The 57,671-nt window shown below is 39.4% G+C and carries 51 protein-coding genes, 1 tRNA gene and 2 riboswitches; of the genes, 41 read left to right on the forward strand and 11 right to left on the reverse strand.

What is annotated here, in order from left to right; translation table 11 throughout:
* The first annotated feature begins 221 nt into the window (after nucleotides 1-221).
* The 12 genes from ABVZ64_RS05000 (at nucleotide 222) to ABVZ64_RS05055 (ending at nucleotide 9,890) form a co-directional block, all read left to right on the forward strand.
* Nucleotides 222-1,316, forward strand: a complete 1,095-nt coding sequence (locus tag ABVZ64_RS05000) for an iron-containing alcohol dehydrogenase family protein (protein ID WP_352399957.1) — start codon at nucleotides 222-224, stop codon at nucleotides 1,314-1,316.
* A gap of 129 nt (nucleotides 1,317-1,445) precedes the next feature.
* Nucleotides 1,446-2,813, forward strand: coding sequence for an HAD hydrolase family protein (locus tag ABVZ64_RS05005; RefSeq protein WP_352399958.1), 1,368 nt, complete (start codon nucleotides 1,446-1,448; stop codon nucleotides 2,811-2,813).
* Between the two features lie 3 nt (nucleotides 2,814-2,816).
* Nucleotides 2,817-3,539 carry a tRNA threonylcarbamoyladenosine dehydratase gene (locus ABVZ64_RS05010; protein ID WP_352399959.1) on the forward strand — a complete coding sequence of 241 codons (723 nt, stop codon included), beginning with the start codon at nucleotides 2,817-2,819 and terminating at the stop codon, nucleotides 3,537-3,539.
* 190 nt (nucleotides 3,540-3,729) lie between these two features.
* A complete protein-coding gene (locus tag ABVZ64_RS05015) occupies nucleotides 3,730-4,617 on the forward strand; it encodes a hypothetical protein (protein WP_352399960.1) in 888 nt (295 codons plus the stop codon).
* 293 nt (nucleotides 4,618-4,910) lie between these two features.
* Nucleotides 4,911-6,539: an ABC-F family ATP-binding cassette domain-containing protein gene (locus ABVZ64_RS05020; protein ID WP_352399961.1), complete on the forward strand. Its 1,629-nt coding sequence runs from the start codon at nucleotides 4,911-4,913 to the stop codon at nucleotides 6,537-6,539.
* 3 nt (nucleotides 6,540-6,542) lie between these two features.
* On the forward strand, nucleotides 6,543-7,577 hold the full coding sequence (gene ltaE / locus ABVZ64_RS05025; RefSeq protein ID WP_352399962.1) for a low-specificity L-threonine aldolase: 1,035 nt from the start codon (nucleotides 6,543-6,545) through the stop codon (nucleotides 7,575-7,577).
* Nucleotides 7,578-7,667: 90 nt separating this feature from the next.
* Entirely contained in the window at nucleotides 7,668-7,946 is a 279-nt protein-coding gene (locus ABVZ64_RS05030) for a LysO family transporter (protein ID WP_352399963.1), read from the forward strand.
* On the forward strand, nucleotides 7,943-8,530 hold the full coding sequence (locus tag ABVZ64_RS05035; RefSeq protein WP_352399964.1) for a LysO family transporter: 588 nt from the start codon (nucleotides 7,943-7,945) through the stop codon (nucleotides 8,528-8,530). Before ABVZ64_RS05030 ends, ABVZ64_RS05035 begins: the two co-directional genes overlap by 4 nt.
* 73 nt (nucleotides 8,531-8,603) lie before the next feature.
* Nucleotides 8,604-8,688, forward strand: a tRNA-Leu gene (locus ABVZ64_RS05040).
* A gap of 281 nt (nucleotides 8,689-8,969) precedes the next feature.
* Nucleotides 8,970-9,197: a hypothetical protein gene (locus ABVZ64_RS05045; protein ID WP_352399965.1), complete on the forward strand. Its 228-nt coding sequence runs from the start codon at nucleotides 8,970-8,972 to the stop codon at nucleotides 9,195-9,197.
* A 129-nt stretch (nucleotides 9,198-9,326) separates the two neighbouring features.
* Nucleotides 9,327-9,626 carry a DUF2089 family protein gene (locus tag ABVZ64_RS05050; protein ID WP_352399966.1) on the forward strand — a complete coding sequence of 100 codons (300 nt, stop codon included), beginning with the start codon at nucleotides 9,327-9,329 and terminating at the stop codon, nucleotides 9,624-9,626.
* Complete coding sequence (locus ABVZ64_RS05055) at nucleotides 9,627-9,890, forward strand: hypothetical protein (protein ID WP_352399967.1); 264 nt, start codon at nucleotides 9,627-9,629, stop codon at nucleotides 9,888-9,890.
* Nucleotides 9,891-9,929: 39 nt separating this feature from the next.
* On the opposite strand, the gene ABVZ64_RS05060 is transcribed toward ABVZ64_RS05055, so the two are convergent.
* Both ABVZ64_RS05060 and ABVZ64_RS05065 read right to left on the reverse strand, forming a co-directional pair.
* Nucleotides 9,930-11,111 carry an MFS transporter gene (locus ABVZ64_RS05060; RefSeq protein ID WP_352399968.1) on the reverse strand — a complete coding sequence of 394 codons (1,182 nt, stop codon included), beginning with the start codon at nucleotides 11,109-11,111 and terminating at the stop codon, nucleotides 9,930-9,932.
* Nucleotides 11,112-11,130: 19 nt separating this feature from the next.
* Nucleotides 11,131-12,003 (reverse strand): methionyl aminopeptidase, encoded by an 873-nt coding sequence (locus tag ABVZ64_RS05065; protein ID WP_352399969.1) that lies wholly within the window; start codon nucleotides 12,001-12,003, stop codon nucleotides 11,131-11,133.
* Nucleotides 12,004-12,302: 299 nt separating this feature from the next.
* Here ABVZ64_RS05065 and cysK point away from each other — a divergent pair, with 299 nt between their 5' ends.
* Both cysK and ABVZ64_RS05075 read left to right on the forward strand, forming a co-directional pair.
* Nucleotides 12,303-13,238 carry a cysteine synthase A gene (gene cysK / locus ABVZ64_RS05070; protein WP_352399970.1) on the forward strand — a complete coding sequence of 312 codons (936 nt, stop codon included), beginning with the start codon at nucleotides 12,303-12,305 and terminating at the stop codon, nucleotides 13,236-13,238.
* Between the two features lie 47 nt (nucleotides 13,239-13,285).
* Nucleotides 13,286-13,870, forward strand: a complete 585-nt coding sequence (locus tag ABVZ64_RS05075) for a TraX family protein (RefSeq protein WP_502892581.1) — start codon at nucleotides 13,286-13,288, stop codon at nucleotides 13,868-13,870.
* A gap of 115 nt (nucleotides 13,871-13,985) precedes the next feature.
* On the opposite strand, the gene ytvI is transcribed toward ABVZ64_RS05075, so the two are convergent.
* The 5 genes from ytvI to ribD all read right to left on the reverse strand — a co-directional run bounded on the left by ytvI (nucleotide 13,986) and on the right by ribD (nucleotide 18,726).
* Nucleotides 13,986-15,047, reverse strand: coding sequence for a sporulation integral membrane protein YtvI (ytvI, locus tag ABVZ64_RS05080; RefSeq protein WP_352399972.1), 1,062 nt, complete (start codon nucleotides 15,045-15,047; stop codon nucleotides 13,986-13,988).
* Between the two features lie 208 nt (nucleotides 15,048-15,255).
* Nucleotides 15,256-15,732, reverse strand: a complete 477-nt coding sequence (gene ribH, locus ABVZ64_RS05085) for a 6,7-dimethyl-8-ribityllumazine synthase (RefSeq protein WP_352399973.1) — start codon at nucleotides 15,730-15,732, stop codon at nucleotides 15,256-15,258.
* 30 nt (nucleotides 15,733-15,762) lie between these two features.
* The gene (locus ABVZ64_RS05090) at nucleotides 15,763-16,968 is read right to left on the reverse strand and encodes a bifunctional 3,4-dihydroxy-2-butanone-4-phosphate synthase/GTP cyclohydrolase II (RefSeq protein WP_352399974.1); all 1,206 of its coding nucleotides are present in this window, start codon (nucleotides 16,966-16,968) and stop codon (nucleotides 15,763-15,765) included.
* A gap of 13 nt (nucleotides 16,969-16,981) precedes the next feature.
* Nucleotides 16,982-17,626, reverse strand: coding sequence for a riboflavin synthase (locus ABVZ64_RS05095; protein WP_352399975.1), 645 nt, complete (start codon nucleotides 17,624-17,626; stop codon nucleotides 16,982-16,984).
* The gene (gene ribD, locus ABVZ64_RS05100) at nucleotides 17,611-18,726 is read right to left on the reverse strand and encodes a bifunctional diaminohydroxyphosphoribosylaminopyrimidine deaminase/5-amino-6-(5-phosphoribosylamino)uracil reductase RibD (RefSeq protein WP_352399976.1); all 1,116 of its coding nucleotides are present in this window, start codon (nucleotides 18,724-18,726) and stop codon (nucleotides 17,611-17,613) included. Before ribD ends, ABVZ64_RS05095 begins: the two co-directional genes overlap by 16 nt.
* A 335-nt stretch (nucleotides 18,727-19,061) precedes the next feature.
* A riboswitch (FMN riboswitch) is annotated at nucleotides 19,062-19,179 on the reverse strand.
* A 242-nt stretch (nucleotides 19,180-19,421) separates the two neighbouring features.
* Here ribD and ispE point away from each other — a divergent pair.
* The 18 genes from ispE (at nucleotide 19,422) to dusB (ending at nucleotide 41,246) form a co-directional block, all read left to right on the forward strand.
* Complete coding sequence (gene ispE / locus ABVZ64_RS05105; protein ID WP_352399977.1) at nucleotides 19,422-20,336, forward strand: 4-(cytidine 5'-diphospho)-2-C-methyl-D-erythritol kinase; 915 nt, start codon at nucleotides 19,422-19,424, stop codon at nucleotides 20,334-20,336.
* Complete coding sequence (locus ABVZ64_RS05110; protein ID WP_352399978.1) at nucleotides 20,317-20,991, forward strand: GntR family transcriptional regulator; 675 nt, start codon at nucleotides 20,317-20,319, stop codon at nucleotides 20,989-20,991. The genes ispE and ABVZ64_RS05110 overlap by 20 nt, the downstream gene beginning before the upstream one ends.
* Before the next feature lie 227 nt (nucleotides 20,992-21,218).
* Nucleotides 21,219-22,328 (forward strand): G5 domain-containing protein, encoded by a 1,110-nt coding sequence (locus tag ABVZ64_RS05115; protein WP_352399979.1) that lies wholly within the window; start codon nucleotides 21,219-21,221, stop codon nucleotides 22,326-22,328.
* 70 nt (nucleotides 22,329-22,398) lie between these two features.
* The gene (locus tag ABVZ64_RS05120; RefSeq protein ID WP_352399980.1) at nucleotides 22,399-23,733 is read left to right on the forward strand and encodes a glucose-6-phosphate isomerase; all 1,335 of its coding nucleotides are present in this window, start codon (nucleotides 22,399-22,401) and stop codon (nucleotides 23,731-23,733) included.
* 287 nt (nucleotides 23,734-24,020) lie between these two features.
* Nucleotides 24,021-24,830: an MBL fold metallo-hydrolase gene (locus ABVZ64_RS05125; protein ID WP_352399981.1), complete on the forward strand. Its 810-nt coding sequence runs from the start codon at nucleotides 24,021-24,023 to the stop codon at nucleotides 24,828-24,830.
* An 11-nt stretch (nucleotides 24,831-24,841) separates the two neighbouring features.
* Entirely contained in the window at nucleotides 24,842-26,101 is a 1,260-nt protein-coding gene (locus ABVZ64_RS05130; RefSeq protein ID WP_352399982.1) for an amidohydrolase, read from the forward strand.
* Nucleotides 26,102-26,253: 152 nt separating this feature from the next.
* Entirely contained in the window at nucleotides 26,254-28,905 is a 2,652-nt protein-coding gene (locus ABVZ64_RS05135) for an S-layer homology domain-containing protein (RefSeq protein ID WP_352399983.1), read from the forward strand.
* 232 nt (nucleotides 28,906-29,137) lie between these two features.
* Nucleotides 29,138-31,540 carry a stage II sporulation protein E gene (gene spoIIE, locus ABVZ64_RS05140; RefSeq protein ID WP_352399984.1) on the forward strand — a complete coding sequence of 801 codons (2,403 nt, stop codon included), beginning with the start codon at nucleotides 29,138-29,140 and terminating at the stop codon, nucleotides 31,538-31,540.
* A 354-nt stretch (nucleotides 31,541-31,894) separates the two neighbouring features.
* Nucleotides 31,895-33,253 carry a tRNA lysidine(34) synthetase TilS gene (gene tilS, locus ABVZ64_RS05145; RefSeq protein ID WP_352399985.1) on the forward strand — a complete coding sequence of 453 codons (1,359 nt, stop codon included), beginning with the start codon at nucleotides 31,895-31,897 and terminating at the stop codon, nucleotides 33,251-33,253.
* A gap of 2 nt (nucleotides 33,254-33,255) precedes the next feature.
* A complete protein-coding gene (hpt, locus tag ABVZ64_RS05150) occupies nucleotides 33,256-33,786 on the forward strand; it encodes a hypoxanthine phosphoribosyltransferase (protein WP_352399986.1) in 531 nt (176 codons plus the stop codon).
* A gap of 193 nt (nucleotides 33,787-33,979) precedes the next feature.
* Entirely contained in the window at nucleotides 33,980-35,905 is a 1,926-nt protein-coding gene (gene ftsH / locus ABVZ64_RS05155; protein ID WP_352399987.1) for an ATP-dependent zinc metalloprotease FtsH, read from the forward strand.
* Nucleotides 35,905-36,306 carry a thioesterase family protein gene (locus ABVZ64_RS05160; protein WP_352399988.1) on the forward strand — a complete coding sequence of 134 codons (402 nt, stop codon included), beginning with the start codon at nucleotides 35,905-35,907 and terminating at the stop codon, nucleotides 36,304-36,306. Before ftsH ends, ABVZ64_RS05160 begins: the two co-directional genes overlap by 1 nt.
* A gap of 52 nt (nucleotides 36,307-36,358) precedes the next feature.
* Nucleotides 36,359-37,330 (forward strand): biotin--[acetyl-CoA-carboxylase] ligase, encoded by a 972-nt coding sequence (locus ABVZ64_RS05165; RefSeq protein WP_352399989.1) that lies wholly within the window; start codon nucleotides 36,359-36,361, stop codon nucleotides 37,328-37,330.
* A 1-nt stretch (nucleotide 37,331) separates the two neighbouring features.
* Nucleotides 37,332-37,691 (forward strand): DUF6145 family protein, encoded by a 360-nt coding sequence (locus ABVZ64_RS05170; protein WP_352399990.1) that lies wholly within the window; start codon nucleotides 37,332-37,334, stop codon nucleotides 37,689-37,691.
* A gap of 233 nt (nucleotides 37,692-37,924) precedes the next feature.
* Nucleotides 37,925-38,569 carry an ECF transporter S component gene (locus ABVZ64_RS05175; protein WP_352399991.1) on the forward strand — a complete coding sequence of 215 codons (645 nt, stop codon included), beginning with the start codon at nucleotides 37,925-37,927 and terminating at the stop codon, nucleotides 38,567-38,569.
* 64 nt (nucleotides 38,570-38,633) lie between these two features.
* A complete protein-coding gene (locus ABVZ64_RS05180) occupies nucleotides 38,634-39,431 on the forward strand; it encodes a type III pantothenate kinase (RefSeq protein WP_352399992.1) in 798 nt (265 codons plus the stop codon).
* Nucleotides 39,422-40,189, forward strand: coding sequence for a type III pantothenate kinase (locus ABVZ64_RS05185; protein ID WP_352399993.1), 768 nt, complete (start codon nucleotides 39,422-39,424; stop codon nucleotides 40,187-40,189). The genes ABVZ64_RS05180 and ABVZ64_RS05185 overlap by 10 nt, the downstream gene beginning before the upstream one ends.
* 91 nt (nucleotides 40,190-40,280) lie before the next feature.
* Nucleotides 40,281-41,246, forward strand: a complete 966-nt coding sequence (gene dusB / locus ABVZ64_RS05190) for a tRNA dihydrouridine synthase DusB (protein WP_352399994.1) — start codon at nucleotides 40,281-40,283, stop codon at nucleotides 41,244-41,246.
* Between the two features lie 166 nt (nucleotides 41,247-41,412).
* On the opposite strand, the gene ABVZ64_RS05195 is transcribed toward dusB, so the two are convergent.
* Entirely contained in the window at nucleotides 41,413-43,932 is a 2,520-nt protein-coding gene (locus ABVZ64_RS05195; RefSeq protein ID WP_352399995.1) for a heavy metal translocating P-type ATPase, read from the reverse strand.
* 170 nt (nucleotides 43,933-44,102) lie between these two features.
* On the opposite strand from ABVZ64_RS05195, the gene ABVZ64_RS05200 reads away from it, so the two are divergent.
* Nucleotides 44,103-44,579 carry a pyridoxamine 5'-phosphate oxidase family protein gene (locus ABVZ64_RS05200; protein WP_352399996.1) on the forward strand — a complete coding sequence of 159 codons (477 nt, stop codon included), beginning with the start codon at nucleotides 44,103-44,105 and terminating at the stop codon, nucleotides 44,577-44,579.
* 115 nt (nucleotides 44,580-44,694) lie between these two features.
* On the opposite strand, the gene uraA is transcribed toward ABVZ64_RS05200, so the two are convergent.
* Nucleotides 44,695-45,951, reverse strand: coding sequence for a uracil permease (gene uraA / locus ABVZ64_RS05205; RefSeq protein WP_352399997.1), 1,257 nt, complete (start codon nucleotides 45,949-45,951; stop codon nucleotides 44,695-44,697).
* Between the two features lie 404 nt (nucleotides 45,952-46,355).
* Here uraA and ABVZ64_RS05210 point away from each other — a divergent pair, with 404 nt between their 5' ends.
* A complete protein-coding gene (locus tag ABVZ64_RS05210; protein WP_352399998.1) occupies nucleotides 46,356-47,264 on the forward strand; it encodes a stalk domain-containing protein in 909 nt (302 codons plus the stop codon).
* Between the two features lie 100 nt (nucleotides 47,265-47,364).
* Here ABVZ64_RS05210 and ABVZ64_RS05215 read toward each other — a convergent pair whose 3' ends face one another.
* Nucleotides 47,365-47,805, reverse strand: a complete 441-nt coding sequence (locus ABVZ64_RS05215; protein ID WP_352399999.1) for an HD domain-containing protein — start codon at nucleotides 47,803-47,805, stop codon at nucleotides 47,365-47,367.
* A gap of 189 nt (nucleotides 47,806-47,994) precedes the next feature.
* Here ABVZ64_RS05215 and ABVZ64_RS05220 point away from each other — a divergent pair, with 189 nt between their 5' ends.
* Both ABVZ64_RS05220 and ABVZ64_RS05225 read left to right on the forward strand, forming a co-directional pair.
* A complete protein-coding gene (locus tag ABVZ64_RS05220; protein ID WP_352400000.1) occupies nucleotides 47,995-48,762 on the forward strand; it encodes an EFR1 family ferrodoxin in 768 nt (255 codons plus the stop codon).
* Between the two features lie 21 nt (nucleotides 48,763-48,783).
* Nucleotides 48,784-50,247: a polysaccharide deacetylase family protein gene (locus tag ABVZ64_RS05225; RefSeq protein WP_352400001.1), complete on the forward strand. Its 1,464-nt coding sequence runs from the start codon at nucleotides 48,784-48,786 to the stop codon at nucleotides 50,245-50,247.
* Between the two features lie 523 nt (nucleotides 50,248-50,770).
* Here the strand turns inward: ABVZ64_RS05225 and ABVZ64_RS05230 are convergent.
* Nucleotides 50,771-51,139, reverse strand: coding sequence for a metal-dependent transcriptional regulator (locus ABVZ64_RS05230; protein WP_352400002.1), 369 nt, complete (start codon nucleotides 51,137-51,139; stop codon nucleotides 50,771-50,773).
* A gap of 471 nt (nucleotides 51,140-51,610) precedes the next feature.
* Between ABVZ64_RS05230 and ABVZ64_RS05235 the strand changes: the two genes are divergently transcribed.
* The 5 genes from ABVZ64_RS05235 (at nucleotide 51,611) to ABVZ64_RS05255 (ending at nucleotide 57,612) form a co-directional block, all read left to right on the forward strand.
* Nucleotides 51,611-52,339 carry a DNA alkylation repair protein gene (locus tag ABVZ64_RS05235; protein ID WP_352400003.1) on the forward strand — a complete coding sequence of 243 codons (729 nt, stop codon included), beginning with the start codon at nucleotides 51,611-51,613 and terminating at the stop codon, nucleotides 52,337-52,339.
* Between the two features lie 4 nt (nucleotides 52,340-52,343).
* Nucleotides 52,344-52,859, forward strand: coding sequence for a DNA-deoxyinosine glycosylase (locus tag ABVZ64_RS05240; protein ID WP_352400004.1), 516 nt, complete (start codon nucleotides 52,344-52,346; stop codon nucleotides 52,857-52,859).
* A gap of 87 nt (nucleotides 52,860-52,946) precedes the next feature.
* Nucleotides 52,947-53,051, forward strand: a riboswitch (SAM riboswitch).
* A 164-nt stretch (nucleotides 53,052-53,215) separates the two neighbouring features.
* The gene (gene metK, locus ABVZ64_RS05245) at nucleotides 53,216-54,394 is read left to right on the forward strand and encodes a methionine adenosyltransferase (RefSeq protein ID WP_352400005.1); all 1,179 of its coding nucleotides are present in this window, start codon (nucleotides 53,216-53,218) and stop codon (nucleotides 54,392-54,394) included.
* A 261-nt stretch (nucleotides 54,395-54,655) separates the two neighbouring features.
* Nucleotides 54,656-56,908, forward strand: a complete 2,253-nt coding sequence (recD2, locus tag ABVZ64_RS05250) for an SF1B family DNA helicase RecD2 (RefSeq protein ID WP_352400006.1) — start codon at nucleotides 54,656-54,658, stop codon at nucleotides 56,906-56,908.
* Complete coding sequence (locus ABVZ64_RS05255; RefSeq protein WP_352400007.1) at nucleotides 56,905-57,612, forward strand: ComF family protein; 708 nt, start codon at nucleotides 56,905-56,907, stop codon at nucleotides 57,610-57,612. Before recD2 ends, ABVZ64_RS05255 begins: the two co-directional genes overlap by 4 nt.
* Nucleotides 57,613-57,671: the final 59 nt, after the last annotated feature.

A 57,671-nucleotide genomic window follows, 5' to 3' on the forward strand; every position in this document is an offset into this window, starting at 1 on the left:
TATGGAAAACTCTGAAGTGGTTATTTCCATTAACAAAAACGATACAGCACCTATCTTTGAAGTATCCGATTTGGGTATTGTAGGTGACGTTAAAGTTATCCTGCCTAAATTGGCTGATGCAATCAGAAAGTACAAAACAGCGAAAGCGAACAACTAAGAAGCTATTGGGGTTCGGTAGGTCTATTTTGAATGATGTTAATCGATTAGGGGGGTTCGTTGAGATGAGCATTTATTCTGTTTTTTTTCCTGGCTATACAGCCGGCGAGAACGCTTACCAAGAAATTGATGCCGTATGTTCACCTTATGGAACAAAGGCAGTTGTGATCGGCGGAAAAACAGCAATTGAAAAGACGAAGGACTATTTGCTGGAGGCAACAAAGGAAAGCTCCGTAAAAATTACTGATTTTATTTGGTATAAAGGCGAAGCTGCTTTTGAATATGCAGAGGAGTTACAGCAATTGGATGTGGTTAGAGATGCAGATATGGTGTTTTGTGTGGGCGGTGGCAAGGCGATAGACTGTGCAAAGCTAGTGGCTGATCACCTGAAAAAACCTTATTTTACATTCCCAACCATTGCATCTACTTGTGCTTGCATTTCGGCATTAGGCATTTACTATCACACAAATCATGTGTTCCGTGATTTTTTCCGTGTGGAAAAACCTCCCGTTCATGTGTTTATCTCTACAAGAGTCATTGCCGAAGCACCTGAGGTTTATCTATGGGCAGGCATTGGCGATGGTATGAGCAAAGAGGCAGAAGTAAAATTCTCTGCAAGGGGAAAAGATGATGAGTTAACCTTATCAGAGCAAGCCGGGGTTGCAATGAGTAGCTGCTGCACAGAGCCTTTGTTGAAATATGGAATACAAGCGATGGAGGACTGTAAGCTAAATCGTCCTTCTGAGGCTATTGAGCAGGTTGCCTTGAATATTTTTATCAACACAGGTATGGTATCTAATATGGTTGACTCTCATAAGTATAATACAAACTTGGCGCATGCATTGTTTAACAGTATGACCATGTTACATCAAGTTGAAGAAAGACACCGTCATGGTGAAGTGGTTTCCTATGGAACACTTGTTTTGCTGACGTTAGACAAACAGTATGACCTGTTGGATCGTTTCTTTGAGTTTTATAAAGGAATGAATTTGCCAACAAAGCTGTCTGATATTGAAGTCTCCATAGAAGAATTGGATCCTGTTTTAGAAGCGGCAGTAAAGAAGTATGATTTGGATTATATCCCATATGATATTACTCCTGAAATGATTAAAGCAGCCATTCTGGAGTTAGAAGAATTCAATCTTAGAAAAGCGGCATAAACGAGGACTAAACTGCAAATATTTAAGGCAAAGGACGTATATCCTTTGCCTTTCTTTTTGTCAACTTGACAGTTTTGGAATATACTTCTATACTTGTGGTTAGAAAATTTGACATAAGGAGTGCATGGAATGGGATACTTTCCGAAAATTGGTATGAGAATGATTAAAACAGCGGTTGCAGTTGCAATTTGCTTTTTAATCAGCATTTTAACAGGTGGAGATGGAAAGCCTATTTTTTCAGGGATTGCAGCAATTATTTGTATGCAACCTTATGTAGAGCACAGTGTGGAAGTTGCCTTTAATCGTATCATAGGAACTGTCATTGGGGCTGTCTTTGGGTTGGCTGCGGCAACATTGATGTTGCAAATTCCAACAGGGTTTGAATACTTAAAGTATTTGGTAGTTTCTTTTGCAATCATCCCTGTTTTATATACAACGGTTATTTTAAAAAAACCTGGTGCATCTGCATTGGCTGGGGTGGTGTTACTAAGTATTACTTTGACCAATGATACATCCCCGCCTATCATGAACGCCGTGAATCGTTCGATAGAAACCATTGTGGGTATTTTGGTTTCTTTAGGGGTAAACATGGCTCACTTGCCAAGGCGTAGAGAGAAAGATTTTCTTTTTGTATCCGGCTTTGATGGCGCTATTTATGGAGAAAAAACGGGAATCACACCTTATTGTATTTTCGAATTAAACCAGTTATTGCGAGATGGTATGGCTTTTACTATTGCAACTGAAAGAACACCCGCATCTTTAATGGCTGATTTGGGCTCCATAAATTTTGAATTACCCATCATTGCCATGGATGGTGCAGTGCTGTATGATATGAAAGAAAAAAGGTATTTGGCTTGCCATGGTCTTTCAAAGGAAATGACGGCAAGAATTGAGGAATTTCTGGGTGAGCAAGATTTGCATTACTTTTTAAATGTAGTTTGGCAGGATGTATTGCTGATTTATTATCATGACTTTAAAAATGAGGAAGAAGAGAAATTATACAAGCAATTGCGACTATCACCCCATCGAAATTATGTCTATGGTGAGCGTCCTGAGGATGGAAACGTGGTGTATTTCTTGCTGGTAGTCCAGGATAAGGTGGCAGAGTTGGTTACTGAAAGGCTATTGGAAATGGACACCCAACAGGAGCTTCTTTTTTTAAAGGACAAATCGGAAACCCCTGAGGGATACTGTCATCTAAAGATTTATCATAAGAATGCAACCAAGGAATATATGATGTATAAACTTCTAGAGACAATGCCACAAAAAAAGACTGTGGTCTTTGGAAGTAATAAAAATGATGTTTCTATGATGAGAGCGGCCGACCTGTCCTTTGCCACGGCGGATGCTACAGAAGATGCAGTTCAAGCTGCCAATTATCAGTTGAAAGGCTTTGGAGATAGCATCGTAAGAACGATTTTACATCTATATGAGCCTTTGCCATGGCAATCTTTGCCGAAAGAACTTAGAGAGGGAAAAAACAAAAAGGTGGATTAAAATATGCAGGAAAAATTACACGAGCTATCCAGGGAAGAACTTCTGCTGGGACAAGAAGGAATAAATAAACTAAAAAGTGCCAAAGTTGCAGTTTTTGGAATTGGTGGTGTTGGTTCTTATGCTACGGAGGCATTGGCCAGAGGTGGCATTGGGCATTTAACTTTGATTGATGGTGACGGTGTTGCCATAACCAACATCAATCGTCAGCTAATTGCCACCCAAAAAACGATTGGTCAGCTTAAAACAGAAATTATGAAACAAAGGATCAATGATATCTTACCTCAGACTAGCGTTGAAATCCATTCTGTATATTACACCAATGATAATAGAGGGTTGATTGACTTTTCTACCTATGACTATATTGTTGACGCCATAGATATGATAACCTCAAAAATTATTTTGATTGAAGAGGCAAAAAAGGAAAACACACCCATTATTAGTTGTATGGGCACTGGCAACAAGTTCGATCCATCACGATTTGAGGTGGCAGATATTTCAAAAACCTCTGTGTGCCCATTGGCTAAAGTTATGAGAAAAGAATTGAAGGATAGAGGAATTCGAGGGGTTAAGGTAGTGTATTCTAAAGAGTTGCCACAAAAACCGGGAAACTCTTTGGAAAAGGGCAAAAGACAAATCCCAGGTAGCATATCTTTTGTTCCATCAGTAGCGGGTATGATTTTGGCGGGTGAAGTAATTTGTGATATTGTTGGAATTAAGAGGGATTAAGGGAAAATGTGGAGAACAACAGTATATTTTTCCAGAAAAAGGGATATTTTGTGGAGAGAAGTATTAAAAAAATATATATTTTCTTATATTTTTCTGAAACATTCTAAAATCTCTTGAAAGGGCCAAAATATTTAGATAAAATGAAGCTAAAACAAATATTTTAAACGAGGCTCTAAAGGGAGGTATCGAGATGAAGAACAAAATTAAAATTGCAGTCTCCATTCTTTTGGTCGCAATGGTTTTTGTGTCTGGATGCGCTGCACAACCAACCTCCAGCAACGGGGCTATTTCCAGCGAAAATACAACGGAAGCTTATATTGCATCGGCTAAGGCAAAGCTAGAAGCAACCTCAAATTTTGAATCTGATTTTTATGCAGAGGTACAAATGGGTGGCGAAAGTGGAAAAACGGTTTCAAATGCTAAGGTTGAAATGGTGCTAGAACCATTGGTGGTAGGAATCAAAATGCAGGATTCATATGGACAGGATACTCTGAGTTCACAGTTATATTTAGAAAAAGTGGATGATGCTGTTAATATGTATATGGCTTATGATGGGCAATGGACTGAGATGACTTTGGATGAAAAAAATGCTATGAAATCCATCGGAATTTATGATGCAGCCAAGGATATGGGGCTTTTGCTGGCCTCTGGAGAGAAATGGGAGCAAGTTTCATCAACGAACGGGGTTATCACCATTACAGGAGAAGTTCCTGCTCAAAAGGTTTATGATATCTCCGAAGCTGGGTGTTTTTTGCAGTTGGCAGGTATGAATGGTGTGGATCAAAGCTATTATACTGGTGTAGGTGCTGTGCCTTTTGAAATTCAGATTAAAGAAGATGGTACACCAGTTGCCTTTTCTGTTGATTTTGCGGATGCGCTGGAGACAGTTATGAACCATGTGCTAGTGGAGTTAGGACAGGAAAGCGATGAAACCATTTCTGTAGAAAAATATCTGATTCGTCAGAATATTTTAAAAATCAATGAAATTAAGAAAGTTGACATCCCTACAGAAGCAAGAAGTGCAATTAATTATGAAAAAGAAATTTCCTTATTAGAAAGCAGCTCTTCTTTGCAGTGAGTAAAGCCCTTGGGAAAGAACCCTTGCATGAACGTGGATGAATATCAATTTTGGATATTCTGTGTTTTTGCAAGGCTCTTGCTACCAAGGGTTTTTATTGTGTGATTGGGAATAGGCAAGGGGATCCTTGGGATTTTTGGTTTATCCGTGAAAAATTTGTGATAAACCCAGTGTTTTTTCAGAAATTTAGGTGGGAATGCTGATATTTTACGGTTTTTATAAATAATGCTGTATTTTTTATAGGATGATGCTATAATAAAAAAGATTGACTTGAAAAAAGGAGAGAATGCAATATGATCGCAGCACAGGGTGTAAGTCTTCAATATGGAGGCAGAGTGCTTTTTAACGATGTAAATATCAATTTTACAAAAGGAAATTGCTACGGATTAATTGGTGCAAATGGTGCCGGTAAATCCACGTTTTTAAAAATTTTATCAGGTGAAATTGAGCCCAATAAAGGTTCTGTATTTATTACACCTGGGGAAAGAATGGCTGTATTGAAGCAGGATCATTTCATGTTTGATGATTTTGATGTTGTACAAGCAGTTTTGTATGGTCATAAAAGATTATACGAAATTATGAAGGAAAAGGAAGAACTGTATTCCAAAGAGGATTTTTCTGATGAAGACGGGATTAAAGTGTCCGAATTGGAAGGTGAATTTGCAGAGCTTGATGGTTGGTCTGCAGAGTCTAATGCAGGAATTTTGTTAAATGGCTTGGGTGTGACCAATGAGTTCCATTACATGAAAATGAAGGAATTGACGGGTACGCAAAAGGTGAAGGTGCTTTTGGCGCAAGCGCTATTTGGCAATCCTGATATTTTACTTTTGGACGAGCCTACGAACCACTTGGATATTCATGCCATTAAATGGTTGGAAGATTTCTTGTTGAATTTTGAAAATACGGTTATTGTTGTATCCCACGATAGACACTTTTTAAATAAAGTATGTACAAATATTGCAGATATCGATTATGGCAAAATCACTATGTTTGTAGGTAACTATGACTTCTGGTATAGCTTTACCCAGATGACACAGCGTCAATTGAAGGATCAGAATAAGCGTGTAGAGCAGAAGATGAAAGAATTGCAGGAGTTTATTCAGCGATTCAGTGCCAACGCCTCCAAAGCAAAGCAGGCAACCAGTAGAAAAAAATTGCTTGATAACTTGCAGATGGACACCATTAAACCTTCCAGCAGACGTTATCCCTTCTGTAGTTTCAAACAGGATAGAGAAGTTGGAAATGATGTTCTTTTGGTAGAAGATATCTCAAAGACCATAGATGGTAAAAAAGTTTTGGATAAGGTTAGCTTTATGATTCGTCCTAACGAAAAAGTTGCCTTTGTTGGCAAGGATGAAATTGCAAGAACAACTTTATTCCAAATTTTAATGGGTGAAATTGAACCTGATGAAGGTAAATTTAAATGGGGAATTACAACAAAAACTGCATATTTCCCTAAGGATAATAACGAATATTTTGAGGGCAGTAAAGAATCTTTGATTGAGTGGTTAAGACCTCATGCAAAAGAAGGCGAGCAGTATGACGCAGATATTCGTGGTTGGTTAGGTCGAATGCTCTTTAGTGGTGAAGAGGCACTAAAGCAGGCGAATGTTCTCTCTGGTGGAGAAAAAGTGCGTTGTATGCTTTGTAAAATGATGATGAGCGGTGCTAACGTAATGATCATGGATGAGCCTACAAACCACTTGGATTTAGAGTCCATCACTGCATTAAACGAAGGTTTGGTTGAATACAAAGGCACCTTGTTGTTTGACTCCCACGACCATCAATTCGTACAGACCATAGCTGATAGAATTATTGAAATTCTACCTGGTGGCATTATCGATAGGCAGATGTCCTACGATGAATATTTGGAAGATGAAGATATCAATAATTTGCGTTTACAGCTGACAGGAGAGGCGTAAGATATGATTAATGGGAAGATAGATTTAAGAAGCGATACAGTTACCATACCAACAGAAGAAATGAGAATGGCAATGTTTCAGGCGGTAGTAGGGGACGACGTTTATGGCGATGATGCTACCGTTAACGAGCTGGAACGATTGGCAGCAGATATGTTCGGTAAAGAAGCGGGGCTTTTTCTTCCCACGGGCACAATGAGCAATCAGTTGGCATTGTTTACCCATGTTCAAAGGGGCGAGGAGGTCATTCTTCCTGATAATTGCCATATTATTGCCCATGAGGCCGGTTCCTCTGCAATCATTGCTGGGGCGCAATTGCGTTCCATTCCCAGTAAAAATGGGGAGATGTCCTTTGACCTAGTGGAACATTATATCAGAAAAGATCCTGATGATATTCACCAGCCTAAAACTGCTTTAATCACTTATGAAAATGCAGACTCAGATGGGCTAGTACGCTCTTTAGAGTATATGAAAGGTATCAAAGCCATCGCAGAAAAGTATGATTTACCAATACATTTGGATGGTGCCCGAATTTTTAACGCTGCCACATATCTTGGTGTAGATGTCAAGGAAATGGCACATTATGCAGATACAATATCTGTGTGTATGTCCAAGGGTCTGTGTGCACCTGTTGGCTCTGTATTGGTGGGAAGCAAAGATTTTATTGCTTTGGCAAGAAGAAAGCGTAAGATTCTTGGTGGGGGTATGCGACAAGTAGGTATTTTAGCTGCTGCAGGAATCCTTGCATTGCAAGAGATGCCAAAAAGATTACAAGAAGACCATGATAATGCAAAGTATTTGGTAACACGTTTAAAAGAAGTCAAGGGATTGGAAGTCTACGAAGATCGTCAGCAGATTAGCATGGTATTCTTTCGTTTAAAAGGGTATCCTTTGGATTCGGCTGCATTGGTACGCTATATGGCAGAGCATGATGTGCGTATCAATGGGGAAGATAACGGGATGATGCGTTTTGTGACCCATCGATATGTTTCCAAAGAAGAAATTGATCAGGTTGTAAAGTTACTAAAAGATGCGCAGTAAAAGGAGTGCCCTCGTGTTTTCGGGGGCATTTTTTCAAGTTTTTTTGTTTTAAAGCATACAAAACGTGATTGTTTTTGCTGGAGGGAAGATATGGGAAAAATATTTTTGGCTTTGGGTGTCGGATTTATAATAGGCTTTTATGGACTTATTAAAGAAAAAGGAATTAAGATTAATTGCCAACTTCAAACCCTATGGCTATTGCTGCTGATTTTTTGTATGGGAGTTAGCATTGGACGCAACGGTGAAGTCATTGAAAATCTGCCTACTTTAGGTGGAAAGGCCCTCATGTTTGCAATTTTAACGGTAGTAGGCAGTGTTATAGTTGTCTTTATATTAAGCCGATTTTTAGAAAAGGAGGAGAAGGAATGAGCCTTGCAATTTTAGGTGTTTTGATTTTGGGGATTGCGGGCGGTATCTATATGCCCTTAGATATTTCTTCTTTCCTAGATCAAGCATCATCGATTATGCTTTTTGTTTTATTATTTTCAGTGGGAATTGACTTGGGATTGAATCGTCGGGTTTTTCTGCAAATACGTCAAATGGGTGTACGTATTTTGTTGATTCCCATTGGAGTGGTGTTGGGTTCTTTGTGCGGCGGTGCCGTTGCTGCGACAATTTTACAGATGCAAGTGAAGGAAGGCATGGCAATTGCCTCGGGGCTAGGTTGGTACAGTCTATCTGGAATTTTGATTACGGAGGCAGGCAACCCCATAGGAGGAACAATTTCTTTTTTATCCAACGTTTTTCGTGAAATGATTACGTTTATTTCTATACCTTTTTTGGTGAAATATATGAACTCATATTGTGCCATTGCGCCGGCAGGGGCTACTGCCATGGATACAACATTGGGAATTATCAGCAAAAATACTGACGGAAAAATTGCCATTATAGCTTTTGTAAGTGGCGTAACTTGCACATTGATTGTACCTATTTTAGTACCTTTATTCCTCTAGGGGAATATATTTTACAAAATCCCTTGACTTTTTTGGTTGAATATATTATTATTACTTAGCGAGTTGACAATATGCGGATGTGGCGGAATTGGCAGACGCGCTAGATTCAGGTTCTAGTCGGGGTTTTCCTGGTGCAGGTTCAAGTCCTGTCATCCGCATTGCCAAAAAAAGCAGATAAGATAAATTCTTATCTGCTTTTTTTGGTATTCACTCAGGAAATTAATAGGCTGAGGTGTCCATTTTTCCAAAATGAGGAGATTTTTGAAAAAAATATCAAGGTTTCCGTGTTTGGCTTTTGGGAGGATCAAAAATAATTTATAGGTATCGGGTTAATTAGTGGCCTTGATGACTTTGGTTGATAGGCTGTTTTTCATGGTAAACTGTCTGCTATAATAAAAGAAATTGAATAAGTTTCTTAAGATACCGGGGGGGTTGATGAATGAAAGATTTTATTCAAACATTTATTATTAGTTTTATATTGATTATCCTCTTTTTGTTTTTTGGTGGCCATTGGATTCTTCAGAGCATTTGGTTGGCAAGTGCCTGCGTTGCCCTTGTTATTTCCGTTCTGGTTACATCATTTATCCATCAAGAAACCAAAAATGAAGAACTGGAAGCACGAATCAAAGCCCTAGAATTAATGCTTGAGGAAAAAGATGATAGATAAAAAAGGTTATTGTGATTATTCATTAAATCCATGTCAAACGGCATGAATTTAATTTTATTTGATTAAAGTTTCGCATTGATTTTAATAATATTAAAGTATATAATTCATTTTATGAAAGGGGATGGAGAAATGGCAATTGAGATTGTACCCGATTGGATGACAAATCTAGAAGATGAGGATATTGAGTTTGTTAAAAAGTTTCTTCTTGCCTCAGGTTCTTTGAAGGAAATTGCAAATCAATATGGTGTCACTTATCCCACAGTTCGTTTGCGTCTTGATCGTTTGATACAAAAAATTAGGCTAAATGAGGATACCCAGAGTGATCCGTATATTTCATTGATAAAACGATTGGCTATTCAGGAGAAATTGGACTTTGATACGGCCAAGCTTTTGATTCAGGAATATAGAAAAGGAAGGGAGATGCAGTAAATGAGAAAGGTTACTTTGGCTTTAGGGCTTTTTATGATTGTCCCCGCAATCTTAATTGTGCTTGAGATTTATTTTTGCAAAAATCAAATGAGAGCGGCACTGATTATGCCTGTGGTTGTTGCCTGTTGTTTTATCATATTTGGCATTTATGCCTTTATGTTAGCGGCTGTTTTATTTATCATTTATTATGTGTTTAATCATTTGCAGAAGGTAAAGGAAAGCAAGAGCAAGGAAATTGATAAGATGAGTATTGAAGATTTATAAGAAAGGGTGTTATGGAAAAAACCATAACACCCTTTTGTCTTATGTTGAACAATGAGCACTTCCATTGGATGTGTTTTTGGCACCAAAAAGGAAGAAAACCATACCAACAACACTTAGAATTAAGAATAACCACAACATAAACCCAACATTGTAATACTGCAAAATAAAACCGCCCACAAGGCTACCCAAAACATTTCCTATGGTAATTCCAATGGTGATGAGGGCTTGCCCCTTTACCTGATCGGACTTACCTAAGGCACTGCTTACATAATATACGATGGCAGCAGTAAATGGAGCAAAGGATATGGCCTGAAAGCTGACAGCGATATAGAGAAGTGCCAGGTTAGAGGCGAGTGTAATCCCTAGGGCTTTGATGACAAAGAAGATTGCCGTAAACCGTAGTAGCTTTCCGCAGTCCCATTTGCGGATAAGGCGTGTGCAAAGAATCATGGCAGGCACTTCTAAAAGGGCGATATAGGCCATAAGTTGCCCCAATTCAGCATTGCCTTTTCCGATGCGGTTTAAAATATGTATCATATAGTTATTCACAGAGCTATGGCAAGTAAAAATAAAGGCGATACCAACCACAAGCATGGCAAAGCGAGGATTCTCTCTTAAAACAGCAAGGGTACCTCCTGTTGGAAAATCTTGACTTTGACGAATACCCATTTCTGGAAGTTTACGCATAAGGAGTAGAATCAAAAAATTCAAACTACAAGAAATCAATGGGAGACATCTCGTTGTAAAAATGACCGTTAAGGTTCCTAAAAAAAACGTTAAGATAGAAAAAAACAATGAACCAATTCCTCGGGCTACCCCGAAGTTTAGGGGGATATCATTCTGAATTAGTTGGATTCCCAAGGCACTTAACAAGGGCTGCATGGATAGCTGTAATAAGATAAGCAGACTATATAGCGGTGCGATTACCACAGTTGGCGGGCTAAAAACTCCCAACAGAACAAGGGGGATGGTTTGTGCTACACAGAGCAACATAAAAAGCAACTTAACAGTAAAGCGCTTACCCTTATCTGCCGCCCCAGCCACGATGGGCTGAAGCAGCACTGAAAGCAGGCTTGAAATTGCAATCAGTGATCCAATACTGCCATCTGAAAAACCGTGGTCTAAAAGGAATACTGCTGTAAAACTAACAACACAGCCGTAACTCATCCAGTAGAGACCATGTAAAGCACAGTAATAATAGATCAAAGTGTCTTTTCTCATTTTTTTATCCTCATTTTTATCAGTGAGTAATGATTTCAGCGCCATCCTCTGTTACAGCAATTGTATATTCCCACTGGGCAGAGAGAGAACCGTCCTCCGTGTAAATCGTCCATCCGTTTTCTTCGTCTTGGAAGAAATCTTCTTCTCCTGCATTTACCATGGGCTCAATGGTAAAGACCATCCCTGGCACCAAAAGCATGCCGGTGCCACGGTTGCCAACATGGCAAACATATGGGTCTTCATGGAAGTCATTTCCTACTCCATGACCACCAATATCATGTAGCACTGTGTATCCATTGGCATAAATATGCTGGCTTACAACAAAGCCAATATCGCCTAAAAATCCCCAAGGTTTTACTTCTTTTAAGGCTAAATCTACAGCCTCTTTTGTAACTTCAACCAGCTTTTTAGCTTCTGGGCTTACCTCGCCAATACAGAACATACGAGAAGCATCAGCATAGTAGCCATCTAAAATGGTGGTAACGTCAACATTAATGATATCCCCATCTTTCAAAATTTCGTCAGGGGATGGGATCCCATGGCAGACAACATCATTGATAGAAGTACAAACGCTTTTTGGAAATCCGCAATAACCCAGGGGTGCCGGTGTGCCTCCGTGGGCAATGGTATATTCGTGGACTAGGTTGTTAATATCATCGGTGGACATCCCGGCACGGATTTTTTCAGCTACCATGTCTAATATCTCTGTGTTCAGTTTTCCAGCTTTACGGATACCATCCAACTGCTCGGGGGTTTTAATAATTTTGTGGGAAGGAACTTTTGCTCCCTTTGCTTCAAACTGTGCTATTTTTTCATCCATAGCTGCGTGGCACTGTTTGTATTTTTTACCGCTGTTACACCAGCAGGGATCATTACGACCGATCTTCATCATTATTCAGATCCTTTCTTTTTTATAACTTGGGGCGTTCTGTTATTAGATATGAAAATTTTTACATAAAAAGTCTCACAAAAAGGAGGGACTCATACTTTTTATTGAAGTAAACGCCAACTTTTTATGATACAATTTAAAAGATTATACGAGTAAATATTTTTTCACAGAACACCAATAAAATATTTACAAATACTTTTTTCATAGTAGCATAAAAGAGGAGGAAGGACAATAGAGATATTGCTTGACTGTAAAATGTATCCTATTGTGGGATCATACAATTTAAAAATAGAAGGGATGAGATGATTATGATTTATAGCAGCATAGAACAATTGATTGGAAAAACACCTTTGCTGGAATTGGTGCAATTGGAAAAGAAGTATCATTTAAAGGCAAAGCTGATTGCAAAGGTTGAATTTATGAACCCTGGCGGCAGTGCCAAAGATAGAGTGGCAAAAGCAATGATAGAAGAAGCTGAAAGTAAGGGCATTTTAAAAGAAGGAGCTACCATTATCGAGCCAACTAGCGGTAATACCGGGATTGGTTTAGCAGTAATGGCAGCAGCCAAAGGCTATCGAGCTATTATCGTAATGCCTGACTCTATGAGCATGGAGCGTCGTATGCTCATGAAGGCTTTTGGTGCAGAGCTAGTGCTTTCTGACGGTTCAAAAGGTATGGCAGGAGCAATTGAAAAGGCAGAGGAATTAAACAAAGAAATCCCTAATTCTTTTATTCCCGGACAGTTTGATAACCTTGCCAATCCTCAAGCCCATTATGAGACGACAGGACCTGAAATTTACAAAGACACTGAGGGAAAAATAGATATTTTTGTTTCTGGAGTTGGCACTGGTGGAACCATAACAGGGGTAGGTAAATATTTAAAAGAAAAAAATGGGGATATCCAAGTGGTTGCTGTTGAACCAGCCAAATCTCCGCTGTTATCAAAAGGGATTGTAGGGTCTCATGGTATACAAGGGATTGGAGCAAATTTTGTTCCTTCTATATTAAATACAGAAATATATGATGAAATTATTGCTGTTGAAAACGAAGATGCATACGAAATGGGCAGGGAAATCGCCAAAACCGAGGGGTTGTTGGTGGGTATATCCTCAGGGGCGGCTGTTGTTGCAGCAATGAAGCTGGCACATCGCCCAGAAAATATGGGAAAAAATATTGTTGTTTTATTACCTGATACAGGTGAAAGATATTTAACAACAGCAATGTTCACAGAGGAATAAAAATGGAACGGCGAAATCAGATGACGGCGGCTCTTGGGGCTTTGCTTATGATTATTGATCATGTTGGTGTTGTATTTTTTCCGGGGCAGATGGGATTTCGCCTTATAGGGAGATTTTCTTTTCCTTTATTTGCCTTTGGAATAGCCCAAGGAGTTACCTATACTTCATGTTTTCCAAAGTATTTATTTCGCATTTTATTAGCAGCGGTTATTTCTCAACCTATTTATCGGATGACTTTTTATATTAATAGTTTAAACCCTTTATTTACACTTGCGTTAGGGGCCCTGGTACTACGACTCTTTAGAATGGGGCAAAAACAGCAGATAATAGCCTTGGTTTTGCTGGTATTTTCTGTATGGCTTAAAAGTAGCTATAGCTGGTATGGAGTTGCAACAATTTTTTTATATGGATTTTATTATTGTGCAAGAGAGTTTTCTTTTTACGGTCAGTTGGCACTTCAAATGATATATGGGCTTGCAACAGGTGCCTGGATACAGAGTTTTTCTATTTGTGCCTTTCCATTTGCGGGGCGAATTTGGAAAAAACAAATATTATTGCCCAGATATTTTCTTTATATATTTTACCCCTTACATCTATTGATATTGATTGGTATAAGAGAAATGATATATTAAAAAAGCGGCATACGGTAAATTCCGTAGCCGCTTTTGCTGCTTTACAATTTGAGTCAGAATACAAAGAATTTTATAAAATCACACAATTATACATAGATAATGGTTGGGCATATATTTAAGTGGCATTTTTTCTACTTTGCTGGCGAATCCGGAGAATTGCCCGTAAAATAACTGCAACAATTGGCCCAAGAATCAAACCCCAAAAACCAATGCATTTATACCCAAAGTACATTGCGAATAGTGTAAGCAAGGGGTGCATTCCAAGCTGGGAACCAAGGATTTTTGGTTGCATCAGCTGTCGCACCAATTGAACTATACCATAAATAATTAAGTAGCCAATGGCAAGGGGTGTGTTTCCTAAAACAAAGCTAACGAGAGCGCCTGGCCATAATATGAAACCGCTTCCAAAAAAGGGGATTGCATCTATAATAGCAATGGAAACGCTTATCAATAGAGCATAAGGTGAATGCAGGATATACAGACCAATAATACATACCAGAAAAATGTAGACCATTAGAATTAATTGAGTCTTTACATACCCCCAAAGGGAGGATAGTAGATCTTTTTTTGTTGCCGGTAAGGATTCGCCCAGCAATGGTTCCACATGGGTTTTATATGCCAAACGAATAACATCTTTATCTTTTGTAAGAAAATATGACGAAAACAAGGCGATAAAGCAACCTAATATAACCTTTGGCACTGCTGTGATGGCAGAAACGGATCCGCTGCCTTGTACCAATGCAAATAAGATATTAAACAACTCATCTTGCAAATAGGCAGTTACATTGGTTACCACATCAGGAAGGCCAATCAGCATTTTATCTACCCTTTCCCAGAACAGGGTCAACCCAACTTCTATCTTTTTTAGGTAAAAGGGAATGTCGTTTATTAGGTTATGCATTTGCTCAGAAAGCTGGTTTCCTGCAAAGTAACCTAGAAAACCTATGGCGGAAATAAGCAAAATTATGCCTATGAGGGCGCCTAGCCAGCGAGGTATATGAAACTTTTCCAGTGTGTCTGCCAAGGGGGTGAACAGTAAGCTTAAAAGCCACCCAAATATAAATGGCAGAAAAATTGGAAATAGGTAGCGAAAGAATAAAAAACAGGCTAGAACACCGCCACAAAGGATTAGAGAATTTTGCACCGCTTGTTTATTTTTTAAATAGAAATCTTGCATAGCACCCCTCCTAGATGGGACAACTTCCCAATATGTATATTATAATACGAAATGGAGAATTGGGTACATGATTTCATCAGAATTAAAAAAGAATTAATCTTTTTCCTCCCAAAATCTGCTGCCTTTTTAAAGAGAAGTTTTTGTTTGGTTTAAAAGATTTCTTCTCATTTTTCCAAGAATTTAATTTTTTATTTTGCTGGGTAGCACATTACTGGTTTATACGCTTAATTTCTGCAGAAAGATTAACCATTTCAATGGCAGCCAGCGCAACATCGTAACCTTTATTTCCTGCCTTTGTACCTGCCCGCTCAATGGCTTGTTCAATATTTTCGGTGGTAACCACACCAAAAAGTACGGGGGTGTCTGTTTCCATGGAAAGGTGGGCAATGCCTTTAGAAACTTCGCTGCAAACGTAATCGTAGTGGGTTGTTGCACCACGAATGACAGCGCCTAAGCAAATAATTGCATCATAAGCGCCGCTTTTCACCATTAGCTTTGCGGCAGCAGGTATTTCAAATGCACCAGGAACACGAACCAAAGAGATGTGATCGGCATTTACGCCATGGCGCAAGAGGGCATCTTCTGCCCCCTCAATGAGCTTTCCAACGATAAAATCATTAAAACGTGCTGCTACAATACCTACTTTCATATCTGTTGCAATTAAATTTCCTTGAATGAGTCTCATGAGATAATTCCTCCTAAATATTAAATATTTTTATAGTGTGTGGGAAAAAAGATGTCCCATTTTTACCTGTTTGGTACGCATATATTCCAAGTCGTGCTCCTGAGGTGCAATTTCAATGGAAACGCGCTTTGTAATTTCAACGCCAAACCCATCTAAGCCATAAACCTTTTCTGGGTTATTGGTGAGAAGGTGTAATTCCTTTGCTCCTAAATCTTGCAAAATTTGAGCACCAATCCAATACTCTCTTAAGTCTGGGGCAAAGCCAAGAGAGAGGTTGGCTTGCACAGTGTCTTGGCCTTGCTCTTGTAATTCATAGGCTTTTAGCTTATTGATTAAACCAATACCTCTGCCTTCCTGACGCATATACAGCAGGATACCTCTACCTTCTTTTTCGATCTGTTTCATAGCGGCAGCTAATTGCTGTCCACAATCGCAACGGCAAGACCCAAACACATCGCCAGTTAAGCATTCGGAGTGGACACGGCAAAGAATGTCTTTACCATCGCCCACTTCACCCTTTACGAGGGCAACATGGTGTTCACCTGTGAGGTCATTGACATAGCCATAAATTTTAAATTCTCCATAAGGGGTAGGTAAATTTGCAGCAGCCTCACGGCGTACGTGCTTCTCATGGCGACGGCAGTAATTTTGCAAATCATGTATGGTAATAAATTTTAGGTTATGTTCATTTGCCAACTCCCAAAGCTGAGGAGTACGCATCATGGTTCCGTCTTCCGCCATGATTTCGCAGCAAAGGCCGCATTCTTTTAGTCCTGCAAGGCGCATTAAGTCTACAGTGGCTTCTGTGTGACCTTCTCTTTTTAAGACCCCGCCACTTCTGGCGATAAGAGGAAACATATGACCAGGTCTGCGAAAATCCTCTGGTTTTGCAGTATCCTCTACACACTTTATGGCTGTGACAGAACGCTCTGCCGCTGAAATACCCGTTGTGGTATCCACATGGTCAATGGAAACTGTGAAGGCAGTGGAATGGTTATCGGTATTTTCTGAAACCATTTGCTGTAATCCTAATTTTTGACCAAGGGATTCACTCATAGGCATGCAGATTAATCCCTTTCCGTATTTAGCCATAAAGTTGACGTTGTCTTGGGTTGCAAATTCTGCAGCGCAAATGAAGTCGCCCTCATTTTCTCGGTCAGGATCGTCGGTCACGAGAATGATTTTTCCTTGTCTTAATTCTTCTAATGCTTCTTCGATGGTGTTGTAAGTATTCATTTTGTTCTCCTCCTTAAAATCCGCTATTTCTTAAAAAATCCAGTGTTAGTGTTTTTTCTTGCTTTGATTCATTTTTTTCTAAATACCGTTGTATATATTTGGAGACAATATCTGTTTCTAAGTTTACCTGGTCGCCAATTCTTTTGTTAAGCAGTGTGGTTTGGGTGCTGGTATGGGGGATGATCCCCACAGAGAACTGTTCTTTGTCAACAGAAATTACAGTTAGGCTAACGCCATCAATGGCAATAGAACCTTTTTGGATGATTTGGCTTAACAAATTTTCAGGTGCACCAATGAAAAGACGGATGGCATTTCCCTCCTGCTTTTTTCCTCGAATAGTGCCCGTTCCATCTATATGGCCACTCACCATATGACCGCCAAAACGCCCGTTTGCTGCCATTGCCCGCTCGAGGTGGACAGGGGAACCTTTTTGCAATTGACCTAGATTACTGAGTTTTAGGGTTTCGGGCATAACGTCTGCAGTAAAGGAATTTTGTGTTAGGTTGGTTACAGTAAGGCATACACCGTTAACTGCTATGCTATCGCCCAGTTTTGTTCCTTCTTGTATGGCATTAGCCTGAATGATCAGCTGACCTCCGCTTTTTTGAGAGGTTACTTTGTCTAAAAATCCGATTTCCTCTATCAATCCTGTAAACATGAAGCACCTCCTCTTTCTTCAATTTCATATTCCAACAGAATATCTTCATCAAGAATCTGATTTTTTAATAGTTTTAGAGAAAAGGCATCTCTCGGCTCAAGTATTCCTGCTCCCCCTACGGGTGTTTTTGCATTTTTACCACCGAAAATTTTAGGTGCTAAGTAAATGTAAAGTTTTTGGGCTAGGGATTCTTCCAAGAGACTAAAATGAATGGTTCCTCCGCCCTCAACCAAAACGCTGTCGATGCCATTTTCCCCTAAATTTTTTAGCAATTTGGGCAGGGATACTTGTCCGTTTTCATTTGGTAATTGCCAAAGGGTAAGACCGCAACTCTCCAAGGCTAGCTTTTTTTCTTTGCTGGCTTCAGCGTAAGCGATAATCGTCTGATATTCTATGGCAGTTTTACAAATTTGGCTTTCTATGGGAATGCGTAAGCGGCTATCACAAATAACACGTAAAGGCTGGTTTGCATTTTCTATTCTGCAGTTGAGCAAAGGGTCATCTTGCAAAACAGTTTCGATACCTACCAAAATTCCACTGTATTGGTGCCTTAGGGTATGAGCGTGTTTGCGAGAACTTTCGTTGCTAATCCAACGTGAGGCTCCTGTTGATGTTGCAATTTTGCCGTCGGCGGTCATAGCATATTTCAATGCCACATAAGGCATTTTTGTTGTTATGTAGTGAAAAAATATTGAATTCAAGGCATCACATTTTTCTTGCAAAAACTGCTCTGTCACACAAATTCCCTTGCTGCGTAAAATTTCAGCACTTTTCCCTCTTACAAGAGGGTTAGGATCCCATGATCCCATGACAACATGTTGAATACCTGATTGAATAATTGCATCTGTACAAGGCGGGGTACGACCTTGATGACAACATGGCTCTAAGGTGACGTAAAGGGTGGACCCCTGTGGATTTTCTGTACAGGCAGCAAGAGCCATCCTTTCCGCGTGAGGTTCGCCGGCTTTGTGATGATAACCTTGTCCGATTATTTTGTTGTTTTTAACAATGACTGCACCTACCAAAGGGTTTGGGTTGGTGTAACCCAAAGCTTTTTTTGCTAGGGTAATTGCCTGTTCCATATATTCTTTATTTAGCATAAGGGATACGTCCTTTCCTTCAGGGGAAAGGTTGGGATAGAACTCCCATTGAGTTGGATATAAGAAGAGGCCTCTAAAAATAGAGGGGGACATTGATTATTTTGCCTTCCAGAACAAGAGCCATGGTTTTCAGGCACACAAAAATAATCTTAAATTCCCAATAAAAAACCCTGTATGTGCTAAAAAGCTCATACAGGGCATATCAAACATTTTGAACAGCAAAAAAAGTTCTCCAAAATCCCTGTACATAGGATTATGGGTATACCAAAAAAGGTATAATAAACCATAGCTGTATTAGGTGGTCTAAGAAAATAAATCCTGTAACCGCCTTGATGTTTGCTCTTCTTCCATCCAGACTATACTGTCGGTTTTGGAATCTCACCAAATCCTGCGTATAAAACGCTCGCGGACTTTACCGCCGATCGGGAATTTCACCCTGCCCTGAAGAGATATTATGTATTTACGACACCATTATACACCCCTGCTTAAAAATTGCAAGAGGTATTTTCAAGAAAAAAAGTTGTCTAAATTATAAAGAAGATAGACAAAAAAAGAGCTATTTAATTTTGTTTATTAGCGTTTTTCATAGGGGATGGGTACCTTTTTTTGTATAAGATGGCAGTTGTAACTTTAAGAAAACTATTGTACAATTAAACAAACAATGTATACAGTATAATAATTAACGAGGGAGTATTTTGAGAGACTTAAGATTAAAGGCACGAGCAAAAATCAATTTAACTTTAGATGTAACAGGCAAACGTGAAGATGGTTACCATCTGATCAAAACCATTATGCAGACTGTAAGCCTCTATGACGGCATTTACATGAAGCGTATCCGCAAAAATGATATTATCATCAAATCCAACCTAACCTGGTTGCCTACAGATAATCGTAATTTGGCATATAGGGCGGCAGAGTTGATGAAATCAAAGTTTGGCATTACGGAAGGGATTTTTATTGAAATTGATAAACGAATTCCAGTGGCGGCAGGCTTAGCTGGGGGAAGTGCGGATTGTGCAGCTGTATTGGTGGGGATGAATCGTTTGTTTGAATTAGGGCTTTCCGTAAAAGAATTGGAAAGCTTAGCTTTTCTTTTGGGATCGGACATTCCCTATTGCGTTCAACGGGGAACTGTATTAGCGGAGGGAGTCGGAGAAGTTTTGACACCTGTGGAATGTCCATGTCCTATGTGTTACGTTGTTTTGGCAAAACTTCCTGTTAGTGTATCTACGGCAATGGTATACCGTGAACTAGACTGGCAGAGTGTGGAGAAACATCCTGATACAAAGGGGATGATTCTGGCAATGGCTGAAGGGGATGTCACAAAGATGGGGCAACTTTTGGGGAATGTTCTTGAGACTGTGACGATACCTATGCATCCAAAAATTGCGCAGCTAAAAGAGGAAATGCTTTGTCATGGTGCCCAGGGCGCTTTGATGAGCGGTAGTGGGCCCACTGTGTTTGGGTTATTTAAGGATGAAGAGAATGCAAAAGAGGCGGCCACAACAATTCGGAAAAAATTCGGTTTGAAGGAGGTTGTAGCCACTCAGATTTACCATGGTAACAGTGGTAAGAGAGGAGACGAAAAGGATGGAAGAAACAAAATTTAATATCAACAGCAACGAATACTTACCCCTAAGAGATGTTGTTTTTAACACACTAAGGGATGCAATTCTTACAGGTAAATTGGTACCAGGAGAGAGATTGATGGAGAATCAATTGGCAGACAAGCTGGGCGTGAGCAGAACCCCTGTAAGAGAGGCTTTGCGTATGCTAGAGTTGGAAAATTTGGTTGAGCTGGTTCCCAGAAAAGGCGCTCAGGTGCTTGATATGAGTGAAAAAGATATTATTAATATCTTAGAAGTAAGAGGTGCCTTAGAAAGTTTGGCAACAAGCATTGCTTGTAAAAAAATGAAAAAGGAAGAGTTGCAACAGTTGAAGAACGTTGAGGCCGAGTTTGAACGTGCCATTGATGAAAATGATGTGGAAAGAATCATTCAATTAGATGAGGATTTCCACGACCTGATTTTAGACTCTACGGAAAACGATAAACTGACTCAGATCTATCAGAATTTACGCATTCAGCTCTATCGTTATCGTATGGCACACCTAAAGCTGGACACGACCATTTCTGCCATTGTTGCCCATCATAGAGGCATTTTACGTGCGATTGAAAATCATGATGCGGATGAAGGTGCAACGGTTGCTTATGGGCACATTAAATACCATACAGAGTTTATTTTGCGTTCGATTCGCAATAAGTAATAAATTAAAAGCCGCAGAAATTTTTGCGGCTTTTTGTGTTTTCTATTATGATTTTTATTATTATCTCATATTATTTTGATTTAAAAAGGGGGGTGTTTCAAAGAAAAAATTACAGTTTACTTACACTTCTTCCTTTACTCCCTCTTTTGCTTGCAATCCGTTGTTGAATATTTTACAATAATGATAAATGAAGGCGAATGATGTAAGAGAAAGAAGGTGGCATGAAGGTGGCCGAAGGGAAGGATAATTTTCCCCGCAGGGAAGAGCGGGTGCCATATGGGGCAAAAAAGCAAAGAACATCAAAACATGACAATTCAGGTGGGAGTAAAAGGCCACAAAAGCCGAAGAAGCCGCAAAGTACAGACAAGCGTAAGCAAAAAAAACGCAAGTCATTGACCAGAAAGAACGTACTGTTGGGTGTGGGGGCAATCCTTATTTTCCTTGTTATCATCTTTTTTGTGCGAAAAAATGGCACAGAAGTTTTCGTGGGGTCTGAGAGTGTTGGTGTTTTGGAGGGCCGTGCAGTGAAGGCGGAAACCATCATAGACACCATTGAAACCCAGCTTGCAGGGTTGGTTGGCACAGAGGTAAAGCTAAACGAAGAAATAAAAACAGAGCGTATTCACATTGGTGGAGGCCGCAAAAAAGATATTTGCACAATGGAACACTTAATTCCTAAAATACGAAATTTAGTGACATATAAAGTAAATGCAGCCATAATTATGGTTGATGGGGGCAAGGGTGTAGTTCTGGCAAACGAGGAACAGGCCAACAATGTTTTGGAATCTGTCAAGAAACCTTATCTTCCTGCCGAGGGAATTGATGCTACCGTGGAATGGGTTGAAAATGTTACCGTTGCCACTGATTTTGTAGATTCTAATGAGGTTCTTTCCGAGAGCGATGCTGTTTCTGTTTTACAATCTACTTCAACCGTAACTGGGACATATACAGTACAATCCAATGATGCCCTATATAAAATTGCCCAAAGCTATGAATGTTCTGTTGAAGATTTGATAAAGCTAAACGAAGGCTTGACCATAGAGGCAGGAATCCGCGTGGGTCAGGTTTTAAATGTACCCATTAAGAAGCCCAAGGTTTCTGTCAAAACCGTCGAAACTCAGGTTTTAACGACGGTTGAACCCAAAACCTATGAGTATCAAAGCGACAATACAAAACCCAAGAGCTATCAAAAAGTAGTGCAACAAGGACGGGCAGGACAGAAAAAGAGCACCATACAAATTACAAGAATAAACGGATTTGTACAGGAAGAAAAGGAAATCTCAAAAGAGATAATTAACGAGCCTGTACCTGAAATCATTGTAAGAGGAACCTTATAATTATACTTTAAAAGGGCATACTTTCCAAATATGAAGGTATGCCTTTCAAAAAGAGAAGGAGGATTTCAATATGGGACTGAAGTTTACAGTACAAGGTGAGCCAATCCAAAAGAAAGATGTATTGGCCCTTTCCAAAGATGTTCGCCGTTGTCATGATGCCCTTCACAACAAGACGGGTAAAGGCAATGATTTTGTAGGTTGGGTGGACTTGCCAAAAGAGTACGATAAAGGTGAATTTGAAAGATTAAAAAAATCAGCGGCAAAGATTAGAAACGATAGTAGTGTATTAATTGTAATTGGCATTGGTGGCTCTTATTTGGGGACTAGAACAGCCTTGGATTTTATCAAAAGTCCATTTTATAATGAGCTGAAAAAAGATACACCGGATATTTACTTTGTTGGGAATAACATCAGTTCTGCCTATTTAAATGATATTCTGCAAATTTTGGGTGACAGAGATTTCTCCATTAACGTAATCTCAAAATCTGGGACTACAACAGAACCAGCCATTGCATTTCGAATTTTTAAACAGATTTTGGAGAAAAAGTATGGAAAAGACGAGGCAGCAAAACGTATTTACGCTACTACAGACCAGGCAAGAGGTGCACTAAAGGAAATGTGCAACAAAGAAGGATATGAAACCTTTGTTATTCGTGATGATATCGGTGGTAGATTTACAGTTTTAACCGCTGTTGGTTTGCTTGCAATGGCTGTGGCAGGTGTTGATATTGACCAAGTAATGGCTGGAGCGCAGGCTGCAATGGAAATTTACTCTAACCCAGAGGTTGAAACCAACGAATGCTATCAGTATGCCGTAATGCGTTATTTGTTTTACAAACAGGGCAAAACAATTGAAATTTTAGCAAACTATGAGCCCCATTTGACCTCGTTTGGCGAGTGGTATAAACAGCTTTATGCTGAAAGTGAAGGAAAGGATGGTAAGGGGGTATTTCCTGTTTCAGCAAATTTCTCTACAGACTTACATTCCATAGGGCAATTTATTCAAGATGGTGGAAGGTATTTTTTTGAAACAGTTCTGTGGAGTAAAGAACCCAAAACACCTGCAATCATCCCCTTTGACGATTTGGATGGAGATGGCTTGAACTTTTTGGTGGGTAAGGAAATGCAGTTTGTAAACAGCAAAGCCTTTGCTGGAACCATGTTAGCCCATATGGATGGTGGAGTGCCCAATATGGTGATCGAAATTGATCGTATGGATGCTTGGCATTTTGGTGCACTGGTATACTTTTTTGAGAAAGCCGTTGGGATCAGTGGATACCTGCTGGATGTGAATCCCTTTGATCAGCCAGGGGTAGAGGCATATAAGAAGAATATGTTTGCCCTTTTGGGAAAACCAGGGTTTGAGGAATTAAAGGCAGAATTAGAGGGAAGGCTTTCAAAATAAGTTTCACAAAGTGGTAAATTGGGAGTGAAAGAATGTTCATTTTTGTGCATTCCTTCACTCTTTTTTCATTCTATTGGATGAGGGAGGATGGGAAAGAATAAAAAATATGTAATTTTGTTCCTTGAGATAAGGCATTTTCGGTAATTTATCAAGAATCCAAAAGATTTTTTTAGAATAGCTGGAACTTTCTTCTTATTTTTTCGTCAGATTCTATGTATAGCATACCCTTCCTTGTTTTCCTAAAGTACATAACGTATAATGTAAGAGAAAATAAGGAGGGGATTATAATGCGAGTTACTGTTTTGATGGATAACCACACAGATATAGATGTGTATTATTTGGGTGAGCCAGCTGTATCTTATTGGATTGAGGCTGAAGGTAAGTCATTTCTGTTTGATGTCGGATATTCGAGTGCTTTTCTTAAAAATGCAAGGGATATGTTGATTGATGTGACACAAGCAGACGGGATTGTTTTTTCCCATGGGCACAACGATCATACAGGTGGCATCATACCCCTTATGGATGTGTGTAGGGATGTGAAACCACAAATGGTATGTCATCCTCATACGTTACTACCAAGAAGTTTGGATAGGCTTGACATTGGCAGTCCTATGGACAAAAAAATACTACGACAAAAATTTTCCCTTTTAGAAACAAAGGAGCCCTATTGGCTTACTGATAAGCTGGTTTTTCTTGGGGAGATACCAAGAGAAGTTGCTTTTGAAAAACCCTATCCCATTGGTTCTTTAGAAACAGAACAAGGAACAATACCAGATATGATTTTGGATGATACTGCCTTGGCATACTCCGGTGAAGATGGGATATATATTATTACGGGTTGTTCCCATGCTGGGATTTGTAATATTATTTCTTATGCCAAAAAAGTATTATGTAAAGACAAGATACTAGGTATTTTAGGTGGATTTCATCTTTTTGATCTGGATCAAAGAACACAACAAACCATTTCCTTCATAGCAAAGGAGAAGGTTCAAGGTTTATATCCTTGTCACTGCACTTCTTTTAGGGTAAGGGCGGCATTAAATAATCAGAGCCCTGTGGAAGAAGTGGGTGTTGGGTTGCGTTTAAACTGGGAATAGGGGGTGTTGCATTGATTACGAAAGAAGATTTACATTCATATGTCGAAATAGAAAGAAAAGAAATAATCAAACGTGGTGATGATTTTTTTCAATGTGCTGAATTAGGATTTTGTGAAGTTCAGACGTCAAAAAAAATTATAGATTTATTGGTTGATTGGGGTGTTCCCTACCAGAAGGATGTTGCATTAACAGGGATTATAGCCACAATTGGGCAAGAAAATGGTTATCATATTGCTGTGGTAGCAGATATGGATGCACTACCCAAAAAAGATGGAAGTGGAACGATTCATTCCTGCGGACATAGTATTCAGACCACTATTGCGTTAACGGTGTTGAAGGCTCTATTAGATTCTAATGTGCTGGCACAGACGGATTGCAAGGTTAGTTTTTTCTTTACACCCGCAGAAGAATTCATAGATTTTGAATATCGTGATGGCTTAATCGCCCAGGGGAAAGTGGAATTTAGATCCGGCAAGCAGAATATGATAGCTCTTGGATGTTTTGATGGCGTAGATTGTGTTCTATCTGCCCATGCCAATGGAGAGGTAGATACAAAATTTGATGTTGGATCTACTTTAGCAGGGTTTATGGCAAAGAAGGCTGTTTTTGTTGGCCGAGCTGCCCATTCAGGGGTTGCTCCCCATATTGGGCGAAACGCATTACATGGAGCAACTTTAGCCATGAGTGGGATATCTTTTTTAAAAGATCAATTTGCACCAGACAAAGGGTTACGGTTAAATCCGGTTTTGGCAGAATGCGGGGGAAGTGTAAATGTAATTCCCCAACAAACAGTGTTGGAAACCTATGTTAGGGCTAATGATAACGAAACATTACTAGAAGCTTGTGAAAAAGTGGACCTTTGTTTAACCCATTGTGCAAAGGCTTTAGAATTGGACTGTGTCATTACAAACACTGTGGGTTATTTGCCTTTAAGACAGTCAAACAAAATAAATAGTATTGTAAAAGAAAATATGTTGCAGTTTTGTAGTCCTGAAGAGATCATGGAAAACCCCGTTTCTGGTGCTTCTGGTGATGTGGGTGATTTGAGTTTTTTGATTCCAACGGTACAATTTGGATTTTCGGGGATTTCGGGACGATTTCATGATGATAGCTTTCAAATTTCAGATTTAGAAAACTGCTATATTAACGCTGCAAAAGTGATGTTGGGTATAGTTTATGATATGGTAAAAGAAAAAAACAACAGAGTACTTACATCAAACTATAAGGAGAAAAAGGAAGAATATTTAAGCTTTATAAGAAAAAATAGCTGAAATCGAAGAAAATTTTTACAACCTTAAAACTTTTGAAAAGATTTTTGTGTCTAACTATGTTATAGTAGTTTTGAGAAGCAATGTATTTCTATTTATAGTTAGCTTTGGTACTAATAGGATAAAAGAAATAAGTTGAATGGGGGCATTTACTTATGAAAAGATTTTTAGCAGTCGCATTGGCTGCATCATTAGCATTTGGCAGTATGGGAGTAACTGCTTTTGGTTCTGCGTTTGCTGATATTAATTCAGTACCTTGGCCAGGGGCGGCAAAGTTTGTTGATGAGGCCCAATCATTGGGTTTAATGAATGGATATACCGAGGGCGGAAAGAAATATTGTAAGCCTAGAAATAATGTGACATTGTGTGAATCCATACAGATGATTTATTCCATTATGAAAGTACATACAAAGAAGGATGTATCGTCTACGGACGTTACAAAATGGACACCAGTCATGAGTGCCTATAATATTCCTACATGGGCATATAATGCTACCGCATATGCTTTGGAAAATCAAATTATTTCTAATAATGATTTGACGAAGCTAAGAAATGGCACGCAAAATGCAACGAGGGAAGAAGTCGGTGTAATGTTTGGTAAGGCATTGGCTTCTGTGTATACTTTAAATACCAGCGCAACCCTGTCTTATAAAGATAAAGACAAAATTGCTAGCAGTTCTGTACCGTATTTGGCACTATTGAATAGCAAGAACATTATGGTTGGGGATACGGAGAATAAGTTCAATCCAAATTCAAAAATCAACCGTGCTGAAATGGCTGTATTGTCCGTAAAGACATATAATAATGTGATGAATTCTGGCACAACAACGCCCACAACTCCCACATCGGGCACTGTAACAGGTACTGTTGTGAATAGTATGATTTTAAGTAATGGGGATATCTTCTTAAGTGTAACACCCAACAATGGTTCGGGGTTAAATTTGTTTGGCAAGAAGGGTTCTGTTAAGGTAACTTACGAAAGTGAAACTGTTGATTTGAAGGATATTGGTACAGGAGATACTGTTACAATCACTTATAATAATGAGGACTTGAAAACGGTAGTTATCAATAAATCTGTAAAGGGAATTAACACGAAAAAAACGTTCCCTTTAAAAGACTTATCTAGTAGCAGAATTACAGTGAAGGATGGAAGTAAGGAAACAGAATATCGCCTGGCTAAGGATGTAACCGTTACAATTGGAGATAAAAAATCTAGTCTTTCTACTTTGGAAGATGAAATGGATGATTATGAGTTTAGTGTAACCCTAAGCTTTGATGGATCAAATTATGTTACCAGGATTGACGCAATGCGTAGCACCAATAATCCTCTTTCAGGAAAGCTTACCTACATGAGTAATTCAAAGGTATCTATTGAAGTAGGCAGTAAGGAATACGACTATCCTCTTTCTGATGGGGATGTTTCGGTAAAATTCGATGGTAAAACTGTGGTATTCTCCACGTTATTAAGTGAGTATAAAGATAACAATTATACCGTAACGCTGAAACTGGACAGTAAAGGCTATGTAACAAATATCAATATTGATTTTATGGAAGATGAAACCCATGGCACTTTAGAGTTTATCAATAGCTATCGTCTTGAATTAAAAGCTGGCGGAAAAACTTACAAGTACTATCTTGATAAGCAGGTAGATGTTGAGATCGATGGCAAGAGCAGCTCTTTATCAACGTTGATGGATAGGTATGAAAGCAATCCATACAACATTTCTTTAACAGTTGATCGATACGACGCTGTGACTGAAATTTCTGCAAAAACAAGAAATGCTTCCTTGTCAAAGGGGACTTTGAAGGAAATTACGTCATCTAAAATCAAATTAACTGTGGATGGAAAGAGCTATGAATATGATTTAAATAGTCCATCCATTAAGATTGACGGAAAAAGTGTTTCTTTGACAACCTTTAGAAGTAACTACAAAGACTATACCTATGAGGTGGAATTGAAGTTCAACAGCAAAGGTGAAGTTTCTGAGATTATAGGTAAGAACACTAAGGCAACAAAAGGCGAACTGAGAAATATTGAGCCCAAAAAAGAAGAAATCACAATTCGTGTCAATGGCGTTGATTATACCTATGATATTGATAGCGATGTAAGGGTAACTTTGGATGGAAGCAGCTCTACAGTTTCCAAGTTGGATAGTGCATTTGAATCTGCATATGGTAACGATGAAAAAATTCAAATTACATTAACATTAAACAGTAAAAACGATGTAACCAAAATAGTTGCTGAGTATGATGATACAGCCAATGCCAAAGATACGGTGAAGGGTACATTGCGTAGCGTGGATGCTTGGGAGATTTCTGTCAGAGCTGGCTCTAGCACAAAAACATACCATTTTGCCTCGGGTAATATTACTATTACCTTAGACGGAAAAAGCAGTAGTGAATCCAAATTAGAGTCTGCGTTAGATGATTTGGATAGTGATGAAGTGATTTCAGTAACTCTTTATCTAAACTCTAAAGACCAAGTTACGAAGGTGGTAGCTAAAATCGTCGACGAAGATGATGTACAAGACAAACCTAAAAAAGGTGCGCTGAAAAAGGTATATACATCCAGCGACAAATTGGTTATAAAGGATAGTTCCGGTGATGAATATACTTGGGAAGTAGACCCAGATGTAAGGGTATATTACGATTTAGGAAGAAGTTATGATGAGGATGATTATAGAAACACGTTGAGGGGTCTGGATGACTTTTTAGATGATTGTGATGAAAATCGTGATGATTGCAAGGTAGAACTAACAGTCAATAGCAAGAACAAAGTAACAAGAATTGATGCTGAGGATGATTGATACCCTCAAATAAGGAAACTGTTAGAATGTAGCAATAATATATAAAAAGGGGACTGTAATCCACGAATTACAGCCCCCTTTTTATATTGTAAAATAAAATCCATTAAACTTCTTTTATCAGGGAGCCTGGTTTTATGAAGTTTAATGTCGATAAAAAACATACGATACCTCCAGCATATGACAAAAAAAGTAGTCATATTTTCTTACAATAGAGAATATGGAGGGAAGAGTCATGGAAAAAACAGAAATCATAATAGAGCAACTAACACAAGGTCCTGTTGTTAAAGAAGAAATACCTTTTGAGACCGAAAAAATACCAATATTGATTCATGGAAAAGAAATATTGAAGTTTGCACTATTATGTGCCATGGGTATCTTTTGGGGCAAGGCAGAAATGTTACATATTTTACGTCCTATGGGTATTGCGTATATTTCTTTGTTTTTTGGTGAGGGAGTCTTATTCTGGGGCGCTCTAGTTTCGGTGGGGATTGGATGCTTGGTAGATATGCCCCTAAAGGCAGGAGCTGTACTGGCTGCTGCGTGTGCAATTCAATTAACCCTTGGTAGGTTTGTGGATCGGGAGGAAATGCTTAAAAAAGCACTTTTGGGTGCATTTGCTATGGGGCTGTCAGGTGTGTTTTATGCAATTAGCAAAGGAGGATTAACATTTTACTTTGCTGTGGCTGCTGTGGAAAGTGTACTTGTGGTTGGGCTTTCATTGCTAGCGCAGAGAGGGATGATTTTTCTTTGGGATAAAAGACGAATACCAGTTCCAAGTCGAGAAGAAACTTTAGGGTTAGTGTTTCTTTTAGGTGGAGCAATGGCAGGGCTCTCCGCTGTGGAGATGCCATACTTACAGCAAGGTCTATTGCCTTGTCTCTTGGCATATTTTTTGGCTGCTTGTGCATGGCGAGATGGTATGGGCGGCGGTGCGGCGGCAGGGCTGTTGTTTGGGCTTCTCCTTTATTTGTGTGGAGGGGTGGACTTATTGTTCTTCACTGTTTTAGGGGTTAGTGGGTTAATGGCAGGCTGCCTGAAAGATATGGGACGGTTTACACTGGTACTAGTTTTAATTATAACACCGCTATTATTTTTATTTTATACAGATGCTTCACTGGTAGCACCATTATGGGCTGGCGGATGGGCCTTAGGAGCGTGTGCATTTTTGATTACACCTAAAAAATGCCTGGTGTGGATGACAGGGAGTTTTTGGGAGCAAGAAGGAAGCAAAGACAAATACATTAGAAAAAAAGAGCTGTTAGAAGAACGATTGCTGGGTTTTTCCCAGGCATTTACTGCATTGGCTAAAACTTTTGTTCATCAGGAGGATGGACAGGAGAAAAAGGATGTTTCAAAGTTAGTGGATAAAATTGCAGAAAGGGCGTGCCAAGGCTGTGGTATGGCTCACTATTGTTGGAATGAGGAACTATATCGTACTTATAGTATGACTTTCTCTGCATTGTCTTACTGCGAGGGAAAAGGAAAGGTAACGATGAATCAGATGCCCGAGTCTTTTCGGCAAATGTGTGCCAGGGGTGATTCTTTTGTGGATACAGTTAATCAAGTTTATGATGGGTACCGTAGGGACCGAATCTGGGTGGGTCGTTTAGCGGAGTGCAGAGAGTTGGTAAGTCAACAAATGACTGCTGTAAGTGACATTCTAGCTGGACTTTCTGGTCAGCTTGAGGTGGGGTATATCTTCTTGGAGCAGGCAGGTCAGTTGATAAAAGATGAATGTGCAAAGGAAGGAATTCGTTTGAGGGATGTACGGGTTTTGGAGGAAAAAAATCGATATGGTCGTCAAGTCCAGATTTCTATTAGGGGTTGCGGATGTCGAGGGGTATGTAAGAGTAAACTGCTGCCGCTAATAAAGCGTACCATGGATCGCCCGATGGTTTTAAAAGAGCCAAACATATGTCACTGCCAAAAGGATGGCGTATGTACTCTCTGCTTTATGGAGGTGCCAAGTTTTCATTTGACTGCTGCAACTGCGTTTTCATCAGCCCAGGAGAACCAGCCTGTGGGAGATACTACGGCATTTTTGGAAACAGAAAAAGGAATGGCACTCATGGCAGTATCCGATGGTATGGGACAGGGTAGTGGTGCCGCCGAAGAAAGTCGAACAGCCATTGAGCTTTTGGAGCAGTTTACTGAGGCGGGATTTGAGAGAGATCTGGCAGTCAAAATGATCAATTCAGCTTTGCTTTTACGAAAAGGCGAAGAAACATATGCAACCCTTGATATATGTGCCGTTGATTTGTTTGATGGTAGAGCTGAATTTATAAAGCTGGGAGCAGTATCTTCTTATATAAGTCGTGGTGGTCGAGTTTTAACGGTGACTTCACATACTCTGCCGGCAGGAATACTACAGCAGGTTCAGATTGTTAAAAATGAGATGCTGTTAAAGGATGGAGATATGATATTTTTACTGACAGATGGAATCACAGAGGTGCTAGGTGGAGAAAACCTAACAGCTGGCTGGCTAAGAGATAAATTAGAAAAATTCCCTTTATCAAACCCCCAAGATGCAGCGGAGTATATATTAAAAGAGGCACAGAAAGAATTGAAGAATGGTCAAAAAGATGATATGACAGTTTTGGTAGGTCGTTTTTGGAAGAAACGAAAAGGCGCGTGAAAAATGAATGGAACCTTGAAATTATGGGAAATCTAATGAGGCAAAACTTTTCCTTGATAGAGTAGGTATTTGTGATTGATTTTGGTGGGTTAGCGGAACCTCTCCTGATTTCCGAAGGGAAATAACAGGAGAGGTTTTCGTTTTTTTAATACTAAAATAGGGATGTAATGGAAATTGTTAAGAGGGGATATTGCCTTTCTATTGCCTTTCTATTGCTTTTCATGTAAAGTGGATACATATTTTGAAACGTTTAGAGTTTAGAAGAAAGAAATAGAAACGAAAAAGCGGATAATAATTTGTTTCGAGTTAAATTATAAGATTCAATTTGTTAAGTAGAGTTTGGGAGCGTTAGGAATGAAAAAAAAAGTCTGGCAGACCATAGAAAAATTTCAAATGTGTCCTTATGGATCAAAAATTGTTGTTGGGGTATCTGGTGGGGCCGATTCCATTGCTTTACTCCATATTTTAAAAGGCTTTGCACAAGAGCAAAACTGGGGTTTAACCGCAGTGCACGTCCATCATGGTTTGCGGGCAGATGAGGCCGACGGGGATCGAGAGTTTGTTGAAAAAGTTTGCAGGCAATGGGAGATTCCATGCAAGGTTTTTTATTTTGATGTGGCAAAGGAAGCAGAGAAAAGGAGTATGGGAACGGAAGAAGCAGGCCGCCTTTTAAGATATGAAAGTTTCGAAAAGGAGAGAGATGGAGGTTTTATTGCCGTGGCTCATAATCAAAATGACCAGGGAGAAACTGTTTTGATGCGCCTTTGTCGTGGGGCAGGGGGAGCAGGGTTGATAGGTATTCGTCCTGTTCGGGACAATATTGTGCGACCGTTGTTATATTGTACAAGAAGAGAAATCGAAAAATATTGTGAAGACAATCAACTATCCTATCGTCAGGATAGTACAAATTTTGAAAATAATTATACAAGAAATCGGATTAGAAATCAAATTCTTCCGTTGCTAGAGGAGATATATCCCAAGACTACGGAACATATTGCGCAAACTGCAGAAATTTTGGGTGAAGAACAGGAGTATCTACAAATACAAGCCCAAGAATTATTTTTAAGGTCTGCAAAAAAAATGGGAAAAGGTGAAGTCACTTTGAACATAGAAGTTTTGCAATCGTCCCATAGGGTGTTACGCAAACGAGTATTTGCATTAGCCTTGGATAAATTAGGTGCTAAAAAAGATTTTGGTGCTACACACTTTGAAATATTAGAGGGGCTATTAAGTCAGGAAAGTGGAAAGAGTGTAAACCTACCAAACAAAGTAATCGCAAAAAAAAGCTATGACATCCTTCAAATGAAAAACGCTCACCATGGAAGCAAAGAATTTTGCTATCCTTTGCACCTTGGAGAAGAAATATTTGTGCCAGAGGCTAATATTTATGTGGATTTAAAAGTTTGTACGGAAAAAAAAGCGGAAAATGATATTGATGGCTGTACGAAAGTATTTGATTATGATAAAATAGGCTGTGCGCTATTTTGTCGAACAAGACAAAAAGGGGATAGCCTAGCTATTCGAAATGGACGTAAAAAGCTGAAAGATTTTATGATAGATGAAAAAATCCCCAGGGAAGAGAGAGATAGCCTGCCGCTTATTGCACTTGACAGCGACATTCTTTGGGTAGTGGGTAAGCGGATTTCGGTAGCATATCAGCCAGATGAGGCAACAAAACGTTATTTGACAGTACAGATACGGAGGTTCATTTAAGAATGAAAGAAAGAGTAGAAGTAATGATCAGTGCTGATGCAATCAGCAAGAGATTAGAGGAAATGGCAGAACAGATTTATGAAGATTTTGCTGGCCAACAGGTGGAACTAGTCTGTGTACTAAAGGGTGCAGTTATGACTTTGACGGAGCTTTCCAAAAAATTGAAAATGCCCGTTACAATGAGCTTTATGGATGTTTCCAGTTATGGAAATGGCACTGAAAGCACAGGGAAAATTAAAATTTTGCGAGACTTGGATGAGGATATCACAGGCAAAAATGTGGTCTTGATAGAAGATATTATCGATAGTGGGAGAACCTTGAGCCATTTGAGGGACCTTCTGTTAAAGAGAGAGCCTAAGACATTTAAAATCTGTACATTGTTGGATAAACCAGATAGACGTGTGGCTGAAGTGCCTGTGGACTATGTGGGCTTTACGATTCCTGATGCATTTGTGGTAGGCTTTGGGTTAGATTATGCACAAAGATACCGTAACTTAAATTATGTAGGCGTATTGCATTTTGACGAAGACTAATTTGATTCAATTGAAGAGGAGTTTCTTGCTGAAATTTCCTCTTCTTTTTTTGTAGGAAAAAGCAGTGTTTTTGATTAAACTTTTATTAACCTAAGTTGCCTTTTCTATATAAATGTGATAAAATTATAAACTAGTACGGATTTATAAGGAGAAACAATAAAATTCGAATTTAGGATCAACAGGAGGGAATCTATTGAATAAATACTGGAAGCCCATAGGGCTGTATGCGTTGATTTTTGTTATTATTTTGGCTGTTTTGGCCTTCAATAATGAGGGAATTACACCGCCTCAGAAGGATCAAAAAGCGTATACTTACAGTGATCTGGTTAGTGAACTGGAAGGTAGCAATATAAAAGAGCTTGAGGTTAGCAGAAGCAAAGAGGTGAGTGACTTTGGTACCGTGGAGGCGACTCTTAGCGATGGTAGCGTTATTTCTGTGAATATCCCCAGCATTTCTACTTTCCAAGAGAGGGTAGATCAAAAGGTTGCTGATGGTGACGCAATTAAGGTAACTACTAAAGATGTGCAAAAGGAAAGTTTGCTTTCAGCATTATTGCCATCTTTGATTATGATGATTGTAATGGTTCTGTTTTTTATGTTGTTGTTTAACAAGCTACAAGGCGGCGGAAGTAAAATGGCCACATTTGGAAAGAGCAAAGCCAAAATGAGCGTTGAAGGGGAGAATAAAATCACCTTCGAAAACGTTGCAGGTTGTGACGAAGAAAAGGCAGAGCTAGAAGAGCTGGTGCATTTCCTTCGTACCCCTCAGAAGTTTACGGATTTAGGAGCACGTATTCCAAAAGGCGTGCTCTTGGTTGGACCCCCAGGAACGGGTAAAACGTTGTTGGCAAAGGCTGTTGCAGGTGAAGCGGGTGTGCCATTCTTTAGTATCTCCGGTTCTGACTTTGTTGAAATGTTTGTTGGTGTCGGCGCATCTCGTGTACGCGACTTATTTGAACAGGCTAAGAAAAATGCACCAAGCATTGTTTTTATTGATGAAATTGATGCTGTAGGCCGTCGTAGAGGTGCAGGCCTTGGCGGTGGACATGATGAAAGAGAACAGACATTGAACCAGTTATTGGTTGAAATGGACGGTTTCGGAATTAACGAAAGTATTATCATTATAGCGGCAACAAACCGGGCTGATATCTTAGACCCTGCATTGCTACGCCCCGGTCGTTTCGATAGACAGGTTTATGTAGGTAGACCGGATGTGAAGGGTAGAGAAGCAATTTTGCGTGTTCACTCCAAAGGAAAGCCCCTCTCACCTGAGGTTGATTTAAAAGTTGTTGCCCAAACCACAGCTGGGTTTACCGGTGCAGACTTGGCGAACCTTTTGAATGAAGCCGCTTTATTATCAGCTAGAGCAAATAAGTCTGAAATCGATATGGAAGAAATACAAAAGGCGCTGATAAAAATTGGCGTTGGTACGGAGAAAAAGACACGAGTGATTTCAGAGAAAGAAAAATATATTACTGCTTATCACGAAAGTGGGCATGCCATTTTATTTGAAGTGCTCAGTGAGCTAGACCCTGTTCACAGCATTTCTATTATTCCTACTGGTATGGCAGGGGGATATACCATGCCTTTGCCCGGTGAAGATAAAATGTATATGACCAAGTTGTATATGGAACAAGAAATCATCAGTTTCTTGGGTGGTCGTGCTGCAGAGTATATTGTAATTAAAGATATTACCACTGGTGCTTCAAATGATATTGAACGTGCAACGGCAATGGCAAGAAATATGGTTACAAAGTACGGTATGAGTGATGTGCTTGGGCCGATCCAGTTTGGCGAGGACAGCAATGAAGTTTTTATCGGCAGAGATTGGGGTCAGCAGCGTAACTATAGTGAGGCAGTTGCCACCACAATTGACCAAGAGGTAAACCATATTGTGACTCATGCATATGACGAGGCAATACGAATTTTAAAAGAGAATATGGAAGTATTGCACGCTTCTGCCAAACTGCTTGTAGAAAAAGAAAAAGTAACCGGCGATGAGTTCCGTGCTTTATTTGATCCTAAGGTTCGCAATGAAATTTTAGGGATTGCCGCGGAAGTGCCCAAGGAAATGAGTCATTCCCAGAACATAAGAGAAGAACGAGAGGAGCAAGACTAATGGATTTTAACAACATTGTACCAGGTATTACTTTTGAAAGAGAATATATCGTTGAGGAGGCAGATACAGCCACTGTTTTTGGTAACGATAATGTACCTGTTTTCGCATCTCCAAGACTATTATCATGGATTGAAGGAACATCAATTGGCGCGGTAAAGCCTTTCCTTCCCGAAGGTTGGGAAACAGTAGGAACCTCTTTTGATTTTAAACATATGGCTGCAACACCGGTTGGTATGAAAGTAAGGGTTGTAGTAGAGCTGACAGAAGTAAATGGTAAGCTTTTGACATTCCAAATTAAGGCTTACGATGAGGTGGATAAAATTTGTGAGGGCACACATGGTCGTGCAATCATTGAATTACAAAAATTTATGAGCCGTGTAAGTAGCAAGGCAAAAGCGTAAGATAGAATGAAGAGCGTCTCAAGGCGCTCTTTTTTTTGACGGAGGTGATTTTATGTATCGGATACTAGAAATTTTACGTCGGGAACAAGGATTTCTTTCTGGGGAGGAAATTGGACAACAGTTGGATATTAGTCGTGCCGCTGTGTGGAAAGGAATTAAGAAGTTAAGAGAAGAGGGCTATGAGATAGAAGCTGTAACCAATAAGGGGTATCGTCTAATCCTTCATGATACATTATATAATGATAAGGAAATTGCCCAGGGGTTGTCAACGAAAAAGCTGGGAAGGTCAATTTATTTCTACAAAGAAACAGATACCACCAATGGTCGCCTAAGAGACTTGGCAGTAAGGGGGGCTCCTGAGGGAACCATTGCTGTGGCAGAACAGATGACAGCTGGACGAGGTCGTCGGGGGCGTCACTGGGAAGCACCAGCAGGATCAGGGATTTGGATGAGCATACTGCTTAGACCAACTATTTTACCATCTGAGGCATCTGTGCTGACCCTTTTGGCAGGCCTGGCTGTTTGTGAGGCATTAGAGGAGGAGACTGGTCTAACCCCTAAAATAAAGTGGCCCAATGATATTATGTTAAATGGTAAGAAATTAGTTGGTATTCTAACGGAGATGGACTGCGAAATGCAGGCCACACATTTTGTAATTGTTGGGATTGGGATTAATGTGAACACAACCCAATTTCCCGAGGGAATTCATGAAATAGCAACCTCTCTCTACATGGAAAATGGGAGAACTTATTCAAGAAAAAACATATTACAAAAAGTTCTGGTCAACTTTGAAAAATTATATGAGGAATTGATTGAGGCCCATTGTAGCTTTCAGCCGTTCCGTTCCAGATATAAGGAAAAATGTATTACCCTAGAACAAGATGTTAAGGTTTTAGGAAAAGAAACGTATTTTGCCCATGCAGAAGATATTACGCCAGAGGGAGAGTTGGTTGTAATCAGAAAAGATACGGGCAAGCGAGAAGTTATATTTTCTGGAGAGGTATCAATTAGAGGAGGATACTAAGATGAGTGATTTCGTTTTAGCTGCTGCTAGCTACGAGAAACAAAAATATTTTTTGGAACCCAAATTCCAAACATTACCCGAATCCATTCAAGAAGAATTACAAATTATTTGCGTTACCACAGCACAAAAACTCGGATGTACTTTTTTAATGGGTTTTCGTGAGGATGGCGAGGTTTATTTTGAAACAGTGAAAAGGGAAAAAGATATTAATTTTGATGAGATTGGGGCAGAACTAGAAGTGAAGGAAATTATCCGTGTTCATAAGGATCTAATTGCCTCATTAAAGGTATGGTTCACCATATTTTTTACAAAAGAAGGGGAAGAATTAAAGGATGAACTTTTAAAAAAAGGCGAAAAATGAAGAAACATTGTACAAAAATTAACAAAATTTTTAAAAATATATTGTAATTATTTCATTAGCTGTTATAATGGTGCATGGTAAGCTTCCTAAGAAAAAACAGAGTGAGATGTCATGGTTATAAGGATAATCAGATATACTCCAAATGGCTAGAAGGCGGAACCGCATAAAAACCTAGTAATCTTATATCTTCCGGTAATCGGAGCATAAGAGTGAGAATGAAAGGAGTAATTACGATGAATGGACAAGCAGTGGCAGTAAAAGGTGGAAGTAGGCTTTCGGCAAAGGATTTAACAACGACAGGTATGATGATTGCCATCATTTTGTTGATGTCCTTTACGCCATTAGGCTATCTTCGAACGGCAGGGTTAGAGGTGTCGCTAATAACCATCCCTGTGGCAATTGGTGCAATGATTTTGGGACCAAGGGCGGGGTTGCTGTTGGGTACAGTTTTTGGATTAACCAGTTTTTATCAGTGTTTTGGTATGAGCCCTTTTGGTGCGGCTCTTTTGGGAATCAACCCTTTATTAACATTTATTGTTTGTGTTCCAACAAGAGCTTTGGTTGGATGGCTTACAGGTTTGATTTTTAAAGTGATTGAGAAGATGGATCGCTCTAAAGCAGGGTGCTATTTTATTGGCGGGTTCATCGCAGCATTATTGAATACTCTATTTTTTATGGGTGCTTTAATGTTGTTTTTCTGGAATACGTATTACATTCAGTCCATTAACGCTAGTATTGGCAACCTAAGCATTTTTACGTTTGTGATTGCCTTCGTAGGTGTGAATGGCTTGTTGGAATTGCCGGCAACTTGTATTGTTGGTGGTGCTGTTTCCAAAACACTTAAAAAAGTATTATATAAAAAGATTCGTTCAAACTAAGGGGAATGGTAAGGGTGCGGGTCAATCCGCACCTTTTTAAACCTTGTTTTGAGGAGAGGGCAAAATGATATTAGTAATCGATGTAAGTAATACCAACACAATTTTAGGGGTATTTGACGGAGAAGTTCTTGTTGCAAATTGGAGACTATCTACGTTAAGTAGCCGAACTTCTGATGAAACGGGCATATTAATTCGTTCGTTATTTAATCATTCCGATATTTCGGTAATAGATATTGAGGCAGTTATTGTTTCCTCCGTAGTTCCCAACGTAATGTATTCTTTGACCAATGGAATAAGAAAATATTTGAAGCGAGAAGCCATGATTATTCGCTCGGGAATGAAGACAGGTATAAATCTAAGAATGGAAAACCCAAAAGAAATGGGGACAGATCGTATTGTAAATTTGGTGTCAGCCTATGAGAGATATGGCGGCCCTGCTATTGTAATCGATTACAGTACGGCTACAACCTTCGATGTGGTAAGTGGTGAGGGAGAGTTTGTAACAGGAATTACTGCACCAGGCCTTCAGGTTTGTGCGGAGGCGTTATATCAAAGGGCGGCAAAATTACCGAAGTTTGAGATTGTTGCTCCCGATAGCATCATTACAAAAAACACCGTAGAAAGTATGCAGGCAGGCCTTATCATCAGTCATATTGGTGAAACCATTTATATGATTGAGCAAATTCGTGAAGAATTGGGCTTTCCTAATTTAAAAGTAATTGCTACTGGTGGACTTGCCAAAGTTATCGATGAAAACGAAGAAATATTTGATGTATATGACCCTGTTCTTGCGTTGCATGGGTTGCGGCTCATTTACGAGAAGAATAAGAACAGACGACAGGGGGAAAGTAAATGCTTCTAGTAATAGATGTTGGGAATACGAATTATGTTTTAGGGGTATATCATGGAGAAAAGCTGGTAAAATGTTGGCGAATGGCAACAGGAAGCAACAAAACAGCTGACGAAACGGGAATATTTCTCTATGGCCTTTTTGATACTGCAGGCTTTGATGTTAAGAGAATTGAGGCAGTCATCATTTCTTCAGTGGTTCCTGATATTATGTATTCCTTGACTCAAGGTATTCGGAAATATTTCAACATTGACCCTATGATTGTAAGTGCAGGTATGAAAACCGGCATTGTTATTAAGCGTGACAACCCAAAGGCTGTAGGGGCGGATCGAATTGTAAATTTGGTTGCAGCAAATGAGATTTATGGTGGGCCGGCAGTGGTAATCGACTATGGCACTGCCAATACCTTTGACGTAATTAATGAAAAGTCTGAGTTTATTACAGGTCTTATCACACCAGGTATTTCCATTTGTGCAGAAGCCTTATATCAAAGGGCAGCGCAAATTCCAAAGGTGGAGATTAAGAAGCCTAAGTCTATTATTGTTAGAAATACAGTGGGTAGTATTCAAGCTGGATTGGTTATTGGTCATATTGGTCAAACCAAATATATTATCCAACAATTGAAGGAGCAGCTTCAGCTTCCGGATATGAAAGTAATCGCAACAGGGGGCTTAGCCAGGGTGATAGATCCAGATAAACAAATTTTTGATATTTTAGACCCTGTTTTAACATTAAAGGGCCTAAAGATTTTATATCATAAAAATCGATAACGGAAAAGACGGGGGTTCCTCGTCTTTTTTCTTGCAACAAATAAAAATGTTTGGTATGATTAGAAACCGAAGAAAGATTGGAGGTGTTTCCATGCGAATTGGAAATGTAGAGCTTGAGAATAATGTTTTCTTAGCACCAATGGCTGGTGTCACTGACTTGCCTTTTCGACTTTTGTGTAAGGAAATGGGTTGTGGGTTAGTTTACTCAGAAATGGTAAGTGCAAAAGGAATTTTATATGATAATAAAAATACCACAGAGTTATTGACAGTTGAGGCAGCTGAACGTCCAACGGCAATACAGCTTTTTGGTTCGGATCCTGAAATTTTGGGTGAGATGGGGAAAAAAATTGAAGAATATCCTTTTGATATTATAGATGTAAATATGGGGTGCCCTGCCCCAAAGATCGTGAAAAACGGTGAGGGAAGCGCTTTAACAAAAGATCCCCTACGGGTGGGAGAAATCGTTAAGGCTTTGGTAGAGACGCAGAAAAAACCTGTAACCATAAAGTTTCGTAAAGGTTTTGATGACAACCATATTAATGCTCCGGAAATTGCGAAGATAGCCGAGGCGAATGGAGCAGCTGCCGTTGCAGTTCATGGCAGAACCAGAGAGCAGTATTATAGCGGAAAGGCGGATTGGGACATTATTCGTCGGGTAAAAGAGGCTGTATCTATTCCGGTTATTGGAAATGGAGATGTGTTTACTCCACAAAATGCTAAGGACTTATTTGATTTTACTGGCTGTGATGCCATTATGGTAGGTCGTGGTGCCCAGGGAAATCCATGGATATTTAAGAGAATTCTACATTATTTGAAAACAGGTGAGCTTTTACCTGAACCAACAGCCAAGGAGAGGGTAGAGGAGGCTCTGCGTCATGCTCAGATGCTGATAGAATACAAGGGGGAATATGTCGGTATTCGTGAAATGAGGAAACATATGGCTTGGTATATGAAGGGATTGCCGGGTGTTGCTGAATTGAGAGGGAACTTGAACTATACTGAAAGTTTATGTGAGATGGAAAGTCTCTTGGTCAAGTATTTGGAAGGACATAAATAAGCGTTAAACCTTTTTGAAACAACTAGTCTTTTGTATCCTAGCATAGAGAAGGACATATAAACTTCATTTTCAAGGGTATAAGTAAAAGCCCTCATTGTCGGATAAAACCGGCATTGAGGGCTTTTCATTTGATTACTTAAGGCTAGCAAGATTGTCCCAATTAAATTTAAAGAATATCAACCACTTCATATCCTGCATCTGTAACGGTTTTGACCAATGTTTCATCGTTTATTTCTTTTGAGAGGGTTACAGTGGCACTTTTTTCGTCCAAACTAACTTCAGATGTTACACCATCAAGGGCGTTTAATGCTTTTTCAACTCTACCTGTGCAGTGTCCGCAGGACATTCCTTCAATTTTTAATACTTTTTTCATGATGATTTCCTCCTTTTGCTGTTGCTTTGAATGAATAGGTAACGTATTTGCAATGTGTTTTTCTGGTCGGAAGAGCTTTAATCTTAAGGCATTGCCGACTACAAAAACCGAACTAAAGCTCATAGCTGCAGCGGCAAACATAGGATTTAATTTTAATCCAAATGATGGAAAGAATATACCTGCTGCCAGAGGGATGCCTAAGGTGTTGTAAAAAAATGCCCAGAATAAGTTTTGCTTAATATTGCGTATGGTTGCATGACTTAGCTGTATAGCGGTCACAGCATCCAATAAATCGCTTTTCATTAGAACGATATCAGCTGATTCCATGGCAACATCGGTGCCGGCACCGATTGCAATGCCTACATCGGCACGGGTAAGGGCGGGTGCATCATTAATCCCATCCCCGACCATAGCAACTTTTTTGCCCAATTCTTGCAGGCGGCGAACCTCTTGTTCTTTATCTTGAGGCAATACATCCGCAATGGCCTGAATGCCTAATTTGTTTGCAATGGCATCAGCAGTTCTCTGGTTATCACCTGTTAGCATGACAACATCGATACCCATGTGATGGAAGGCGTCCACGGCATCCTGACTACTCTCTTTTAAGGTGTCTGCCAATACCAACATACCTAAAAATTGATTGCCTTCTGCAAAATACAAAGGGGTTTTTCCCTCATTTGCCAGGGCCTCACTTTGTTGTAGGTAAGCGCTGATGTCTATATTTTTTACTTGCATCATTTTTAAATTTCCACCACAAATTAGTTTACCATCAATTTCTGCTTCAATGCCTTGTCCTGGAGTTGCCAATAAATTTTTGGCTTCCAGTGTTGCGATTTCGTTTTCCTTAGCATATTCTACTACGGCCTGTGCCAAGGGATGTTCCGAAAGAGACTCTAAAGATGCTACCATACGCAGGAACGGATTTTTAAGTACCCCCTTTGCTGGGATGATATCCGTTACCTTTGGTTTTCCTTCTGTAAGAGTTCCTGTTTTATCTAAAACAACGATATCCAATTGGTGGGCGATCTCTAGGCTTTCAGCAGATTTAATTAAGATGCCGTTCTCAGCTCCTTTGCCTGTACCAACCATAATAGCTGTGGGAGTGGCTAAACCCAATGCACAAGGGCAAGAAATAACCAAAACTGCAATGCCGATGGAGAGTGCAAAGGCGAAAGGTTGACCGGCAATTAACCATACAACGGCTGAAACCAGAGCAATGGCAATTACAATGGGCACAAATACACCGCTTACTTTATCCGCCAATTTGGCAATAGGGGCCTTAGAAGCTCCGGCCTCTTCCACAAGGGTAATGATTTGAGAAAGGGTAGTATTTTTGCCCACACGAGTGGCAGTCATTTTGAAGTAGCCGCTTTTGTTCACGGTGGCTCCAATGACTGAGTCTCCGGCCTGCTTTTCCACAGGGATACTTTCTCCGGTGATGGCACTTTCGTCAATTGCGGAAAAACCATCAATGATGGTGCCATCTACAGGAATGCTATGACCGGGGCGTACTATAATGACATCACCCTCATGCACATCCTCGATGGGTACTTCCATTTCTACGCCGTTTTTGATCACAGTGGCCATTTTAGGGGCTAAGTTCATTAATTTGCTAATGGCCTCTGATGTTTTACCCTTGGACCGAGTTTCCATATATTTACCTACGGTGATTAAGGTAAGGATCATTGCCGCTGACTCAAAGTAAAGTTCCATGCCATAATGATGGGCATGCATTAGGTCGCCACGGCCCGTGTAATATGCCATAGCAAATATAGCAAAAACACTATATAACACGGATGCGGCAGAACCTAAAGCGATGAGAGAGTCCATATTGGGGGATCTGTTCCATAAAGCTTGAAATCCAACCGTAAAGTATTTTTTATTGATAAAAAGCACTGGGAGCGTTAGAAATAGCTGTACCAAAGCAAATATTAAGATGTTTTCTTCACCTAGTAGAATGGCTGGTAAGGGGGCACCCATCATATGACCCATTGAAATATAAAATAAAGGAATTAAAAAACAAAAAGAAGAAATAAGTCTAAACTTCATCTCTTTCATTTCATCTTCTGCAATATTTTGTGGGGATAGAGCTTCAGTTTTGGCATCGGCTAGGGATGCGCCATAACCACCACTTTTGACAGCTTGAATAATAGCACTACTGTCAACAATTTCTGGTTCAAAGGTTACGGTCATAGAGTGCTGTAATAAGTTAACATTGACAGATTGAACGCCATTCAGCTTACCTACACTTTTTTCCACATGGGCGGAGCAGGCAGAACAAGTCATCCCTGTAACGTTGAATTTTTCTTTCATTATTTCACCTCAATCTAGTTAGTATAGAATAACTATGATAAGTGTATTCCTTTTAACTGGTAATGTCAACATTGTTTTCCATATCAAAGATAGTCTGTACTAAAGCCAAGGAAAAATAAGTTTAAATCAGTAAAGTTATATGTTAAACTATGGAAAAAAGGAGGGATACTATGCAAAGAGAAATGCGCCGCAAAGATAGGCTAGTATCAGAAGAAAAAGCCCGTGAGGTTATAGAAAAAAGTGAATATGGTATGCTGTGTTCAGCAAGTTTGGAAGGCTGGCCTTATGCCGTGGCGGTTAGCCATGTTTTACATGAGAATTGTATTTATTTTCATTGTGCCTTGGAGGGGAGAAAACTAGATAATATCAAGGAAAATCCCCGTGTTTGCCTAAGTTTTGTAAGTAGGGCTGATGTTGAGCAAGAGGCATATACGGTACGTTACGAAAGTGCTGTTGTAGAAGGATTGGCACAGATGGTAGAGGATGAGGAGGAGAAATTACTTGCGCTACAATTGATTTGTAAGCGGTATTGTCCGGATTTGATTTCTAATCATTTTGAATATATTCAACCAAGGCTAAAATTTACGGGTGTATGCCGTGTTGAAATCCAAGAGATTGTAGGAAAGGCTAATGTAGGAAAGGGCTAATCCAAAATGAAGGGCTGCTCATGCTGTCTATGCTACTAATATAAGGAAACTACATAACAAAGGGCAGATCTCAAATTGACATCTGCCCTTTGTATTATTTTATGAAAAGTAAATATTATCTGTCGTTCATTGCACCCATTTTATCAAAAATATGAAAAAGTAGGCTTAGGCCCATACCTACCAGAGCAGCCAAGGACATGCCAGTCAAGGCTATGCTTCCTAAGTTAATGGATATACCAGAAAGGCCGACTACGAAGATAACAGAAGTTAATGCAATATTTCTGGATTTATCAAAATCTACTTTAGAATCTACGAGAATACGAAGGCCTGATGTACCAATCATACCATAAAGTAAGAAGGAGATACCACCGATAACAGGGCCGGGAATGGTACCAATTAAGGCTGTCAACTTACCGATGAAGGAGCAAACGATGGAAAGCACAGCAGCACCAGCAATAACGCGTACACTATAAACCTTTGTGATTGCCATAACACCGATGTTTTCACCATAGGTTGTAGTTGGTACAGAACCGATAAAACCAGATAGCATGGTTGAGAAATTATCAGCAAACAAAGAGCGATGTAGACCAGGGTCTTTTAATAAATCGTGTCCGATGATTTTACTTGTTACAATCTGATGACCAATATGTTCAGAAATGATTACCAATAAAGCGGGAAGCATAATAATGATTGCCTGGGCGCTAAATTTAGGTGAAGAGAAGTTGGGTAATGCAAACCAGCCTGCCTCGGCAACAACTCCAAAGTCTACAAGGCCAACAAAGTACGCTGCAAGGTATCCACAGATAACAGCAATAAGAATTGGGATTACTGCAAAGAATTTACGAAAAAGCACGGAGCCGAATACTGCAACACCTAAAGTCGCTAGAAAAACGATAACATTAGCATTTGCTGGGCCACCTTCAGCCAAAAGGCCAGCTGTGTCTGCCGCAGTGCCTGCCAATTCCAATCCGATTAAGGCAACAACAGGCCCCATTGCAGCTGGAGGAAGAATTACGTTGATCCAATCGGAACCAAATTTACTGATGATTGCGGCAACAATACAGCCACAGAATCCAACAACAACAAATCCGCCTAATGCATAGGGGTAGCCAAACTGTTCAATAATTAAAAGTCCTGGAGCAAGGAAAGCAAAGCTTGAACCTAAATAAGCTGGAGATTTTCCTTTGGTAATAAAAATGAAGAGTAATGTGCCGAGACCGTTCATAAAAAGAACAACGGCGGAATTGATGCCAAAAAGGAAGGGAACTAACACTGTTGCACCAAACATGGCAAACATATGCTGCAAGGATAGGGGTGCCAGGAGAGAAAAAGGAACCTTTTCATCCACCTGTATGATTTTACGGTTTTCCAAAATAATTACCTCCTTAAGTAGTGGTTATGTGATTAATAATGGCAAGATAATAGCTTTTTGGACATTAATACCATATTTTTCTGTTACAAGAAACAAAAACTGATTTTAGCGCCTGAAAGATTATAGCATCCTCTTTTTCTTCTGGCAATGAAAAATATAATAAATTGTTACAAATTGTCGATATGCCATAAAATTTAAAAAAATGAGGGAACCAATAGGAGCAATCTACCAGAGTATTTCTGCCAATAGAAAAAAAATTTAAAAAGTTACCATGATAGTATTGCTGCGTTCGAGAAAAAATAATTAATGAAAAATTTTTAAAAAAGTTGGAACTTTTTAAAATCACCCTCGTCTGACCTTATGAAAGTAATTACTTAAACTGATAATTCAAGGAGGAAAATAATATGAAAAGATATACAAAAGCAATGGCAATGGGTATGGCGTTTGCAATGATGGGGAGTACAGTGGCTTTCGCAGAGGCAAAGGAAGCTGAAACATTATTAATTGCAACAGAAACAACTAATGCAGTAAAAGCTGATGAAGCAGCAAATTATTTAAGCCAGAGTGGTAAAGTTGTTTCTGTCACAGCAGGAGAAAATGGTTCTTATGAAGTTTTAATTGACAATGAAGATGGCGGGTTACGTTTTATGGTTGCAGCAGGAACCGTTATTGTTGATAGGGCTGATGGTACTTATTTAACAGCTGACAAATTAACGGAAGGCATGGAAGTAGCAGTGGTTTTTGGTGCTAACAGTCCTATGGGTATGAGCATGCCTCCTTTCTTAGGCCAGGTTACAGCCGTTGTAGCAAATGCAGATGAGGGTAGCTTTGTTGTGGGGTCTTTCGATGAAAATTTGCTGAGCAAAAAGGATATGTTGGTATTAAATATTAGCAAAGACACAGCAATTCAGAGTACATTGGGCACAAAGCAAATGTTTACTGCTGAAAATGTAAAGGGAAAAGTTGCTCTCGTATTCTTTGATATCACAACAAGGAGCATTCCTGCACAGACAAATCCCTCCTTTGTTTTGATTCTGGAAGAAAAGACTACTGTTGAGGAGGAAGTTGAAGAAGAAGTGAAAGCAAAAACAGGCGAAGAATTAGTTGCTCTTCGTGATACAGCAGAAGAAATGGGTTACTCAGTAAAATGGCAGGGTAAAGACAAGCCTGTTTTGGTAGAAAAAGATGAACAAGCAATGGAAATTACAATTGGTGCAACAAAGTATGTAGTTGATGATAAAGAAATGGAAGCAGACAGAGCTGCCACCATGGTTGATGGTGTGTTATATGTATCTGCTAGCATTTTAGGATAATGAAGGATTGAAAAAACGGCTTCTATAAGGAGCCGTTTTTTAAGTTTCAGTTACAAATTTACTTTATGATTACAGCAAATGAGTAATTTTTAAAACTTTTTTAGGGTTCACAGGGTCTATTAAGTAGAGCTTCTTCTAGGATTAGTTTGGCACGCAAATATTTTTCCAACCTTTGAAAATCTTTTTGGGTTAGGCCTGGTAAACGATTCAGATCCATATTATCCGCCAAGTCTGATAGCTTCACAGCAGTTGCCAAAGAATTTTTTGAAACTTCTTGAATATGTTCCATATAATCTTGGTTTTTATCTCGTGTAAGGCAAACTACAGCATCCACGATATTTTCTGAAAATCCTTCCTTTATGAGATCATCCACTGTTAAATCACTATCCTCCAAAGTATCGTGAAGGATAGCCACTATTTTTTCCTCTTGCGTTTTACAGCCAAGCATGACTCGGATGGGGTGCAGGATATAAGGATTTCCTCCTTTATCCAGTTGACCCTTATGGGCTTTTGCAGCGATAATTAAAGCGTTTTCCAACATAGGGGTTTCTCCTTTACATAGAGTTCTAAAAAAGTGTAGCACAAAAGATTGGGAAAAACAATAAAATAGGACCCAAATTGGAAAAATGCGTCAGCAAAATGTTACAAAATTTAATAAAATCTTCAATAACTTCTTAAGAAATTATGTTATGATTAAAATGAAAAATTTAAACGAAAAGGGGGCAAGGAAATGATTTTTTATTTCAGTGGAACAGGAAATTCATATGCCACTGCTCAATTTTTATCAGATAAACTTGGAGAGTCTTTGGTTGATATTGGGCAGGCTATGAAGCAAAATGAAACGGAATTTTTGTTAAAAGATGGTGAGAAATTAGGTTTTGTTTTTCCCATTTATGCATGGGCTCCACCAAAGATTGTATTGGATTTTGTAAAAAGAATAACGATTCATTGTAATGAGAAACCTTACACTTTTGGGGTCTGCACCTGTGGACAGTCAGCAGGAAATGCTATAGATATTTTGGAAGAAGCCCTAGGTAAAAAGGGTTTTATGTTAAATAGCGGGTTTTCTGTGATAATGCCTGATAACTACATTGTAATGTTTAAAGTAGATTCTTTAGCAAAGCAAGCAGAAATTTTAAATCATGCGCAGGAAACTTGGAAAAGGATTTTCTGGGCAATTAATCAGAAAAAATCAGGATTTTTCCGTGTCAAACGAGGCAAGTTAGGTGGACTTTTAACGAAGGTGGTTAGCCCATCCTTTCAGCGCCATGCAACAAAAACCAAACCATTTCATGTTACCACATCGTGTATTGGATGTGGCTTGTGTCAAAATGTTTGCACAGATAGTTGTATTGAGTTAAAACAGGGGATACCCATTTGGACAAAAGAGAGTTGCAATATGTGTTTGGCTTGCATTAACCGTTGCCCACAGAAGGCGATTGAATATGGAAAAAGGACAAAAAACAAAGGACGGTATTTCCACCCTTGCTTAAAATAGATTTAGATTGGAGAAGTAATAATGAAGAGAAAAAGATGGACAATTGGCCTATTGGCATTGGCGGTTGCCCTTGGGATTAGTGGCTGCGGACAAGGCAACACTGTGTCAGCGGCTGAACCGCTAATATTGCAGGTTGGACCGATGCAACCTGTGAAGCCGGAAAGGGCACAGTTTATTGGTGATAAAGAATCGCTTATTGAATATGCAGCACCCCTTGCTTTCGTTTTGGAGTATCCACGTACATCAAATGAGGCCATTAATAACCAAATATTAGAAATCGTACAGGATTTAAAAACTCAGTTTACAGAAAAATATGATTTAAAGGACGAAAAGGCTAAAAAAAGATTATCACAAAATGATTGTAGATCTTTTTTGTATTTAGATTATGATAGTTACTTGGCAAGCGATAATAAAATTTGTATTGTTTTTTATGAAACACAAGAGCCTGGGCCTGGCATAGCTTCTACTGAACGGGTTCATATTTATCATTTTGATACAAACACTGGTCAAAGAATTTCTGAAGAAGATCTGAGAAAAGACGGATTTTTAGAGGCAGTCTCTGCCTATACCATCAAGTATTTTACAGAAAATGAACCATACAAAGACAGAATTTTTGGTGATTATAAAATTACACTTGCACCTAATAATGGTAGATTTGATCGTTTTGCCTTAAATAGTGAGGGCGTAGTAATTTACTTTAACCAGTATGATATCTTCCCAGGCAGTATGGGTATGGTTAAACTATTAATACCCTACAGTGAGTTGGCAGGGCTTTTGAATGGGGTTGGAATTGAAGCACCACCAGTAGTGGAGGAAGAAGTAGCATCTGAGGTGGAGCCCGAAAAAAACAATGAGCGTAAAATTGATCCGGCAAAACCTATGGTTGCTTTGACTTTTGATGATGGACCAAATCCTGTTCATACAGAAAGGATTTTAGATGTACTAGAAAAACATAATGTAGTAGCTACATTTTTTGATCTGGGTAGCCTGGTGGAGGCCTATCCGAATACGGTTAAACGAGAAATTGCTTTGGGTTGTGAAGTTGGGAGCCATTCCTATTCCCATAAAAACTTTAATACTCTTTCTAAAGAGGCAATTGCCGAGGATGTAAGGATGACAGCAGAGGCATTTCGCAAGGCTGTTGGTTTTGAACCCACATTATTCCGTCCTCCATATGGAAACTGCAATGACTTTGTGAAGTCCCATATGCCCTTGGCTATGGTAACTTGGTCGGTGGATACATTAGATTGGAAGACAAAAGACCCCAAGGCAATTATGAATGTAATCCGTAGTGAGGAAAGCTTGGATGGTAAGGTGATCTTAATGCATGGAATTTATGAGACAAGTGCTAAGGCCACAGAACAGATGGTGCCATACTTATTGGAAAATGGGTATCAGTTGGTAACAGTTTCAGAAATTTTACAGTATAAACACGGAATGCAATTAGAGGGTGGGAAATACTACGGTTATAACTATTTCCAATAAGATAAGAATAGATTTATTTCAAGCTTGTATTATGGTTAAAGGTTGAACCGGAGGACACTAATTATTTCGTTAAAAAAACAGAAGACCCCTATTACCTATTTTAAGGTGATAGGGGCTTTTTCACGAAAAAAAGTTGGCATGAAAACGTAAGAAAAATTTGCATGGTTGGTAACTATGGGCGAAACAAATCTATGTAGGAAGTTTTGTTGGCTTACAAACGAAGACCCGTGGGCAAAGACCAATGGGTGTTGGTTAGGCTAAACAGACTGATTCAGGATCCTCCAGGGGGAAGAATTTATAGTAAAAGTATCCTTGTAAAACATCTCACTCTGATTTCGATAGCAATTTCAAGTTTTCTAAAGTTACTACCCCCTCGCAAACCACTGTTGTATGGAGGCCCTTTACCCATATATACGAAGAAGAAAGAAGAATGGATGAATTATAGTAAGATAAAAAGTGGATCCTTGGTTAGATGCGCTTTTAAAGACCAATAGACAGCTTTTTTTGAGGTATTAAAATTTATTTAATGATTTAATTGTAAGAACTTCTTCATGCTTGAGAAGGTTTCTTCGCTAATAACATGTTCTACGCGGCAGGCGTCCTCCAATGCCGTTTCTCTAGAAACACCAAAATGCATCAAAATTTCGGAGATCACACAGTGACGCTCATATGTACCTTGGGCTACTGCCTTGCCTTTTGATGTTAATTTAATACTCCCACGGTCCTCCATTTCGATAAAACCATCTGCCTTCAATTTTTTCATTGCATTACTGATGCTAGGTTTGCTAAATCCTAGGGCGGTTGCAATATCAATGGATCGAACGTGACCAGTTTGTTTCTCCAGCATATAAATTGTTTCAAGATAATTTTCCATTGATTCTTGGGTTTTCAAAGTAATCTCCCCCTAAGGCATTTTTTATTATGGTAACAAAAAAAATACAGATTGACAACGGTTTTATACAAATCCTCTTTTTTATGTCTTATTTTCGATAAAAAAAATGAGTTGGAAGTAAATTTTTCATTGACAAGTAAGGGAAAATGATGCAATATAAATACAAGGTTATGACAAGGGTGTCACAAAACAAAGTATGTTTTTTGACGCCTTTTTACATACGTAAGATGGATGCCTATATAGGCAGTTATTCAATTTGCTTGTTTCTGTAGTTTGATGCTTTCTCCTAACGTCAAACTATTTTGAATCAAACTTTTCATCTCTTCTAGTTGTTGCCTTACCGAATATAGCGAAAACACCCCCCAAAATGTTTTCGTTATATGGCGACAACAACCCTTAAGGATAAGCGGCTTTCTCCCACAAGAAAGCCGCTTATTCTTTCTATTAAAAATAAGAAAGGATGACTTCATAATGGAAAGATGTTGGACTGGGAAGGATTATTTTACACTTCGTGGAAAACTGCTTGAACAACAGGATGAAAAATATCGTTTGTTTCATGAAAAATTATTGCGATCATCCTTACCTGTAATGGGGATTCGTACGCCAATTTTACGCCAAACTGCCAAAGAGGTTGCAAAGAGGGCGGATATTCATTTTTTTGAGACATGCCATAAGGATACTTATGAGGAACGATTGCTATATGGTCTTGTTGCTGCACAACTACCTATGAGTTTCCAGCTGTTTTTGAGGTATTGTGATACATATTCTTATGAGTTTGTGGAAAACTGGGCTCATTGTGATATTTTTTGTGCATCCCTAAAAAAAATAGCATCTAAAAATGAAGAAGCACTCTTTGAACACGCCAAAGTCTACCTTGGGGCTGAAAATCCCTGGGTAGTTAGAGTTGGATTAATTATACTACTGGATTACTACTTGAAGGAACCGTATTTGAAGCAGGTCTTACAGCTTACAGATCAGGTGAGATCAGATTTTTACTATGTTCAAATGGGTCAGGCGTGGCTTTTGGCAACGGCATGGGCAAAGAATCCGAAAGTGGTAAGATGGTACTTAGCGGAAAGTTCATTGCCCTATGGGGTTAAGGTAAAATTTGTGCAAAAAGCGTGTGAATCTTATCGGGTTTCCACTGAGGATAAGGCGTGGCTTCGGGAGTGGAGAAGAAGATTGCAAGAAAGCAGGTGAGATTATGAAAGAGGAAAATTGGGAGAGAGTTACCCATACATTTTTGCCAATTTGCAATAGGCATAGCAAAGTGCTAATTTTAGGGACGGCGCCGTCAGTAAAATCTAGAGAGAATAATTTTTATTATGGACATCCACAAAATCGTTTTTGGAAGGTATTGGCGGCTACATGTGGAGTTCAGGTGCATGAAACGAGTGAGGAAAAAAAGACATTCTTACTTTCAAATGGTATAGCCATTTACGATGTAATTGAGAGTTGTGATATAAAGGGCAGCAGTGATAGTTCAATTCGTAATGTTGTGCCGGCCAATCTGAGTGAGATTTTAAACATTACAGGCGAAGTACCCATATTTGGAAATGGTGGAACGGCATTTCGCCTTTATCAGAAACACCAGCAAAAACAAACGGGAATCCCCATGGTGTTATTACCTTCTACCAGTCCGGCTAATGCGGCTTGGAACTTAGAAAGGCTCATTGAGGTATGGGGAAAGGAATTAAAGCCTTATTTGTTCGAGGGGTAGGAAGTATAGATTTTGTGGGCTTGTATGTCGAAATAAACGTTGACGAAACTAAAAATTAATGGTATAATGCATCGAAAGTGAATAGAGAACTTATCAAGAGTGGTTGAGGGACAGGGCCCTATGACACCCGGCAACCGGCGTTTTTACGCATCGGTGCCAATTCCCCCGTTTGGTTCAAACGGAAGATGAGAATGTATATTTTAGCCCTGTTGGGGCTTTTTTTAATGCCGAAAAGGCACTGTCATGGAAATGGTAAATTTTACATTTGCCTTTAGACAAATTGACAGTATAGTAAAACATCTCTCCCTGCACTCTATTCACAAGGAAAATTTTAATTATTTCAGGAGGGAAAAGAAATGAGTAGAAGATTATTTACATCCGAATCTGTTACAGAAGGGCATCCCGATAAAATTTGTGACCAGATCTCCGATGGTGTTTTGGACACATTATTGGCAAAGGACCCTAACGCCAGAGTAGCTTGCGAAACAGCAACAACAACAGGTATTATTTTTGTTATGGGTGAAATCACCACGAATGCCTATGTTGACGTAGAAAAAATCGTTAGAGAAACATTGAACGAAATTGGCTATAATCGTGCAAAATATGGCTTTGACAGCGAAACTTGTGCTGTTATTACCTCTATCCACGGTCAGTCTCCCGACATTGCTATGGGCGTTGATAAAGCATTGGAAAACAAAACTGGGCAGGATGACAGTGAGTTTGATACAGGCGCTGGGGATCAAGGTATGATGTTTGGTTTTGCCTGCGATGAAACAGAAGAGCTTATGCCTTTGCCTATCTCCTTGTCCCATAAGCTGACAAGAAGATTGACAGAAGTAAGAAAGAATGGCACTTTAGCATACCTTCGTCCTGATGGTAAATCTCAGGTAACTGTGGAGTATATTGATGATAAGCCGGCTAGAGTGGACACAGTGGTATTATCCACACAGCATGACCCAGAGGCAACAAATGAACAAATTAGAGGAGATATTATTGAGCATGTAATTAAAAAAGTCATTCCTGCTGAACTACTAGATGACAATACAAAATACTACATCAATCCAACTGGCCGTTTTGTAATCGGTGGACCTATGGGCGATAGTGGTTTGACAGGCAGAAAAATCATTGTAGATACCTACGGTGGCTATGCAGCCCATGGTGGTGGCGCTTTCAGTGGTAAAGATCCCACAAAGGTAGACCGTTCTGCTTGCTATGCAGCAAGACACGTTGCAAAAAATATTGTAGCTAGTGGTATTGCAAGAAAATGTGAAGTGCAGTTGGCATATGCAATTGGTGTTGCTCAGCCTGTATCTATCCTTGTTAACACTTATGGAACAGGCAAAGTATCTGACGAAGAAATCACTGAAATCGTTCAGAAGAATTTTGATTTGCGTCCTGCTGCAATCATTAAAAACTTCAATTTAAGAAGACCAATTTATAAGCAGGTAGCGGCTTATGGACATTTTGGCCGTACAGATTTAGATCTTCCATGGGAAAGACTGGATAAGGTTGAAGTATTTAAAAACAAGTTCTAATATATGAGGATTCCGAGAGGAATCCTCTTTTTTATGAAAAAATAAAAGAACAAAAGTTCCCTTTTTGTGGCCAATATGTTATACTAGGAAAAGATTTTTGCGGAGAGTGGAAGCTAGGTTGTTTTGTAGATTATAGTGAAAGATAAAGTTTGATAGAGGGTAAATCATTTTGTTGGGTTAGAGTAAATAATACACAGGAAATGGATTGGCCGTTATTGAAAGAATTAAAAATACCTAAATAGAAAAGAAAGGAGGGTGTGCATGGAGGATATCGTTTTAAAGGGTGAAATTGGTGATATTATTTATCAGAATAAGGAGAATGGATATACCGTTTTTACCATACTTGCCAAAGGAGAGGAAACCACCTGCGTTGGAGTAGTTCCTATGGTTCATGAGGGTGAGAGCTTAGAGGTACGAGGAAATTGGAGTAACCATCCTGCATATGGGAAACAGCTGCAAGTTCAGTTTTACGAAAAATCCATGCCCACCTCCCAATCTGGTATGGAAAAATATTTGGCATCAGGATTGATCAAGGGTTTGGGGCCAAAAACATCAAAAAAAATTGTGCAGCGTTTTGGCGACGCCTCATTTTATGTGATTGAGGAAAAGCCCGATTTATTGACGGAGATTAAGGGAATCACCCATGAAAAGGCACTTAGGATTTCTGAGATTTTTAGAGAGCAGCATGAATTACGAAAAGTGATGATGTTTTTGCAAGGTTTTGAAGTTTCCCCAGCTTATATTATGAAAATATACAAGAAGTATAAGGGTAGAACTTTTGAGGTGGTTAAGACCAATCCCTATCGATTGGCTGATGATGTGTTTGGCATCGGTTTTAAAATGGCAGATAAAATGGCAGCCAATGCCGGAATTGCTGAGGATAATCCAAATAGAATTAAGGCAGCTGTAAAATATGTGCTGAACCAAGCTGCATCCAATGGGGATTGTTTTTTACCAAAAGAGAAGCTGTTAAACCAAGCGGTTGAACTTTTGGAGTTGAATCTCTTATCGGTGGAAAATGCCATTCGAGAGTTGCAAGTAGAAAGCCAAGTTTGGCAAGAGAGGATGGGGGACACAGATGCTGTGTATCTTAACTTCTATTATTATGCTGAAATGGCTGTGGCAAAGCGTTTACTTGAGTTAACTATGGAATGGGAAGAGGTTGATTTAAATGCTCAGGAGAAGCAAATTCAGCAGGTAGAAAAAGAAACAGGAGTGCAGTTGGCGCCAGAACAGCGGCAAGCAGTTATTGAGGCAATGAGCGGTGGCGTTTTAATCATAACCGGTGGGCCTGGTACTGGTAAAACCACCACCATAAACACCATTTTACGGTTGCTTGAAAAAGAGGAAAAAGAAGTTGTACTCGCTGCACCCACTGGGCGTGCGGCAAAGCGAATGACTGAGGCAACAGGTATGGAAGCGAAAACCATTCATCGTTTATTGGGTACAACCTTTGTGAGCGAAGATAACCGTCGCCAGGTTTTTGATAAAAATGAAGATGACCCCATCGAAGCAGATGTCATTATCATAGACGAAACTTCTATGGTAGACCTGCCTTTGATGCATGCATTATTGCGGGCAATTGAAATTGGAACCAGTGTTATTTTTGTTGGGGATATGGATCAGCTGCCCTCTGTTGGAGCGGGGAATGTTTTGAAGGATATGATTCGATGTGATCGACTGAGGGTGGTGCGTTTGCGCCATGTGTTTAGACAGGCCCAGGAAAGCGCAATTATTATGAATGCCCACCGCATCAACCAAGGGGAGGATCCTATTTTAAATGAAAATGGTACGGACTTCTTTTTTCTGCGCCGTTCTTATGGGAGGGATGTTGTAGCTACTATTCAGGAGTTGGTAAAAACCCGTTTGCCCAAATATACGGGTCATGATGGCTTAGTGGATATGCAAATCCTAACGCCTATGCGTAAAGGCTTGTTAGGTGTGCAAAGCTTAAACCAAGTATTACAGCAAACCTTAAATCCGCCCCATTCAGATAAGGAAGAAAAGCAATTTCGCCAGACAACCTTCCGAGAGGGCGATAAAGTGATGCAAATTAAAAACAATTATAATATTGTTTGGCGGTGTTATAATAGCCATGGAAAGCGTACGGATGAAGGGCTTGGCATTTATAATGGGGACGCAGGCAGGATTACTAAAATAGAGGAAGATAACGAAATTTTGCAGGTGTTGTTTGACGATGGTAAGGTTGTAGATTATGATTTTAACCAGCTAGAAGAGTTAGAACTTGCTTATGCCATTACGATTCATAAGTCTCAGGGCAGTGAGTATCCGGTGGTGATATTGCCTATTTACAGCGGGCCACCTATGCTAATGACCAGAAATTTATTATATACGGCGGTAACAAGGGCTAAGGAGCTTGTGGTGCTGGTGGGACTAAAGGAAACGGTTAGTGGGATGATTGGCAATAATCGGGAGGTCTGGCGTTTTACAGGATTAGCAGAACGTATCCAAAATTTATATGACTTTATGTTTGAACAGGAGGATCAACCATGAGAAACTTAATCAGAGGGTTTTTAAATGTGTTGTATCCTCCTTATTGCGTTATTTGCGGTGAACTGTTATCTATTCAAGAATGGGACAACGGACTTTGTGATAAATGCAATAAAAAGTTACCTTTTCTTACGGGGAACAGATGCAATTTTTGTGGTCGGCGGTTACAATTTGGTGAGGTTTGTCATAGTTGTTTGGAGCATAGGCCGGTATTTGAGCGAGGGATATCGGTTTTTGACTACGAAGTATTGCGACAGGGCATTGCTCGATTTAAGTTTGACGGGGTGAAAGGGCATGGAGAAGTTTTTGGCGGAATCATGGTGCAGTACTTACTTTTAAATCATCCAGAATGGTTAGAACAGGTTGACTTCATGACGGGGGTGCCTTTACATAAACATAAAGAAAAGGAACGTGGCTTTAACCAAGCAGATATTTTGTGTAAAATCATTAGTGAAAACACAGGAATTCCTTATAGAGACAAAGTGTTAACCAGAACAAAAGCAACAAGACCCCAAAGCGAGCTTTCTGCCAAAGAGCGTCATGAAAACCTAAAAAATGTTTTTATAGCACAAGATTGTTTGGACAAACAAATTTTATTGGTGGATGATATTTTGACAACGGGGACAACATTAAATGAATGCAGTCGTGCCTTATATCGTGCAGGAGCCAAAAAAGTAAGTGTTTTTTGCCTTTCAGTAAGGGAGTAAGTGATGAGTAGCCTTTGGTTTCGGCCAAAGGCATTTTTTGATCCAGAGGAAAAATTAAG

The organism is Anaerotignum sp. (assembly GCF_040307045.1).
GTDB lineage: Bacteria > Bacillota > Clostridia > Lachnospirales > Anaerotignaceae > Chakrabartyella.

What these genes read in the sequence shown, in the direction of transcription:
- ytvI (WP_352399972.1), bottom strand. Translation starts at nt 15,047, where the DNA reads ATGCAAGATTTCTATTTAAAAAATAAACAAGCGGTGCAAAATTCTCTA.
- ABVZ64_RS05075 (WP_502892581.1), top strand. Translation starts at nt 13,286, where the DNA reads ATGATTATTGATCATGTTGGTGTTGTATTTTTTCCGGGGCAGATGGGA.
- ABVZ64_RS05000 (WP_352399957.1), top strand. Translation starts at nt 222, where the DNA reads ATGAGCATTTATTCTGTTTTTTTTCCTGGCTATACAGCCGGCGAGAAC.
- ABVZ64_RS05015 (WP_352399960.1), top strand. Translation starts at nt 3,730, where the DNA reads ATGAAGAACAAAATTAAAATTGCAGTCTCCATTCTTTTGGTCGCAATG.
- ABVZ64_RS05065 (WP_352399969.1), bottom strand. Translation starts at nt 12,003, where the DNA reads ATGATGAAGATCGGTCGTAATGATCCCTGCTGGTGTAACAGCGGTAAA.
- ABVZ64_RS05165 (WP_352399989.1), top strand. Translation starts at nt 36,359, where the DNA reads ATGTATCGGATACTAGAAATTTTACGTCGGGAACAAGGATTTCTTTCT.
- ABVZ64_RS05220 (WP_352400000.1), top strand. Translation starts at nt 47,995, where the DNA reads ATGATTTTTTATTTCAGTGGAACAGGAAATTCATATGCCACTGCTCAA.
- ribD (WP_352399976.1), bottom strand. Translation starts at nt 18,726, where the DNA reads ATGCTAAATAAAGAATATATGGAACAGGCAATTACCCTAGCAAAAAAA.
- ABVZ64_RS05090 (WP_352399974.1), bottom strand. Translation starts at nt 16,968, where the DNA reads ATGAATACTTACAACACCATCGAAGAAGCATTAGAAGAATTAAGACAA.
- ABVZ64_RS05175 (WP_352399991.1), top strand. Translation starts at nt 37,925, where the DNA reads ATGAATGGACAAGCAGTGGCAGTAAAAGGTGGAAGTAGGCTTTCGGCA.
- hpt (WP_352399986.1), top strand. Translation starts at nt 33,256, where the DNA reads ATGAAAGAAAGAGTAGAAGTAATGATCAGTGCTGATGCAATCAGCAAG.
- ABVZ64_RS05055 (WP_352399967.1), top strand. Translation starts at nt 9,627, where the DNA reads ATGAGAAAGGTTACTTTGGCTTTAGGGCTTTTTATGATTGTCCCCGCA.
- ABVZ64_RS05185 (WP_352399993.1), top strand. Translation starts at nt 39,422, where the DNA reads ATGCTTCTAGTAATAGATGTTGGGAATACGAATTATGTTTTAGGGGTA.
- ABVZ64_RS05160 (WP_352399988.1), top strand. Translation starts at nt 35,905, where the DNA reads ATGGATTTTAACAACATTGTACCAGGTATTACTTTTGAAAGAGAATAT.
- ABVZ64_RS05035 (WP_352399964.1), top strand. Translation starts at nt 7,943, where the DNA reads ATGAGCCTTGCAATTTTAGGTGTTTTGATTTTGGGGATTGCGGGCGGT.
- cysK (WP_352399970.1), top strand. Translation starts at nt 12,303, where the DNA reads ATGATTATGATTTATAGCAGCATAGAACAATTGATTGGAAAAACACCT.
- ABVZ64_RS05125 (WP_352399981.1), top strand. Translation starts at nt 24,021, where the DNA reads ATGCGAGTTACTGTTTTGATGGATAACCACACAGATATAGATGTGTAT.
- ABVZ64_RS05110 (WP_352399978.1), top strand. Translation starts at nt 20,317, where the DNA reads ATGGAAGAAACAAAATTTAATATCAACAGCAACGAATACTTACCCCTA.
- ABVZ64_RS05045 (WP_352399965.1), top strand. Translation starts at nt 8,970, where the DNA reads ATGAAAGATTTTATTCAAACATTTATTATTAGTTTTATATTGATTATC.
- ABVZ64_RS05180 (WP_352399992.1), top strand. Translation starts at nt 38,634, where the DNA reads ATGATATTAGTAATCGATGTAAGTAATACCAACACAATTTTAGGGGTA.
- ribH (WP_352399973.1), bottom strand. Translation starts at nt 15,732, where the DNA reads ATGAGACTCATTCAAGGAAATTTAATTGCAACAGATATGAAAGTAGGT.
- ABVZ64_RS05210 (WP_352399998.1), top strand. Translation starts at nt 46,356, where the DNA reads ATGAAAAGATATACAAAAGCAATGGCAATGGGTATGGCGTTTGCAATG.
- ABVZ64_RS05255 (WP_352400007.1), top strand. Translation starts at nt 56,905, where the DNA reads ATGAGAAACTTAATCAGAGGGTTTTTAAATGTGTTGTATCCTCCTTAT.
- ABVZ64_RS05010 (WP_352399959.1), top strand. Translation starts at nt 2,817, where the DNA reads ATGCAGGAAAAATTACACGAGCTATCCAGGGAAGAACTTCTGCTGGGA.
- ABVZ64_RS05215 (WP_352399999.1), bottom strand. Translation starts at nt 47,805, where the DNA reads ATGTTGGAAAACGCTTTAATTATCGCTGCAAAAGCCCATAAGGGTCAA.
- ABVZ64_RS05235 (WP_352400003.1), top strand. Translation starts at nt 51,611, where the DNA reads ATGGAAAGATGTTGGACTGGGAAGGATTATTTTACACTTCGTGGAAAA.
- dusB (WP_352399994.1), top strand. Translation starts at nt 40,281, where the DNA reads ATGCGAATTGGAAATGTAGAGCTTGAGAATAATGTTTTCTTAGCACCA.
- ABVZ64_RS05240 (WP_352400004.1), top strand. Translation starts at nt 52,344, where the DNA reads ATGAAAGAGGAAAATTGGGAGAGAGTTACCCATACATTTTTGCCAATT.
- ABVZ64_RS05195 (WP_352399995.1), bottom strand. Translation starts at nt 43,932, where the DNA reads ATGAAAGAAAAATTCAACGTTACAGGGATGACTTGTTCTGCCTGCTCC.
- ABVZ64_RS05060 (WP_352399968.1), bottom strand. Translation starts at nt 11,111, where the DNA reads ATGAGAAAAGACACTTTGATCTATTATTACTGTGCTTTACATGGTCTC.
- ABVZ64_RS05030 (WP_352399963.1), top strand. Translation starts at nt 7,668, where the DNA reads ATGGGAAAAATATTTTTGGCTTTGGGTGTCGGATTTATAATAGGCTTT.
- recD2 (WP_352400006.1), top strand. Translation starts at nt 54,656, where the DNA reads ATGGAGGATATCGTTTTAAAGGGTGAAATTGGTGATATTATTTATCAG.
- spoIIE (WP_352399984.1), top strand. Translation starts at nt 29,138, where the DNA reads ATGGAAAAAACAGAAATCATAATAGAGCAACTAACACAAGGTCCTGTT.
- ABVZ64_RS05225 (WP_352400001.1), top strand. Translation starts at nt 48,784, where the DNA reads ATGAAGAGAAAAAGATGGACAATTGGCCTATTGGCATTGGCGGTTGCC.
- ABVZ64_RS05095 (WP_352399975.1), bottom strand. Translation starts at nt 17,626, where the DNA reads ATGTTTACAGGATTGATAGAGGAAATCGGATTTTTAGACAAAGTAACC.
- ltaE (WP_352399962.1), top strand. Translation starts at nt 6,543, where the DNA reads ATGATTAATGGGAAGATAGATTTAAGAAGCGATACAGTTACCATACCA.
- ABVZ64_RS05120 (WP_352399980.1), top strand. Translation starts at nt 22,399, where the DNA reads ATGGGACTGAAGTTTACAGTACAAGGTGAGCCAATCCAAAAGAAAGAT.
- ABVZ64_RS05005 (WP_352399958.1), top strand. Translation starts at nt 1,446, where the DNA reads ATGGGATACTTTCCGAAAATTGGTATGAGAATGATTAAAACAGCGGTT.
- metK (WP_352400005.1), top strand. Translation starts at nt 53,216, where the DNA reads ATGAGTAGAAGATTATTTACATCCGAATCTGTTACAGAAGGGCATCCC.
- ABVZ64_RS05050 (WP_352399966.1), top strand. Translation starts at nt 9,327, where the DNA reads ATGGCAATTGAGATTGTACCCGATTGGATGACAAATCTAGAAGATGAG.
- ABVZ64_RS05135 (WP_352399983.1), top strand. Translation starts at nt 26,254, where the DNA reads ATGAAAAGATTTTTAGCAGTCGCATTGGCTGCATCATTAGCATTTGGC.
- tilS (WP_352399985.1), top strand. Translation starts at nt 31,895, where the DNA reads ATGAAAAAAAAAGTCTGGCAGACCATAGAAAAATTTCAAATGTGTCCT.
- ABVZ64_RS05170 (WP_352399990.1), top strand. Translation starts at nt 37,332, where the DNA reads ATGAGTGATTTCGTTTTAGCTGCTGCTAGCTACGAGAAACAAAAATAT.
- ABVZ64_RS05200 (WP_352399996.1), top strand. Translation starts at nt 44,103, where the DNA reads ATGCAAAGAGAAATGCGCCGCAAAGATAGGCTAGTATCAGAAGAAAAA.
- ABVZ64_RS05020 (WP_352399961.1), top strand. Translation starts at nt 4,911, where the DNA reads ATGATCGCAGCACAGGGTGTAAGTCTTCAATATGGAGGCAGAGTGCTT.